The organism is Cytobacillus sp. SAFR-174 (genome assembly GCF_051964675.1).
In the GTDB taxonomy this organism is placed as follows: domain Bacteria; phylum Bacillota; class Bacilli; order Bacillales; family Cytobacillaceae; genus Cytobacillus.
Genome location: NZ_JBQCMZ010000022.1, coordinates 1 through 55,550, shown reverse-complemented (window position 1 = coordinate 55,550; position 55,550 = coordinate 1). Strand labels below are relative to the sequence as shown.

The 55,550-nt window shown below is 41.0% G+C and carries 63 protein-coding genes, 1 tRNA gene and 1 riboswitch; of the genes, 48 read left to right on the top strand and 16 right to left on the bottom strand.

The window, feature by feature from the left end:
- Window positions 1-145: 145 nt before the first annotated feature.
- Both ACTHRG_RS19335 and ACTHRG_RS19330 read left to right on the top strand, forming a co-directional pair.
- Window positions 146-853: a tRNA (adenine(22)-N(1))-methyltransferase gene (locus ACTHRG_RS19335; protein WP_076258014.1), complete on the top strand. Its 708-nt coding sequence runs from the start codon at window positions 146-148 to the stop codon at window positions 851-853.
- A complete protein-coding gene (locus ACTHRG_RS19330) occupies window positions 850-1,965 on the top strand; it encodes a Nif3-like dinuclear metal center hexameric protein (RefSeq protein ID WP_440231821.1) in 1,116 nt (371 codons plus the stop codon). The genes ACTHRG_RS19335 and ACTHRG_RS19330 overlap by 4 nt, the downstream gene beginning before the upstream one ends.
- A 64-nt stretch (window positions 1,966-2,029) precedes the next feature.
- On the opposite strand, the gene ACTHRG_RS19325 is transcribed toward ACTHRG_RS19330, so the two are convergent.
- Both ACTHRG_RS19325 and vrrA read right to left on the bottom strand, forming a co-directional pair.
- Window positions 2,030-2,980, bottom strand: coding sequence for a 4-hydroxy-3-methylbut-2-enyl diphosphate reductase (locus tag ACTHRG_RS19325; RefSeq protein WP_440231820.1), 951 nt, complete (start codon window positions 2,978-2,980; stop codon window positions 2,030-2,032).
- 167 nt (window positions 2,981-3,147) lie between these two features.
- Window positions 3,148-3,642, bottom strand: coding sequence for a VrrA/YqfQ family protein (vrrA, locus tag ACTHRG_RS19320; RefSeq protein ID WP_440231819.1), 495 nt, complete (start codon window positions 3,640-3,642; stop codon window positions 3,148-3,150).
- 397 nt (window positions 3,643-4,039) lie between these two features.
- On the opposite strand from vrrA, the gene ACTHRG_RS19315 reads away from it, so the two are divergent.
- On the top strand, window positions 4,040-5,350 hold the full coding sequence (locus tag ACTHRG_RS19315; protein WP_076258018.1) for a DEAD/DEAH box helicase: 1,311 nt from the start codon (window positions 4,040-4,042) through the stop codon (window positions 5,348-5,350).
- 24 nt (window positions 5,351-5,374) lie between these two features.
- On the top strand, window positions 5,375-6,268 hold the full coding sequence (locus tag ACTHRG_RS19310; RefSeq protein ID WP_440231818.1) for a deoxyribonuclease IV: 894 nt from the start codon (window positions 5,375-5,377) through the stop codon (window positions 6,266-6,268).
- Window positions 6,269-6,334: 66 nt separating this feature from the next.
- Here the strand turns inward: ACTHRG_RS19310 and ACTHRG_RS19305 are convergent, their stop codons facing one another.
- Window positions 6,335-6,589 carry a DUF2624 domain-containing protein gene (locus ACTHRG_RS19305; RefSeq protein WP_035332728.1) on the bottom strand — a complete coding sequence of 85 codons (255 nt, stop codon included), beginning with the start codon at window positions 6,587-6,589 and terminating at the stop codon, window positions 6,335-6,337.
- Window positions 6,590-6,749: 160 nt separating this feature from the next.
- Between ACTHRG_RS19305 and ACTHRG_RS19300 the strand changes: the two genes are divergently transcribed.
- The 3 genes from ACTHRG_RS19300 to ACTHRG_RS19290 are packed head-to-tail and all read left to right on the top strand — an operon-like array spanning window position 6,750 to window position 8,847.
- Window positions 6,750-7,544, top strand: a complete 795-nt coding sequence (locus ACTHRG_RS19300; RefSeq protein WP_076258020.1) for a metal ABC transporter ATP-binding protein — start codon at window positions 6,750-6,752, stop codon at window positions 7,542-7,544.
- A complete protein-coding gene (locus ACTHRG_RS19295) occupies window positions 7,541-8,383 on the top strand; it encodes a metal ABC transporter permease (protein WP_076258021.1) in 843 nt (280 codons plus the stop codon). Before ACTHRG_RS19300 ends, ACTHRG_RS19295 begins: the two co-directional genes overlap by 4 nt.
- Window positions 8,384-8,436: 53 nt before the next feature.
- Complete coding sequence (locus ACTHRG_RS19290) at window positions 8,437-8,847, top strand: Fur family transcriptional regulator (protein ID WP_076258022.1); 411 nt, start codon at window positions 8,437-8,439, stop codon at window positions 8,845-8,847.
- A 27-nt stretch (window positions 8,848-8,874) separates the two neighbouring features.
- Here ACTHRG_RS19290 and ACTHRG_RS19285 read toward each other — a convergent pair whose 3' ends face one another.
- Entirely contained in the window at window positions 8,875-9,459 is a 585-nt protein-coding gene (locus tag ACTHRG_RS19285) for a hypothetical protein (RefSeq protein ID WP_076258023.1), read from the bottom strand.
- Between the two features lie 188 nt (window positions 9,460-9,647).
- Between ACTHRG_RS19285 and ACTHRG_RS19280 the strand changes: the two genes are divergently transcribed.
- The gene (locus tag ACTHRG_RS19280) at window positions 9,648-10,094 is read left to right on the top strand and encodes a DUF4190 domain-containing protein (protein WP_440231816.1); all 447 of its coding nucleotides are present in this window, start codon (window positions 9,648-9,650) and stop codon (window positions 10,092-10,094) included.
- A gap of 74 nt (window positions 10,095-10,168) precedes the next feature.
- Here ACTHRG_RS19280 and ispG read toward each other — a convergent pair whose 3' ends face one another.
- The 3 genes from ispG to ACTHRG_RS19265 all read right to left on the bottom strand — a co-directional run bounded on the left by ispG (window position 10,169) and on the right by ACTHRG_RS19265 (window position 12,647).
- Window positions 10,169-11,281 carry a flavodoxin-dependent (E)-4-hydroxy-3-methylbut-2-enyl-diphosphate synthase gene (gene ispG / locus ACTHRG_RS19275; protein WP_179289082.1) on the bottom strand — a complete coding sequence of 371 codons (1,113 nt, stop codon included), beginning with the start codon at window positions 11,279-11,281 and terminating at the stop codon, window positions 10,169-10,171.
- A gap of 117 nt (window positions 11,282-11,398) precedes the next feature.
- Entirely contained in the window at window positions 11,399-11,728 is a 330-nt protein-coding gene (locus ACTHRG_RS19270; RefSeq protein WP_076258026.1) for a hypothetical protein, read from the bottom strand.
- 148 nt (window positions 11,729-11,876) lie between these two features.
- Window positions 11,877-12,647, bottom strand: coding sequence for a DUF1189 domain-containing protein (locus tag ACTHRG_RS19265; protein ID WP_076258027.1), 771 nt, complete (start codon window positions 12,645-12,647; stop codon window positions 11,877-11,879).
- Between the two features lie 266 nt (window positions 12,648-12,913).
- Here ACTHRG_RS19265 and ACTHRG_RS19260 point away from each other — a divergent pair, with 266 nt between their 5' ends.
- The 10 genes from ACTHRG_RS19260 to phoU all read left to right on the top strand — a co-directional run bounded on the left by ACTHRG_RS19260 (window position 12,914) and on the right by phoU (window position 24,454).
- The gene (locus tag ACTHRG_RS19260; protein ID WP_440231828.1) at window positions 12,914-14,521 is read left to right on the top strand and encodes a Na/Pi cotransporter family protein; all 1,608 of its coding nucleotides are present in this window, start codon (window positions 12,914-12,916) and stop codon (window positions 14,519-14,521) included.
- Window positions 14,522-14,582: 61 nt separating this feature from the next.
- Complete coding sequence (locus ACTHRG_RS19255) at window positions 14,583-15,065, top strand: DUF456 domain-containing protein (RefSeq protein ID WP_076258028.1); 483 nt, start codon at window positions 14,583-14,585, stop codon at window positions 15,063-15,065.
- Window positions 15,066-15,482: 417 nt separating this feature from the next.
- Complete coding sequence (locus tag ACTHRG_RS19250) at window positions 15,483-16,091, top strand: superoxide dismutase (RefSeq protein WP_076258029.1); 609 nt, start codon at window positions 15,483-15,485, stop codon at window positions 16,089-16,091.
- A gap of 144 nt (window positions 16,092-16,235) precedes the next feature.
- Window positions 16,236-17,453 (top strand): MFS transporter, encoded by a 1,218-nt coding sequence (locus ACTHRG_RS19245; RefSeq protein ID WP_076258030.1) that lies wholly within the window; start codon window positions 16,236-16,238, stop codon window positions 17,451-17,453.
- 128 nt (window positions 17,454-17,581) lie between these two features.
- A complete protein-coding gene (locus ACTHRG_RS19240) occupies window positions 17,582-19,768 on the top strand; it encodes a peptidoglycan D,D-transpeptidase FtsI family protein (RefSeq protein ID WP_440231815.1) in 2,187 nt (728 codons plus the stop codon).
- Between the two features lie 217 nt (window positions 19,769-19,985).
- A complete protein-coding gene (locus ACTHRG_RS19235; protein ID WP_076258032.1) occupies window positions 19,986-20,945 on the top strand; it encodes a PstS family phosphate ABC transporter substrate-binding protein in 960 nt (319 codons plus the stop codon).
- Window positions 20,946-21,050: 105 nt separating this feature from the next.
- A complete protein-coding gene (gene pstC, locus ACTHRG_RS19230) occupies window positions 21,051-22,007 on the top strand; it encodes a phosphate ABC transporter permease subunit PstC (RefSeq protein WP_440231813.1) in 957 nt (318 codons plus the stop codon).
- On the top strand, window positions 22,007-22,891 hold the full coding sequence (pstA, locus tag ACTHRG_RS19225) for a phosphate ABC transporter permease PstA (protein ID WP_440231812.1): 885 nt from the start codon (window positions 22,007-22,009) through the stop codon (window positions 22,889-22,891). The genes pstC and pstA overlap by 1 nt, the downstream gene beginning before the upstream one ends.
- A gap of 18 nt (window positions 22,892-22,909) precedes the next feature.
- Entirely contained in the window at window positions 22,910-23,737 is an 828-nt protein-coding gene (pstB, locus tag ACTHRG_RS19220; protein ID WP_076258035.1) for a phosphate ABC transporter ATP-binding protein PstB, read from the top strand.
- Window positions 23,738-23,794: 57 nt separating this feature from the next.
- Entirely contained in the window at window positions 23,795-24,454 is a 660-nt protein-coding gene (gene phoU / locus ACTHRG_RS19215; protein WP_440231827.1) for a phosphate signaling complex protein PhoU, read from the top strand.
- A 70-nt stretch (window positions 24,455-24,524) separates the two neighbouring features.
- On the opposite strand, the gene ACTHRG_RS19210 is transcribed toward phoU, so the two are convergent.
- The gene (locus ACTHRG_RS19210; RefSeq protein ID WP_076258037.1) at window positions 24,525-25,007 is read right to left on the bottom strand and encodes an endolytic transglycosylase MltG; all 483 of its coding nucleotides are present in this window, start codon (window positions 25,005-25,007) and stop codon (window positions 24,525-24,527) included.
- On the bottom strand, window positions 25,000-25,392 hold the full coding sequence (locus ACTHRG_RS19205; RefSeq protein ID WP_076258038.1) for a hypothetical protein: 393 nt from the start codon (window positions 25,390-25,392) through the stop codon (window positions 25,000-25,002). The genes ACTHRG_RS19210 and ACTHRG_RS19205 overlap by 8 nt, the downstream gene beginning before the upstream one ends.
- Before the next feature lie 317 nt (window positions 25,393-25,709).
- Here ACTHRG_RS19205 and ACTHRG_RS19200 point away from each other — a divergent pair, with 317 nt between their 5' ends.
- From ACTHRG_RS19200 to ACTHRG_RS19130, 15 genes are all read left to right on the top strand, one after another.
- The gene (locus ACTHRG_RS19200) at window positions 25,710-26,339 is read left to right on the top strand and encodes a DUF4912 domain-containing protein (protein ID WP_286148361.1); all 630 of its coding nucleotides are present in this window, start codon (window positions 25,710-25,712) and stop codon (window positions 26,337-26,339) included.
- The gene (locus ACTHRG_RS19195; RefSeq protein ID WP_440231810.1) at window positions 26,336-27,571 is read left to right on the top strand and encodes a glycosyltransferase family 4 protein; all 1,236 of its coding nucleotides are present in this window, start codon (window positions 26,336-26,338) and stop codon (window positions 27,569-27,571) included. The genes ACTHRG_RS19200 and ACTHRG_RS19195 overlap by 4 nt, the downstream gene beginning before the upstream one ends.
- A 58-nt stretch (window positions 27,572-27,629) precedes the next feature.
- Window positions 27,630-28,271 carry a hypothetical protein gene (locus tag ACTHRG_RS19190; RefSeq protein ID WP_076258040.1) on the top strand — a complete coding sequence of 214 codons (642 nt, stop codon included), beginning with the start codon at window positions 27,630-27,632 and terminating at the stop codon, window positions 28,269-28,271.
- 77 nt (window positions 28,272-28,348) lie between these two features.
- Window positions 28,349-28,498, top strand: coding sequence for a 50S ribosomal protein L33 (gene rpmG / locus ACTHRG_RS19185; RefSeq protein WP_053434400.1), 150 nt, complete (start codon window positions 28,349-28,351; stop codon window positions 28,496-28,498).
- A gap of 105 nt (window positions 28,499-28,603) precedes the next feature.
- On the top strand, window positions 28,604-29,179 hold the full coding sequence (locus ACTHRG_RS19180) for a 5-formyltetrahydrofolate cyclo-ligase (RefSeq protein WP_076258041.1): 576 nt from the start codon (window positions 28,604-28,606) through the stop codon (window positions 29,177-29,179).
- On the top strand, window positions 29,172-29,960 hold the full coding sequence (locus tag ACTHRG_RS19175) for a DUF92 domain-containing protein (RefSeq protein ID WP_440231825.1): 789 nt from the start codon (window positions 29,172-29,174) through the stop codon (window positions 29,958-29,960). Before ACTHRG_RS19180 ends, ACTHRG_RS19175 begins: the two co-directional genes overlap by 8 nt.
- Before the next feature lie 43 nt (window positions 29,961-30,003).
- The gene (locus ACTHRG_RS19170; RefSeq protein ID WP_440231809.1) at window positions 30,004-30,954 is read left to right on the top strand and encodes an L-lactate dehydrogenase; all 951 of its coding nucleotides are present in this window, start codon (window positions 30,004-30,006) and stop codon (window positions 30,952-30,954) included.
- A 91-nt stretch (window positions 30,955-31,045) separates the two neighbouring features.
- The gene (locus ACTHRG_RS19165; protein ID WP_048008275.1) at window positions 31,046-31,249 is read left to right on the top strand and encodes a hypothetical protein; all 204 of its coding nucleotides are present in this window, start codon (window positions 31,046-31,048) and stop codon (window positions 31,247-31,249) included.
- 135 nt (window positions 31,250-31,384) lie between these two features.
- Complete coding sequence (locus ACTHRG_RS19160; protein ID WP_440231808.1) at window positions 31,385-32,905, top strand: rhomboid family intramembrane serine protease; 1,521 nt, start codon at window positions 31,385-31,387, stop codon at window positions 32,903-32,905.
- Between the two features lie 161 nt (window positions 32,906-33,066).
- Complete coding sequence (locus ACTHRG_RS19155; protein ID WP_335689566.1) at window positions 33,067-34,527, top strand: spore germination protein; 1,461 nt, start codon at window positions 33,067-33,069, stop codon at window positions 34,525-34,527.
- A gap of 126 nt (window positions 34,528-34,653) precedes the next feature.
- A complete protein-coding gene (locus tag ACTHRG_RS19150; RefSeq protein WP_048008273.1) occupies window positions 34,654-34,854 on the top strand; it encodes a YqgQ family protein in 201 nt (66 codons plus the stop codon).
- A 19-nt stretch (window positions 34,855-34,873) separates the two neighbouring features.
- Window positions 34,874-35,836, top strand: coding sequence for an ROK family glucokinase (locus ACTHRG_RS19145; protein ID WP_335689564.1), 963 nt, complete (start codon window positions 34,874-34,876; stop codon window positions 35,834-35,836).
- A gap of 171 nt (window positions 35,837-36,007) precedes the next feature.
- A complete protein-coding gene (locus ACTHRG_RS19140) occupies window positions 36,008-37,195 on the top strand; it encodes a M14 family metallopeptidase (protein ID WP_440231806.1) in 1,188 nt (395 codons plus the stop codon).
- Between the two features lie 226 nt (window positions 37,196-37,421).
- Entirely contained in the window at window positions 37,422-38,570 is a 1,149-nt protein-coding gene (locus ACTHRG_RS19135; RefSeq protein ID WP_440231804.1) for a hypothetical protein, read from the top strand.
- Between the two features lie 24 nt (window positions 38,571-38,594).
- Window positions 38,595-38,909 (top strand): MTH1187 family thiamine-binding protein, encoded by a 315-nt coding sequence (locus tag ACTHRG_RS19130; RefSeq protein WP_076258048.1) that lies wholly within the window; start codon window positions 38,595-38,597, stop codon window positions 38,907-38,909.
- Window positions 38,910-38,997: 88 nt separating this feature from the next.
- Here the strand turns inward: ACTHRG_RS19130 and ACTHRG_RS19125 are convergent, their stop codons facing one another.
- Together ACTHRG_RS19125 and ACTHRG_RS19120 are read right to left on the bottom strand one after the other, a co-directional pair.
- Entirely contained in the window at window positions 38,998-39,171 is a 174-nt protein-coding gene (locus ACTHRG_RS19125) for a DUF2759 domain-containing protein (protein ID WP_048008269.1), read from the bottom strand.
- Between the two features lie 125 nt (window positions 39,172-39,296).
- Window positions 39,297-39,776, bottom strand: coding sequence for a hypothetical protein (locus ACTHRG_RS19120; RefSeq protein WP_440231802.1), 480 nt, complete (start codon window positions 39,774-39,776; stop codon window positions 39,297-39,299).
- Window positions 39,777-39,863: 87 nt separating this feature from the next.
- On the opposite strand from ACTHRG_RS19120, the gene ACTHRG_RS19115 reads away from it, so the two are divergent.
- Window positions 39,864-40,499, top strand: a complete 636-nt coding sequence (locus tag ACTHRG_RS19115) for an MBL fold metallo-hydrolase (RefSeq protein WP_076258050.1) — start codon at window positions 39,864-39,866, stop codon at window positions 40,497-40,499.
- Window positions 40,500-40,702: 203 nt separating this feature from the next.
- Window positions 40,703-41,773 (top strand): class I SAM-dependent methyltransferase, encoded by a 1,071-nt coding sequence (locus tag ACTHRG_RS19110; protein ID WP_440231799.1) that lies wholly within the window; start codon window positions 40,703-40,705, stop codon window positions 41,771-41,773.
- Between the two features lie 34 nt (window positions 41,774-41,807).
- Here the strand turns inward: ACTHRG_RS19110 and ACTHRG_RS19105 are convergent, their stop codons facing one another.
- Together ACTHRG_RS19105 and ACTHRG_RS19100 are read right to left on the bottom strand one after the other, a co-directional pair.
- On the bottom strand, window positions 41,808-42,053 hold the full coding sequence (locus ACTHRG_RS19105; RefSeq protein WP_009332938.1) for a DUF2626 domain-containing protein: 246 nt from the start codon (window positions 42,051-42,053) through the stop codon (window positions 41,808-41,810).
- A gap of 153 nt (window positions 42,054-42,206) precedes the next feature.
- Window positions 42,207-42,905 carry a helix-turn-helix transcriptional regulator gene (locus ACTHRG_RS19100; RefSeq protein WP_076258051.1) on the bottom strand — a complete coding sequence of 233 codons (699 nt, stop codon included), beginning with the start codon at window positions 42,903-42,905 and terminating at the stop codon, window positions 42,207-42,209.
- A gap of 246 nt (window positions 42,906-43,151) precedes the next feature.
- Between ACTHRG_RS19100 and ACTHRG_RS19095 the strand changes: the two genes are divergently transcribed.
- On the top strand, window positions 43,152-43,505 hold the full coding sequence (locus ACTHRG_RS19095; protein WP_076258052.1) for a Spx/MgsR family RNA polymerase-binding regulatory protein: 354 nt from the start codon (window positions 43,152-43,154) through the stop codon (window positions 43,503-43,505).
- A 49-nt stretch (window positions 43,506-43,554) separates the two neighbouring features.
- Here the strand turns inward: ACTHRG_RS19095 and ACTHRG_RS19090 are convergent.
- Window positions 43,555-43,626, bottom strand: a tRNA-Gln gene (locus ACTHRG_RS19090).
- Window positions 43,627-43,773: 147 nt separating this feature from the next.
- Between ACTHRG_RS19090 and comGA the strand changes: the two genes are divergently transcribed.
- The 9 genes from comGA to ACTHRG_RS19045 all read left to right on the top strand — a co-directional run bounded on the left by comGA (window position 43,774) and on the right by ACTHRG_RS19045 (window position 48,512).
- Window positions 43,774-44,844, top strand: a complete 1,071-nt coding sequence (gene comGA, locus ACTHRG_RS19085; protein ID WP_076258053.1) for a competence type IV pilus ATPase ComGA — start codon at window positions 43,774-43,776, stop codon at window positions 44,842-44,844.
- A complete protein-coding gene (comGB, locus tag ACTHRG_RS19080; RefSeq protein ID WP_076258054.1) occupies window positions 44,831-45,862 on the top strand; it encodes a competence type IV pilus assembly protein ComGB in 1,032 nt (343 codons plus the stop codon). The genes comGA and comGB overlap by 14 nt, the downstream gene beginning before the upstream one ends.
- The gene (gene comGC, locus ACTHRG_RS19075) at window positions 45,862-46,185 is read left to right on the top strand and encodes a competence type IV pilus major pilin ComGC (RefSeq protein ID WP_076258055.1); all 324 of its coding nucleotides are present in this window, start codon (window positions 45,862-45,864) and stop codon (window positions 46,183-46,185) included. Before comGB ends, comGC begins: the two co-directional genes overlap by 1 nt.
- Window positions 46,185-46,622, top strand: a complete 438-nt coding sequence (comGD, locus tag ACTHRG_RS19070; protein ID WP_440231793.1) for a competence type IV pilus minor pilin ComGD — start codon at window positions 46,185-46,187, stop codon at window positions 46,620-46,622. Before comGC ends, comGD begins: the two co-directional genes overlap by 1 nt.
- Complete coding sequence (locus tag ACTHRG_RS19065) at window positions 46,606-46,935, top strand: phosphatase (protein WP_076258057.1); 330 nt, start codon at window positions 46,606-46,608, stop codon at window positions 46,933-46,935. The genes comGD and ACTHRG_RS19065 overlap by 17 nt, the downstream gene beginning before the upstream one ends.
- A complete protein-coding gene (gene comGF / locus ACTHRG_RS19060) occupies window positions 46,886-47,365 on the top strand; it encodes a competence type IV pilus minor pilin ComGF (RefSeq protein WP_440231790.1) in 480 nt (159 codons plus the stop codon). Before ACTHRG_RS19065 ends, comGF begins: the two co-directional genes overlap by 50 nt.
- Complete coding sequence (gene comGG, locus ACTHRG_RS19055) at window positions 47,355-47,738, top strand: competence type IV pilus minor pilin ComGG (RefSeq protein WP_076258059.1); 384 nt, start codon at window positions 47,355-47,357, stop codon at window positions 47,736-47,738. The genes comGF and comGG overlap by 11 nt, the downstream gene beginning before the upstream one ends.
- Before the next feature lie 12 nt (window positions 47,739-47,750).
- Window positions 47,751-48,248 (top strand): shikimate kinase, encoded by a 498-nt coding sequence (locus ACTHRG_RS19050; protein ID WP_076258060.1) that lies wholly within the window; start codon window positions 47,751-47,753, stop codon window positions 48,246-48,248.
- Window positions 48,249-48,326: 78 nt separating this feature from the next.
- Window positions 48,327-48,512, top strand: coding sequence for a YqzE family protein (locus ACTHRG_RS19045; RefSeq protein WP_076258061.1), 186 nt, complete (start codon window positions 48,327-48,329; stop codon window positions 48,510-48,512).
- A gap of 43 nt (window positions 48,513-48,555) precedes the next feature.
- Here the strand turns inward: ACTHRG_RS19045 and ACTHRG_RS19040 are convergent, their stop codons facing one another.
- Both ACTHRG_RS19040 and ACTHRG_RS19035 read right to left on the bottom strand, forming a co-directional pair.
- Window positions 48,556-49,350, bottom strand: coding sequence for a YqhG family protein (locus tag ACTHRG_RS19040; RefSeq protein ID WP_076258062.1), 795 nt, complete (start codon window positions 49,348-49,350; stop codon window positions 48,556-48,558).
- Window positions 49,328-51,016 carry a DEAD/DEAH box helicase gene (locus ACTHRG_RS19035; RefSeq protein ID WP_440231786.1) on the bottom strand — a complete coding sequence of 563 codons (1,689 nt, stop codon included), beginning with the start codon at window positions 51,014-51,016 and terminating at the stop codon, window positions 49,328-49,330. Before ACTHRG_RS19035 ends, ACTHRG_RS19040 begins: the two co-directional genes overlap by 23 nt.
- Window positions 51,017-51,196: 180 nt before the next feature.
- Window positions 51,197-51,285, top strand: a riboswitch (glycine riboswitch).
- 159 nt (window positions 51,286-51,444) lie between these two features.
- On the opposite strand from ACTHRG_RS19035, the gene gcvT reads away from it, so the two are divergent.
- The 3 genes from gcvT to gcvPB are packed head-to-tail and all read left to right on the top strand — an operon-like array spanning window position 51,445 to window position 55,364.
- The gene (gcvT, locus tag ACTHRG_RS19030) at window positions 51,445-52,548 is read left to right on the top strand and encodes a glycine cleavage system aminomethyltransferase GcvT (protein WP_076258064.1); all 1,104 of its coding nucleotides are present in this window, start codon (window positions 51,445-51,447) and stop codon (window positions 52,546-52,548) included.
- A gap of 16 nt (window positions 52,549-52,564) precedes the next feature.
- Window positions 52,565-53,911 carry an aminomethyl-transferring glycine dehydrogenase subunit GcvPA gene (gene gcvPA / locus ACTHRG_RS19025; protein ID WP_076258065.1) on the top strand — a complete coding sequence of 449 codons (1,347 nt, stop codon included), beginning with the start codon at window positions 52,565-52,567 and terminating at the stop codon, window positions 53,909-53,911.
- The gene (gene gcvPB / locus ACTHRG_RS19020; protein ID WP_440231784.1) at window positions 53,904-55,364 is read left to right on the top strand and encodes an aminomethyl-transferring glycine dehydrogenase subunit GcvPB; all 1,461 of its coding nucleotides are present in this window, start codon (window positions 53,904-53,906) and stop codon (window positions 55,362-55,364) included. Before gcvPA ends, gcvPB begins: the two co-directional genes overlap by 8 nt.
- Window positions 55,365-55,550: the final 186 nt, after the last annotated feature.

Here is a 55,550-nt window from a genome sequence, read left to right as displayed (position 1 = left end):
TATAATGAAAGTCCTTTGCATATGTAAAGGACTTTTTTTATACTATAAGAAAGGCTATCGTAAATTGACGATAGCTTTTTTAGCTTTTGCTCAGGAAGAGCAGGCGCTATGCGCTTTTTACAATACATAAATAAGTGGTGACAGAATGAATACTGAAAAATTATCAAATCGGCTTGAAGCTGTAACAAATTATATTCCCTCAGGCGCACGAGTAGCTGATATCGGCTCAGACCACGCGTATTTGCCATGCTATGCAGTGAAGAAAGGGATTGCCTCTTTTGCTGTTGCTGGTGAAGTGGTGGAGGGTCCCTATCAATCCGCCAAAAAACAGGTGAAAATGGAAGGACTCGAAAATCAGATCTCCGTAAGAAAAGGAAACGGGCTAGAAGTGATTAGCCCAAATGAAGTTGACTGCATAACTATTGCAGGCATGGGAGGGGCTTTAATTGCGAGCATTCTTGAAGAGGGGAAGAGCAAGCTTGCTTCTGTAAAGAGGCTGATCCTCCAGCCGAATTTAAGTGCCATCTCAATTAGGAGCTGGCTGATTGACAATGGCTGGGAGCTAATAGCCGAACAAATCCTTGAAGAAGACGGAAAGATCTATGAAATCCTTGCAGCTGAAAAAGGAGAGCCATTGAAACCCTACAAGAATACAGAAAAAGGTTTATTGATGGGCCCTTTTCTTATGGAGCAAAAATCAGCCGTATTTCAAAACAAGTGGCTTGGTGAAAAGAAGAATTGGGAGAGAATCCTTTTGCAGCTTGAAAAAGCAGCATATTCCAATGAAACAGAGAAGAGAAAACAGGAATTAAAGCGGAAAATCAAAATGGCAGAGGAGGTATTGATGCAGTGAAAAAAATAAATGGACATGAGATTATCCAACTATTTGAACAGTTTTCCCCAAAAGGGTATGCGATGGAAGGAGACAAGATTGGCCTCCAGGTTGGCAGGCTTAACACTCCTGTTGAAAATGTCATGATTGCTCTGGATGTTCTCGAAGATGTAGTTGATGAGGCAATTGCAAAGAATGTTCAGCTGATCATAGCTCATCACCCGTTAATCTACAGACCTTTGCAAAAAATTCCCACTGATTCCCCATCAGGAAGAATTATTGAAAAGCTTATCAAACATGATATAGCTGTGTATGCAGCGCATACAAATTTAGATATCGCCAAAGGCGGGGTCAATGATATGCTGGCTGATGCACTGAAGCTTTCCGATACGGAAGTCTTATATCCCACATATGAAACTGTATTGAAAAAGCTCGCTGTGTTTGTGCCTGAAGAAAATGCTGAGTCTTTAAGACAAGCTCTTGGAAACGCAGGGGCTGGTTCAATAGGCAATTACAGTCATTGCTCTTTTACGTCTTCAGGGACAGGGCAGTTTAAGCCTGGAAGTGATGCAAATCCTCATATTGGCAAGCAGGGTGAGCTTGCTGCTGTTAGGGAAGTCTGCATTGAGACCATTTTTCCTGAACATATAGAAAAGAAAGTGCTTTCTGCGATGTTCAAAAACCATCCTTATGAAGAAGTTGCCTATGATATTTATAAGCTTGAAAACAAAGGTGAAGTACTGGGTCTGGGTAAAATTGGAGTAATTGGCGAGATGACTCTGGGGGAATTTGCGGAGCATGTAAAACAAACACTTGAAGTGGAGAGAGTTCGTGTAGTGGGCGACCTTTCTTCAAAAGTGAAGAAAGTTGCTGTTCTGGGGGGAGATGGAAACAAGTACTTTATGTCAGCAAAGATGAAGGGTGCTGATGTATATGTGACGGGGGATATGTATTACCATGTGGCGCATGATGCTATGATGTCGGGCCTGAATATTGTTGATCCCGGCCATAATGTTGAAAAGGTAATGAAAAAAGGAGTCACCCAAAAATTATCTCAGATGTGTACAGAAAAAGGATATAGCGTATCCATTTTTCCATCTGAAGTTTATACAGATCCTTTTAAATTTGTCTGAAAACCAACAGAACCGGTTTCCCTCAGGGACCGGTTCTGTTTATTTATATGCACTTCCGCTTTTCTTATAACTTTGCAGGCTTCTTTACTTTCGGAAGTATTTTATTTAACGGCACTTTCTTCTCGCGTGACCATGTGGACTCATCAGCCGGATTAAATTGTTCAAGGAAAGTAATAACTTCCTTTGTAATCGGTGTCGGGGTTGAGGCTCCTGAGGTAACGGCAACAGTTGCTGCCTCTTTAATCCAATTCACATCCAGTTCAGTAATATCAGCAATACGGTAGGCTTTTGTCCCGGCAATTTCTTCTGATACCTGTGCAAGACGATTGGAGTTATTGCTCTTAGGGTCACCTACAACAATTAATACATCGGCCTGGCCAGCTTGTTCTGCAACTGCTTCCTGGCGGACCTGGGTAGCCATGCAGATTTCTTTGTGGAACTCTGCGTGAGGGTATTTTTCCTTTATCTGATCCATTACATGGACAACATCCCATTGGCTCATTGTAGTCTGATTTGTCACCAGTATTTTTTCAGCCTGTATGTTAAGTTCATTTACATCCTCAACAGTCTGCACTAAATGAACTGCATGAGGAGCCACTCCAACTGCACCTTCAGGTTCCGGGTGGCCTTTTTTGCCAATGTAAATGATTTGAAAGCCTTCCTTTTCCTTTTCCCTGATAAGATCATGTGTCCTTGTTACATCAGGGCATGTTGCATCAAGTGTCACAAGGCCTTTTTGTTTCGCTGCTTCCCGCACTTCAGGTGAAATGCCATGTGCTGTAAAAATGACAGTGCCTTTATCGACTTTATCCAGGATTTCTTTGCGGTCTTTCCCATCAAGTGTTACAATGCCTTCCTCTTCAAAAGCATCTGTCACATGTTTGTTATGGACGATCATACCCAAAATATAGATGGGTCTCGGCAAAGACGGATCAAGTGCAGCGTTCCTTGCAATAACCATTGCATCCACCACACCGTAACAATACCCCCGAGGAGAGATTTTTATGACGTTCATCGGTATATCCTCCCTAATTAAAAGCTTATATATGAATTGAACTGAGTTCTGTTTCTAAACGGAAAAACTCCATATTGCACCTCTATTATATAAGAGATAAACCGATAATACAAAAGGAGTAATTTTCTTGGGGAAAAAGAAAAAAGAATGTCCCGGCATCCTTTTCTTTAAATATATAATTTGGGTTTGGAAATACCTTCTGCTGATGATCGCTTGGCAGCGGGCTGTTCCATCTCATGTTCCTTTTTTATGTTTTTTGGCCTTGAATTCTGTTTCTTTTTTTCTGTATTTGCCTGAGGGGATTCCGCTTTAGCTTCTGAGGCTGTCTCATCAGCTTCAGGTGCATCCTTTATGCCTCTATAAAGCTTCCACATGGCAGGAAGATTCCTGACCAGCGGTCCATACTGCTGAACCATGGGCCCGATCTGCTGTGCTGTATTTAAAACCTTTTGAGTGTTGGTTAAAAACCCGTTTATGGAAGATGGGTTGCTTATTGCCTGAAGGATGCCTCCGCCTGCCTGTGAGCCCCCTGCAGCTCTTGCAGCTCCCATTCCTGTTCCAGGCTGGGCATTTCCTTTTCCTAATATTTTAGAGAGCAATCCTCCTCCGCGTTTCATTCCCGGAGGACCGCCCATCATAGGACCGCCCATCATTGGCCCCATGGGAGGTCTTCCTTGCATAGGGGTCATAAAAGGGTGGGGAGGCATCCCTCCGCGCATAGGGGGTCTTGATCCTGGCATCATATTAATTGGCCTCCTTTCGCTGCATATTTCTTCTTCTAAATAAAAATTCATATTATAAAGTATGCGTTTATCCCATTTTGGTTTAGGCATAATCCAGAGAAACTAATTTTATTTATTAAAATATCCTAAAAAGCTCATCATAAAAATATAAATGCCTGTTTGAGTGGTTATTTGCAGGAAACTTTATTATAATAACAGGATGTAAGAAAAGCTCGGACCCAGCAAGTTGCAGTTGATACTAGTAGATCTTACTCACTAATATATGTTTCGGTGCAGCCTGAACCCAGGCGAATCTGGATAATTGAGGAGTTTTTATATGAACGAAACGAAATTTGACCGATTTAATTTTAAGCCATTTATTATAGAAGCGGTTAAAGATTTTGGCTTTTTTGAGCCGACAGAAATTCAGGAAAGAATGATCCCTGCCGTGCTGAAGGGTGAAAGCGCAATAGGACAATCACAGACAGGCACAGGAAAAACACACTCATATGTGCTGCCTATCCTCCAAAAGGTTGATCCTTCCCGCCAGGAGGTGCAGGCTATTATTACAGCTCCAACCAGGGAGCTTGCCAATCAGATATATCATGAAATTCTTAAGGTTACAGAGCATTGCCCGGAGGGAGAAGAAATAACAGCACGCTGCTATATTGGCGGTACGGACAAGCAGAGAACTATTGAAAAGCTTAAAAAACAGCCTCATGTGGTTGTAGGCACACCGGGAAGAATCAATGACCTTGTCAAAGAACAGGCATTGTTTGTGCATACTGCCGAAATCCTTATTGTGGATGAAGCAGATTTAATGCTTGATATGGGGTTCATTGAAGATGTTGATCAAATTGCAGCAAGGATGCAGGAGAAGCTCCAGATGCTGGTTTTCTCAGCTACCATTCCAGAGAAGCTGAAGCCTTTCCTGAAAAAATACATGGAAAATCCTAAATATGTTCACGTGGAGCCTAAGCAGGCCACAGCAGCCAATATTGAGCACTGGCTTCTGCCATCCAAACACCGCAATAAAGTGGAGCTGGTCTATCAGGCACTGACTTCCTTAAATCCTTACTTAGCCATTGTTTTCACCAACACCAAGAAAAAAGCAGATGAAGTGGCAGATGGATTAATCAGCAAAGGCCTGAAAGTCGGACGTATCCACGGGGACCTTAACCCGCGTGAAAGAAAGAAAATGATGAAGCAGATTCTCGACCTTGAGTTTCAATACATTGTGGCTACAGACCTGGCTGCCCGGGGCATTGATATACAGGGAATCAGCCATGTAATTAACTATGAGCTTCCAACTGATCTTGATTTTTATATACATCGGGTTGGGCGTACAGCGCGTGCAGGTTTCTCAGGAATTGCTGTAACAGTGTATGAGATTTCCGATGAGGATGCATTAAACAGGCTTGAAAAAATGGGGATCGAATTCAGGCACAAAGATCTGCAAAAAGGTGAATGGACAGATCTGGATAATCGAAACAAGCGAAAAACGAGACAGAAACAAACAGATGACATTGATAAAAAAGCCGCTTCATTGGTGAAAAAACCGAAAAAAGTAAAACCAGGCTACAAAAAGAAAATGAAATGGGAAATGGACAAAATAAAAAAACGCGAAAGAAGAATCAAGCGTAAATAAAGAATCAAAGGGAGAGGTATTGTCATGCTGAAAATTGGATCTCATGTTTCCATGAGCGGGAAAAAAATGCTTTTAGCAGCAAGTGAAGAAGCTGTTTCATATGGCTCCAATACATTTATGATCTATACAGGAGCTCCGCAAAACACAAGAAGAAAAAAAATCGAAGATCTTAACATTGAAGCCGGACTGAAGCATATGGCAGAGAACGGGATTGCTGATATTGTTGTACATGCTCCATATATTATCAATATCGGGAATACTTCAAACCCTTCAACATTTGAATTAGGCGTTAATTTTCTTCGCTCTGAAATTGACCGCACCGAAGCGATTGGAGCTAAGCAGATCGTTCTCCATCCCGGTGCCCATGTTGGAGCAGGGTCAGAGGCCGGCATCAAAAAGATCGTAGAAGGCTTAAATGAAGTCTTAAACGGCGAAGAAAATGTGCAGATCGCACTTGAGACCATGGCCGGAAAAGGGTCGGAATGCGGGAGATCCTTTGAAGAGCTGGCTATGATTATTGAGGGAGTCAATTATAACAACCACTTATCTGTATGCTTTGATACTTGCCATACACATGATGCAGGATATGACATTGTGAATGATTTCGACGGGGTATTGGAAGAATTCGATAAGGTTGTTGGACTTGACCGCCTGAAAGTTCTCCATATTAATGACAGCAAGAATGAGCGCGGAATGCGTAAAGACCGTCATGCAAATATCGGCTTCGGCCACATCGGCTTCAGCGCATTAAATTATATTGTCCATCATCCTCAATTAAAGGATATCCCTAAAATTCTGGAGACTCCTTATGTTGGCGAAGATAAAAATAATAAAAGAGCTCCATATAAGCATGAAATTGAAATGCTTCGCAGCCAGGAATTCAATGAAAGATTATTAGAAGCTATTACGGCTGTATAAAATAGTAAAAAGCTGTGCCTGGACTGCACAGCTTTTTTGCTTGAGTTAAGTATCATTAGTGAAGTTCTATTTTGTAAATTGCAAAAATAGCCTGTTTACTTCCCTTGCAGTTTCCGGGCCGGCAATCCTGGCAATTTCCTTTATGATTTTTGTCCTTTCACGGTCATCAAAGATGTTTACCTGCTTGCCTCTCAAATGATCTGCAATTTTCTGGGCCTGTGCTTTTGTAATCTGGATGTTGAACTGCTCTCCATATTTTAATAATTCATCTGCTGTTATATTGCTTAATTTATGATTAATGATGTTTTCGAATATTTTCATTTTCATCACTCCTCCTCAGTACTTTATGAGTGAAGAATGTGAATAGTGACAATAAGTTTTAAGATTTACTATAAAAAAGCATGTACCTTTACTTTAAATTGAGGTTCCTGTATACTGTGTTAGTAAATCGTAATGATTCTTAATATGTAAGGTGATAATAATGGCACAGCCAATAATTGAAATAGCTCATGTTTCTTATAGATATGAGAAAGAGAATGTTCTTGAGGATATCAATCTGACCATTAATTCAGGAGACTTTCTCGGAATTGTAGGTCCTAATGGGTCGGGTAAATCAACCCTTTTAAAGCTTATTCTGAATTTGCTTAAAGTGCAGAAGGGAAGCGTCAAACTGTTCGGCCAGGAGATCAGCCGATTTAAGGATTGGCAGAATATTGGATTTGTTTCTCAAAAGGCAAATTCATTTAATACAGGATTCCCGGCAACAGTCTTTGAAGTCGTTTCAAGCGGCCTTACAAAGAAGCTGGGGCTTTTTAAATTTATGGGCAAGGCCGATCAGGCAAAAGTTATGCGTGCAATTGAATCTGTTGGCATGCATGAGTATGCAGGACGTAATATTGGCGAGCTTTCAGGCGGGCAGCAGCAGCGGGTCTTCATCGCCCGTGCATTGGTAAGCGACCCTAAATTATTAATATTGGATGAACCTACAGTAGGTGTGGATGTGAAAAATGTTCAGTCCTTTTATGAAATGCTGGATGATTTAAATAAGGAGCTGGGCATTACTTTATTGCTTGTTACGCATGATATTGGGACAATTTCTGATAAAGTCACTCATGTGGCTTGCCTGAATAAAAATTTGCATTTCCATGGAAATACAGCAGAATTCGAAAGCTTGAATATAAATGAAATGTCGGAAATCTACGGACATGATGTACATGTCCTGACACATAACCATGATCACCATCACCACCATCACGATAAAGGAGCAGGCAGATGATTTCGGGAATCCTTCAATATGAATTTTTACAAAATGCTTTTTTAACTGGAATGATCATCGGGATCATTGCGCCTCTTCTTGGTGTGTTTATTGTTGTGAGAAGGCTATCTTTAATTGCTGATGCTTTAAGTCATGTCACACTTGCAGGGATTGCTGCAAGCCTGCTGCTCGAAAAGAAATTTATCGGTCTGAGCGGTTTGAATCCTTTGTATATGGGGATGGCTTTTTCAGTAGCCGGGTCGTTGTTTATTGAAAAGCTCAGAGCTGTTTATAAGCACTATCAGGAACTGGCTATTCCCATTATATTATCTGGCGGCATTGGGCTTGGAGTCATATTCATTTCACTGGCTGATGGATTCAATACAGATTTATTCAGTTATCTGTTTGGCAGCGTCAGTGCAGTAAGCCGGCTTGATTTATGGACTATTTTGATTATCAGCGTGCTTGTCATGGCACTTGTGGTCCTGCTCTATAAAGAACTGTTTTTGCTGTCATTTGATGAAGAGCATGCCAAGGCATCCGGAATAGCTGCTAAAAGTGTCCACTTCATATTTATTGTGATGGTGGCCCTGGTAATAGCTGCTTCCATGAGAATAGTGGGTATTTTATTAGTTTCCTCCCTTATGACATTACCGGTTGCTGCGAGCATCAGAATTGCAAAAGGATTCAAGCAGACCATTTTCCTGTCCATGCTTTTTGGCGAAATATCAGTTCTGGGCGGATTGACTATTTCCTACTATATTGATTTGGCGCCGGGCGGAACAATCGTCATGATTGCTGTATTAATACTGATTGTAACAATATTGCTGAAAAAACTTGCGGGCATGAGGCCGGCATAAATGTGATTGATTTCTATCCCGGATGATTTAAGAGCAAAAAAGAGGTGGAAAGAATGAATGTAGATGAAGCCATGCAGCTTTTAAAGGATAAAGGCTATAAGCATACGGGGAAAAGGGAAGAGATGCTTCAGCTGTTTGCTGACAGTGATAAATATATAACGGCTAAAGATGTTCTCGAGAAAATGAAAGATAATTACCCTGGACTAAGTTTTGATACCATTTACAGAAATTTATCGTTATTCGTGGATCTGGGTATTTTTGAAATGACAGAGCTGTCAGGCGAAAAACACTTCCGCTTTACGTGCTCTCATGATCATCATCATCATCATTTTATATGCCTGGATTGCGGAAAGACGAAAGAAATTGAAGTCTGTCCTATGAAACAGGTGCAGGAAAATCTAAAGGGATATGATGTTTCAGGACATAAGTTTGAAATATATGGGAAATGCCCGGAGTGTTTTTAATACTGGAACAAACAAAGAAGCATGGAGCTAATTTTCCATGCTTCTTTTTTGCTGAAGCCAATCATCTGCCCATGCATTGGCTTCCTTCCAGTTTCGGACTCTAATGACGCCATTGGGAAGGGGATCCTGATTATAGGGCGTATCGAATAAAATGACAGGAATTCCGCAAGCCTCATGGATCATGACCGCATTATCATGCTTGTCTTCCAAAAAGATATCCACCTCATACTTTTTGGCAGCTTCAATTTTATCATGGTTTCCGATCAGTTCGATATGATCAAACTCCAATGTGTTCTCTAAAAACCATTCCTCTGTTACTTGCTGCAGGTGAGAGCCCCTGGCACTTATAAAATACAATTCATGCTCCCGTTTCCATTTGGTCAAAACTTCTTTTGCGCCATTCGCCAGGGGGGATTCTTTGTAGATAATGGGCTCATTTTCATAAAACCACTGTGCAAATTGTTCTTCTGAGATCGTTACTAAAGGTGTTAAATCATATTGCTTAATATCATTTAAAGTAATACTCAAATTAAATGCTTCATTTAAATACGGAACCATTGCTTCAGGGCTGGTAACCGTTCCGTCTATATCGATGCCAAAGCGCTTCTTCATTATAATAATCTCCTTTAATGCATATATCCCTTATCTTAACAAAAGTCATGGCCTTGCAAAAGAGTGTTGCAGTTCATGTTTGACAGTTAAACATTAACATCTTAAAAAAGCCTTTTATCGCAAACACTATAAATGCTCCATTAAGCAATATTTTTTTAGGAACACAGCAGAGAAAGAGAGGGATCATGATGGCAGACCAAGATCGCACCAATGAAGAGTATGACCTCCGATACAGCGAGCGAATTGGTGAAGCAGATGCAGCAGATTATTCAGAAGAAGCTGCTGCAGAAATAGCGGCGCCGGGTCTTGATCGGGATGAGAAAATCGAAAAAGAAGCAGTTCAGGCCGATTATTCTGAGGAGACCTCTGCAGAAATAGCAGCGCCAGGTGTCTACAATAGATCATTGGACAGGGATGATGAGAATGAAACCGCTGCAGCCGGCAGAGGAGTCGGTTATGCAGCCCTGGCACTTTCCATTTTATCTTTGTTTGTGCTGCCGGTTCTTTTTGGAGCAACAGGAATTGTCCTTGGTTTTATCGCAAGAAGAAGGGGTTCAGAAAGCCTTGGAGGCTGGGCGATTGCCATAGGAGCCATTTCCATTATTGTCGGTATGTTTATACTTCCGTTTTTTTAGAAAAAAAGAAAAAAGCCTGGTTTCCAAATTTAATTTGGTGCCAGGCTTTTCTGTTTAATTTATTGTGGTTCTTTCTATGGCTGCAGGCTTTCTGCCTGTGCTTTTTCTTCTTCCTGTTTTGCAAAATATTCTTCAGCGATTTTGTCGATTTCGATCTTAAGTTCCTCGACCATCGTTTCTTCCGGAACCTTCCTTACAATCTGGCCTTTGCGGAACAGAAGGCCTTCTCCGCGGGCGCCGGCAATGCCGATATCAGCTTCCCTGGCTTCACCAGGTCCGTTAACCGCACAGCCCAATACAGCAACCTTAATGGGCGCTTTAATTTTTTGAATATATTCTTCCACTTCATTAGCAATGCTGATTAAATCAATCTCAATCCGTCCGCATGTTGGACAGGAGATCAGTGTGGCAGCATTGGAGGATAAGCCAAACACTTTAAGAAGTTCCCTGGCAACCTTGACTTCTTCAACCGGGTCTGCACTCAATGAAATCCTTAATGTATTTCCAATACCTTTGCTTAAGATTGCCCCGAGTCCGGCGGCGCTTTTCACAGTACCGGCAAAAAGTGTGCCTGATTCTGTTATACCTAAATGAAGAGGGTAGTCAAAAGCTTGTGAAGCTTTCTCATATGCTTCAATGGCCAAGTTCACATCGGAAGCCTTCATAGAAACGATGATGTCATGGAAATCAAGGTCTTCTAAGATTTTAATATGATGAAGGGCGCTTTCAACCATGCCATCTGCTGTAGGGTATCCGTATTTCTCGAGAATTCTTTTCTCAAGAGAACCTGCATTAACCCCGATCCGGATTGGTATTCCTTTTGCTTTGGCAGCCTTGACGACGGCTTCCACTTTTTCTCGTTTGCCGATATTTCCGGGATTAATGCGGATTTTATCTGCTCCGCCCTCGATAGCCTTAAGAGCCAGCTTGTAATCAAAGTGGATATCAACAACAAGAGGTATGTTAATTTGTCTTTTAATATCTGCTATGGCATTTGCAGCTCTTTCATCAGGGCAAGCAACACGTACGATCTGACAGCCTGCTTCTTCCAGCCTTTTAATTTCAGCTACAGTTGCCTCAACATCATGTGTTTTTGTAGTGGTCATGCTCTGGATAAACAGTTCATTGCTTCCGCCAATTGTTAAAGGCCCAACTTTTACAGGCCTAGTTTTCGTGCGATGTATAATTTCACTCAATGGAGATTCGCTCCTTTTTATCTATTCATACAACAGCTGAGTAGTACGCTGTTAGAGAAGGTCCACTCTATTGTATCAATGAACCGCTGATATTGACAAGAATGATGATTAGTTGTCATGACTATATTTTGGGAATTTATAGGTTTCACCGGATTTTATTTCTTCTGGCTGCATTCCATTGTTCAATTCCGAGAAGTCAGATACCACCTGGTCTATGCCGACCGGAATTGGCCCATCAAGGTTTAGTTCAATTATTGAAAGAACTGTCTCTCCCGGGTTGACCTTTTTCTCAAAAAAGCCAGTGTCTGTTTCTGCAGTTGGAATTGTGCTGGCCTCCATAGACGGGTTTTGCCCAGCTGGGAGTGTACCATGATTCAGATCATAAAAGATTACGTAAATTACAAGGACTGAAAGCAATACTCCCGCAATTTTCTTCATATTGGACAAACCTCCTGAAAATAGCATGTTTACCCAATATGTATGCTTGTCCTATCGTGCTTAGACCAACCAAAAATCTCTTTTTATTATTCTGCAGACACAAGAGATTTATTTTAACCCAAAATAAAAAACGTGCGGGGTGCACGTTTTATTTTGGGTTATGAGCAGGTACTTCCTTAATGGCAAGCAGAAGAATAATAAGGGAAACAAGCCAGTTAATAATAGCCCCGTTTTGCACGGTGGTTTGCAGGGCTGACATGATTGCAAAGAAGATGGCCGGCAAAGTTATGCTGTAGGCAGACATACGCCATAACTGTCGGTATTCCAGTTTTTTGGCAAGAGCTTTTTTGATTAGAAGGCCAGCCAGTGCTAACAGGGATATCTCAATAAATCGAATGCCAGCTGCAAAAATATAAATGACAATTCCTATTAAGGGAATAATAATCGGCATAAGAGATTCTGCAGAAGCAAGGAACTCGGACAGATCACTTTTGGAAATTGTGCCGCCAGACAGCATCGAGTAGGGATATGTCTGTTCCTGTCCCTCTGCACGTATATAGACTTCAGTTGTTAGTAAAGCAATCGTATTGCTGCTTTCGTTTAGAACTGAAGGATCAACTGTACCTGTCGAATCAACAATGATTGTAAAGTCATTCTTGCTGATGGTAACTGGTGCTTTTTCATCTGTGTAAAGCTGTCCATCTGTTATTTCAAAATGGGGTAATTGATTGTCAATGGTTTCATCAATAGCATTTAAGCCACTAATGATTCCTGCCCCTGAATAAAATACGGTTGGCAATACTGACAGCAGAGTAAGGAAAAACACATACAAAATAGTCTTGCCTATTCCCTGATGCCTGAATAAAGCAATATCTTTAGGAGAAAACAAACTTTTATAAAACTGAACAAAAATATTCATTTGCACACACCCTTTTTGAGATTCACATTCTTATTTTAGCCAAATCCCAAGGAGTTACAAGTGAAATACTCTTTTGGTATAAAAGCAATACTTCTACTGTCTTTGTAATGAAATTGTAATATTTGAGGTGAATGTTAAGGTAATGTAAATTTGGCTCAGATTATATTTACTTTTCTCATGTGTATCCTTAATAATTGTATGGGGTTTGATGAATCATGTCGAATAAATTATAGGGGTTGAAAATTGTGGAACTAAATGTTCAGCAAATGCTTTTTGAATTTTTGGGAGGACTTGGAATCTTCCTTTATGGAATCAAATTTATGGGTGACGGGCTCCAAAAATCAGCTGGTGACCGGCTGAGAGATTTATTAGATCGTTTTACGACAAATCCGCTAATGGGGGTATTGGCGGGTGTACTTGTCACCATCCTTATACAAAGCAGCTCTGCAACAACTGTAATAACAGTTGGTTTAGTATCCGCCGGGTTCATGACTTTGCGCCAGGCGATAGGTGTTATTATGGGGGCTAATATAGGAACCACGGTAACTGCATTCATCATTGGTATTGATATCGGGGAGTATGCTCTGCCGATTATTGCCGTAGGCTCAATCCTATTATTTTTCTTTAAAAAACAAAAAATCCACAATATCGGGCAAATTGTTTTTGGCTTTGGTGCATTATTCTATGGGCTGGAATTAATGAGCGGAGGAATGAAGCCTCTTCGCACATTGGAATCTTTCCATGATTTGACCGTCAGCATGAGTTCAAACCCAGTTCTGGGTGTTGTTGTAGGAACAGTATTTACTGTAATCGTTCAGAGCTCGAGTGCAACGATCGGTATTCTTCAGGGCTTGTTTTCTGAAGAACTGATCAATCTGGATGCTGCACTGCCGGTTCTGTTTGGAGATAATATTGGTACAACCATTACAGCTGTTTTAGCTGCTATTGGAGCGTCTGTTGCTGCAAGAAGAGCTGCCGCTGTACACGTACTGTTTAACTTAATCGGTACAACCATTTTCTTGATTTTATTAAAGCCTTTTACGTTCTTAGTTGAAACACTTCAGGGTAAAATGGATCTGAATCCTGAAATGACTATTGCCTTTGCACATGGAATTTTTAATACGTCTAATACTATTATTCAGCTTCCATTTGTAGCTGTCCTGGCGTGGATTGTGACAAAGCTTATTCCGGGTGAAGATGCGGTTGCTGATTATAAAGCAAAGCATTTGGATCCTATGTTTATTGAACAGTCACCATCGATTGCACTTGGACAGGCTAAGGAAGAAGTCCTCCGAATGGGAGCATTCTCTTTACGCGGACTTGAAGAAACGGTTCAGTATTTAAAAACAGGCAATCAAAAACATTCCGATACCGCATATCAATTAGAAGATGCGATTAATAACCTTGACCGCAAAATTACAGATTATTTGATTAAGCTCTCTACAAGCTCACTTTCAGCACATGAATCTGCCGAGCACACTGTGCTGATGGATACGGTAAGAGATATTGAGCGTATCGGTGACCATTTCGAAAATGTAATAGAGCTGATTGATTATAAACAGGCAAATAAAGTGTCCATTACTGATTCAGCCATGGCTGATCTGGAGCAAATGTTCAAATTAACTATTTCCACCGTGAAAGAAGCCATGCAGGCACTTGATCATAATGATAAAATTGCTGCAGAACATGTTGTAAAGAAAGAAGAAGAGATTGACAAGATGGAAAGAAAGCTCCGCAAACAGCACATCCTTCGATTGAATGAAGGACTTTGCACCGGGCAGGCCGGCATTGTGTATGTCGACATTGTCAGCAACCTGGAGCGTATCGGTGATCACGCGGTGAATATTGCTGAAGCTGTTTTAGGAGAAGAATAAGTGGTAAAATAAGCAGGGGATAATCCCTTGCTTATTTTATTTTAATGAAGAGGTGCTGATATTGGAGATAGTTTATTGGACACTGATTATTCTGTTGTTTATTATCGCTTTTGCGGGTCTGGTTTTTCCAATTATACCAAGTGTGCTGTTTTTGCTGGGCGGTTTTATCCTTTATGGAATCCTTTTTTCTTTTGAACCGTTTAACTGGCTCTTTTGGACGATTCAGGGGCTGTTTGTTCTTCTGCTGTTTGGAGCTGATTACGTAGCCAATATGATTGGCGTGAAAAAATATGGCGGTTCAAAAGCTGGTGTATGGGGAAGTACAATCGGCCTTTTAGCTGGCCCATTTGTCATACCTGTACTGGGAATCCTGATTGGCCCATTTCTTGGAGCGGTTATTGCTGAACTTGCAGTTAACAGGACAAACTTTAATGATGCATTAAAGATTGGATTCGGATCTGTCATCGGATTTGTCAGCAGCGCAGCAGCCAAAGCGGTGATCCAGGGAGTTATGATTATTTATTTTCTTTTTGTGGTTCTTTAAATAAGGCTGTTTTCGCTTGGTTTGGTTGCTTTATATATATTATTTACTGAGTTGATTGTAGCGGAAGGTGCGAGATCCTCGAAAATGCTATCGCATTTTCTTCGTGCGGTGTTTACTCAAGGATGCTTATTCAAAGTCCCGCGGAAAGCGAGCACCTGGAGCGGAAATCAACGAGTAACATTGTCAGCGAAAAACAACTATTTATACGAAAAGAGACTTTAACTTGCAAACTCCTGCGGATAAAAAATACTAATTTGGATAATGTATATATGTAGCAAAGCATTTTGATTGAAACAAAAATCCAACTTTGGTAATCTTAATCTAAAGACCTTAGAAACATTATAAAATCTGAATTTTATAAATGATTGAATTGTTTCGGGGGCTGACCAAAAAAGATACATAGGGAGGAATTTTATTATGGCATTCGAATTACCGCAATTACCTTACGCTTACGATGCATTGGAGCCAAACATCGACAAAGAAACGATGAATATCCACCATACAAAGCATCACAATACTTATGTAACAAACCTTAACAATGCTTTAGAAGGAAACGAAGAGCTTCTTTCTAAAACTGTTGAAGAAGTGGTATCCAACCTGGATGCTGTTCCTGAAGCTGCCCGTACTGCTGTACGCAACAACGGCGGCGGTCATGCCAACCATTCTCTTTTCTGGCAGATTATTTCTCCAAATGGCGGCGGTGAGCCAACAGGTGAATTAGCAGATGCTATCAGCAGCAAATTCGGAAGCTATGACAGCTTTAAAGAAGAGTTCGCTAAGGCGGCTACAACTCGCTTTGGTTCTGGCTGGGCGTGGCTTGTAGTAAACAATGGTGAACTGGAAGTAACAAGCACACCTAATCAGGATTCTCCATTAATGGAAGGCAAGACTCCAATCCTTGGCCTTGACGTTTGGGAGCATGCTTACTACTTAAAATACCAAAACCGCCGTCCTGAATACATCAATTCTTTCTGGAATGTTGTTAACTGGGATGAGGTTTCTAAGCGTTACAGCGCTGCAAAATAATTATTCAAACAGCACGGCAGATTATATCTGCCGTGTTTTTTTTTACATTGAATTTGCGGCGGTTCTTGTGCAAATTTCTAAATCATTGCATAACAGCACTGGCTTTGTAGGAGACTACCCTTAGAACTAAAGGGGAGTTTTTTTATGAGCAGATTTAAAAAACTGATCGGTGATGTCGATTTAACAAAAGATTTAACATTGCTATTGTTTATTGGCGGGCTGTATTCTTTAAGTGCTGCCCTTTCAAACACGTTTGTAAATATTTATCTCTGGAAGCAGTCTGGTGAGTTCAGTGATCTGGCTTTGTATAACCTGGCCATTGTTGTTCTGCAGCCTTTGACTTTTATTCTGGCGGGGAGATGGGCGAAGAAGATTGACCGTGTCATTGTACTTAGAATCGGTGTGATTTTTTTAGCCCTTTTTTATCTGACCGTACTGTTTATAGGAACAAACGCCTCGAATTTCTTATTGCTTCTTGGGGCTCTGCTGGGGGTAGGGTACGGGTTCTACTGGCTTGCTTTCAATGTACTCACTTTTGAAATAACTGAGCCGGAGAACCGGGATTTCTTTAACGGCTTCCTTGGAATACTAACATCCGTTGGGGGTATGATTGGCCCGATTGCAGCGGGTTTCATTATCTCAAGGATGGAAAAGTTCACCGGCTATTCTGTTATCTTTGGGATTTCCCTGACCCTTTTTTCAATAGCTGTCTTTTTAAGTTTTTTTCTTAAAAGGCGGCCGGCAGATGGAAGGTATTTATTTAGAAGAATCCTTGCAGAACGAAAAAACAGCCTGAATTGGCGCATGATTACAAATGCCCATTTTTTTCAGGGGCTCAGAGAAGGAACCTTTATATTTGTCATATCAGTTTATGTTTTCATATCAACTGGCAGTGAACTTGCTCTTGGTACATACGGTTTGGTCAACTCAAGTATATCTTTTTTAGGGTATTATCTTGTGTCAAGACTTTTGAAAAAGGAGTATCGGAAAAGAGCCATACTGGTCGGCGGATTAGTATTGTATGCGGCCATATTCTTTATTGTATTTGATGTCACGTATCCAAAGCTGCTGATGTATGCAGCTGCGATTGCTGTAGCATATCCTCTCCTGCTTGTGCCTTATATCTCATTAACCTATGATGTCATTGGCAGAGGCTGGAAGGCAGCGGAGATGAGGATTGAGTATATTGTCGTCAGGGAAATCTTTTTAAATGCAGGACGTATTGTATCAATTTTAAGTTTTTTAGCTGCGGTCACTTTTTTTCAGGAAGACAAAAGCATCCCTATACTTCTCCTGATAATAGGAGCCGGACATTCAGTCATTTATTTTTTCGTCAGAAAAATTCAATTTCAGTCTGCATGAGAGAGGAAATCCTCTCTCTTTTTTTTACCAATAAAATTATCTTTGTCGAAAAAGGGTTCTTTATAGAATTTATTGTTATTTTCTTTTAGAATGGGACTATGAGACTTTTTAAAGGAAGTGTGCGTAATTTGAATAGGAAGAAAAAGAAGACCCATGTTCCGGTCCGTCTGAATATGCTCTTCTTTGCTGTATTTTTATTGTTTTCTATGCTGATCCTCCGGCTTGGGATGGTTCAGATTGTTTATGGCGATGATTATAAGCGTGAGATTGAAAGAACGGAAGATGTTACAGTCAACAGCCCGGTGCCAAGAGGTAAAATGTTTGACCGAAATGGACAGGTGATTGTCGATAATACCCCGCAAAATGCCATCACTTATACTAATAATGGGTATAAACAGGATGAAATGCTTGAGGTGGCAGAAAAGCTGGCTAAGCTGATAGACAAAGATACCAAAAAGGTTCAGGAACGCGATAAGAAAGATTACTGGATCATGAAGAATCCTGAAAAGGCAGAAAAAAAGGTTACTAAAAAAGATAAAGAAGAACTTGAAAAGAAGTATGAAGGTAAGGACAAGGAGCTGGATAAGGCCATTTATCAGCTCACTTTGGATCGGATTACAGAAGAGGAATTAAGTGAATTGACAAAAGACGATCTTGAAGTCCTTGCTATATACAGAGAATTTACAAGCGGATATGCTTTAACACCCCAAATTGTTAAAAACAAAAAAGTAACACCTGAGGAATTTGCAGTTGTCAGTGAAAATCTGCAGGTTTTACCAGGTGTTGATACAACAACCGACTGGGAAAGATATTATGCCTTTGGAGATACTTTGAAATCAGTCCTTGGAAAAGTAACAAGCTCTGATGAAGGTCTTCCGGCTGAACAGATTGAATACTACATGGCCCGTGACTATAGCCGAAATGACCGTGTAGGGAAGAGTTATATCGAGATGCAGTACGAAGAAGTGCTTCACGGCCAAAAAGCAAAAGTGAAAAATATTACGGACAAAGCTGGGAATGTACTTGAAACTATTCCCATTACAGATGGTCAAAGAGGCAAGGACCTTGTGCTGAGCATTGATATGGATCTTCAGAAGGAAGTTGAGAAAATCATTGAAGAGGAATTACGTAAAGCCAAGGCATCTTCTGGAACTGCATTATTGGACAGGGCATATGTAGTACTGATGGACCCGCATACCGGAGAGGTACTTTCAATGGCCGGCAAAAAGATTGTGAAGGATAAAGATACAGGCCAATCTGAAATGCAGGACGATGCATTAGGCAACATCACGACTACTTATAATGTCGGTTCAGCTGTAAAGGGTGCTACAATACTTACCGGCTATAAAACAGGGGCTATTAATCCAGGAACTGTTTTTTATGATCGTCCTTTAAAAATTAAAGGAACACCTGTTAAAAAATCCTGGAGAAATTTCGGCCCTTTAAATGATATTAATGCTCTTAAATTTTCCTCCAACGTTTATATGTTCGAAACTGTCATCAGGATAGGCGGAGGGAAATATGAGTTTGAGAAGCCATTATGGATAGATAAAAAAGCGTTTAGTACTGTAAGGGAATCCTTTGCTCAATTCGGTCTTGGCGTCCGGACAGGAATTGATTTGCCAAATGAGCAAACAGGCTTTAAAGGAATGAGTACATTGCCTGGTTTCATGCTTGACCTTTCAATTGGACAGTACGACACCTATTCCAACATGCAGCTTGCTCAATATGTTTCTGTCATTGCCAATGGCGGCAATAGGATGGAGCCTCATATTGTAAAGGAGATCCGTGAACCATTAATGGAAAATAATGAACTTGGCCCTATTGTTCAAGAGATGGAGCCAAAGGTTCTAAATAGAGTCGAACTGGAAGATGGCTGGATGGACCGTGTCCAGGAAGGTTTCCGCAGAGTCATGCAGGAAAAAGGCGGAACAGGTTATTCCTATTTTGCGGGCAAAGAGTATAAACCAGCGGGTAAAACAGGTACAGCAGAGGCCTTTTACGATGGACCTGAGCGCAGCAAGTTCGGAAAAGAGCCTCCTGAGGTCATGAATCTCAGTCTTGTTGGCTATGCACCATCAGAGAATCCCGAGATTGCCATGGCTGTTTTAGTTCCATGGGCTTATCAGGGAAGCGTGGATCACGGAGCGAATAAAAAAATTGGTGAACGTGTCCTGGATGCCTACTTTGAGCTTAAAAAGGAGCGTCATAAGAAAGGCAGCGACAGCAAAGAGTCTGTTCAAAAAGTGGAAAATATTGATGAAGTAATTGAAGGGCAGGAAGATGCCCGCAAAGAAAATGAAGAAAATGAATAAGCTTGATGAACTGTCTCCCTATTTAATCGGGAGACAGTTTTTTTGTCTTAGTATCTTTGATATCTAAATTTAACGTTGTACCTCTAATTCGACATATTTACACAAGAATTGCTGACATTTACAAAAGCTTTACAATCAGTTAAAACCGGGTTAACAGTCAACCCTTATTCTAAATGCGTAGGACAAAACAACCAAATTTCTTAGGGGGAATTCAGGAATGAAACGTCTTAAAAAAATGAGCCTATTACTAATGCTATCAGCCGTAATGGCATTCACTGCAGCATGCGGAGGCGAAGAAGGCACCAGCGCCAATGGAGATAACAGTGAAGAGCTGGAGGGCAGCGTGGTTATAGACGGTTCTGGAACAGTTTATCCATTCATGGCACGCATGGCTGAAAATTATATGGGTGAACAGGAAAATGTCTCTGTAGAAGTAAGCCGCTCCGGAACATCAGCCGGCTTTAAGAAATTCCTTGCCGAAGACGGAACTGACTTTAATGATGCTTCCCGATCAATTAAAGATGAAGAAAAGGCACAAGCAGAAGAGCTTGGAATTGATGTACAGGAAATGAAGGTTGCTTTAGACGGTATTACAATCGTAATTAACAAAGAAAATGACTGGGCTAAAGAGCTTACACAGCAGGAAGTTGTTGATATCTTCCTTGCAAGTGCAGGAAAGAAAAAATGGTCAGATGTTCGCCCTGATTTCCCGGATGAAGAAATTCAGACATATGGTCCAAATGAAAACCACGGCACTTACGAATTTATGTTTGAAAATATTCTCGAAGAACAGGATCTTCCTGAAAATATTAACCTGCAGCAGGATTACTCAACTTTAGTGGATCTTGTATCTAAAGATAAAAATGCTATCGGATTCTTTGGCTATGGTTACTATGACAGCAACAAAGACAAATTGTCTGCAGTAAAAGTTGACTTTGGCAGCGGACCTGTTGAGCCATCATTAGATACAATCAAGGAAGACGGAGATTATGCTCCATTTACTCGCCCTGTGTTCACATACCTGAATACTAATATGGCGAAAGAAAAGCCGCAGGTACTGGACTATGCTATCTATACAATGAAAAATGCACAGGATATTGCAGCAGAAACAGGATTCGCACCATTATCAGATGAAGATGTCCAGGCTTCTCTGGATGCTTTGAACGGATTAAAATAAGAATAAGTTTTGCCATGGGAAGATGAGAAGTTTGCCTTCTCATCTTCTTATGATGTGCATGTAAAGAGTTCTCTTTGGATGAGAGTGCTGAAAGGGGTTTTACACTTGGCTAAAAGTGCTGTTGAATACGATAAAAAAAAGCTGAATGTACGAGAAATCATTCAGCAAAAGAAAAAAACTCGAAGTGTCAATAATTACACAGAAAAATTAATACCGAAAATTTTATTTGGAATAGCTGCAATTTCTGTTTTTACTACTATTGGAATTGTACTAACCTTAATTACGGAAACAATCGCCTTTTTTAAAGACGTTCCTTTTATAGATTTCTTTACAGGCACTCAATTAAAGCCTTTAGGAGAAAATGCTGTCTTTGGTGTTCTGCCCTTGCTGACGGGAACAATTATTTCGACTTCAATAGCTATGCTGGTTGCTATTCCAGTGGGACTGATGACAGCCATATTTTTAAGTGAATATGCATCAGAAAGAACACGAAAGGCCTTAAAGCCTCTTCTTGAAATCCTGGCAGGTATTCCTACTATTGTTTATGGATTTTTTGCTTTTACGTTTGTAACACCTTTACTAAGATCTTTCATTCCTGGTCTTGAACCAACAAATATATTAAGCCCCGGGATTGTAATGGGAATCATGATTATCCCAATGGTAGCTTCCCTTTCTGAAGATGCAATGAGTTCTGTACCAAATGTGATGAGGGAGGGTGCTCTTGCACTGGGGGCAACAAAGCTTGAGGTAACCTGGAAAGTGGTTGTACCAGCAGCCATTTCGGGTATCATTGCTTCGTTTGTGTTAGGAATTTCCAGAGCAATCGGGGAAACGATGATCGTCACCATTGCGAGCGGAAGTTCGAAAAATTTTACTTTTGATGTTACACAATCCATGCAGACTATGACTGCTTATATTGTGGAAGTAACAGGCGGGGAAGCAGCCGCAGGAACAACCTTATACTATAGCCTCTACGCTGTTGCAATGACATTGTTTGTGTTTACGTTAATAATGAACCTTCTTGCTCAGTATATCTCTCGCAGGTTCAGGGAGGAATATTAATGAAATATGTAGATACAGAACAAGTGCATAAAAAAATGGGCAGCCGCCTGCTTGCCAATAACATGGCTAAAACACTATTCTTTTTGGCCACTTTATTCGGCATGGTTGTATTAATTGTATTAATCTACCGGGTCCTCGCTGATGGTTTAAGCTGGATCAACATGGATTTTCTGATGAATCGCTTATCAACAGATCCTGGAAGGGCTGGAATCTGGGGAGCCATAACAGGAACATTTTGGCTGATGCTTGTAGTTGCTCCAGTAACGATGATTCTTGGAGTAGGCACAGCGATTTACCTTGAAGAATATGCAGCCAAGGGCCGTGTTTCTTCATTTATTAAAACGAACATTTCCAACCTGGCGGGCGTTCCGTCAGTTGTTTTTGGAATCCTTGGATTAACTGTTTTTGCAAGAGCATTAGATCTGGGTTCTGTAGTTCTCGCAGGAGGACTAACGATGGCACTGCTGGTTCTTCCTGTTGTAGTAGTTGCCAGCCAGGAAGCAATCCGTGCTGTTCCCCAATTTCTAAGAGAGGCATCTTACGGAATGGGAGCGACAAAGTGGCAAACGATTAAAAATGTAGTACTTCCTGCAGCATTACCTGGAATCCTTACGGGGGTTATTCTTGCACTATCGCGGGCAATAGGCGAAACAGCGCCATTGGTAGTTATCGGAATACCGGCATTGTTAATACCTGTTCCTGATGGGATTTTTGATAAATTTACGATCCTGCCGGTACAGATTTATTATTGGACCATCGACTCTGCACTAGTAGCAGAATATGCAAACCTGGCAGCTGCAACAATTGTGATATTACTAATTGTTTTATTCGCGATGAACTCAATAGCCATCTTAATTCGGAATAAGTTCCAAAAAAGATATTAGCCTGGGAGGTTTTCTGAAATGCCTGTAGTGACAGAAAAAACAAATCAATATGTAAAAAAAGAAAGCATAACTCAAAATTCAGCAGAAAATAAAAAAGTTGTTTATAATACCAAAGATCTAAATCTTTGGTATGGTGAAGGCCATGCTTTAAAAAATATAAATTTAGCCATCAATGAAAATGAAGTAACGGCAATTATCGGACCATCAGGATGCGGTAAATCCACATATATTAAAACGCTGAACCGCATGGTTGAACTTGTGCCTTCAGTAAGAATTTCCGGTGAAATCTTATACCGGGACCGTAATATTCTTGATAAATCATTTAAAGTGGAGGATTTAAGAACCAATGTGGGGATGGTTTTTCAAAAGCCAAATCCATTTCCTAAATCCATTTATGAGAATGTAGCATATGGACCGAAAATTCATGGTATACGCGATAAAAAAATCCTTGATGAGATTGTTGAGAAAAGTTTGAGAGGTGCCGCCATTTGGGACGAAGTTAAAGATCGCCTGAATCAGAATGCATATGGCCTATCAGGCGGGCAGCAGCAGCGGCTTTGCATTGCACGCTGTCTTGCAATTGAACCGGATGTCATCTTAATGGATGAGCCTACATCTGCACTTGACCCTATCTCTACCTTAAAAGTAGAGGAGCTGGTGCAGGAGCTTAAGGAAGAATTCAGTATTATCATCGTTACTCATAATATGCAGCAGGCAGCCCGTATTTCTGATAAAACAGCTTTCTTCTTAAACGGTGAAGTAATCGAGTTTGCTGATACAGATAAGATATTCTCTACCCCTTCAGATAAGCGGACTGAAGATTATATCACCGGACGATTCGGTTAATCGAATGATTATGAAAGAATACAAGCATTATTATATGGATGAAGGGGGATTACAATGATGGCAGTACGTGAAAGGTTTGACTATGATCTTCAGGAGCTTCAAAAAATGCTTATAGAAATTGGCAATTTTGCAATAGAGGCTCTGCATAGATCAGTTGAAGCACTTGAAACCCAAAACATTGAATTGGCACTTGAAATCATTGATGACGACAATCAGGCTGATATTCTGTATGAGGAAATAAATGATTTAGCCATTCTCCTAATTGCAAAACAGCAGCCAGTGGCTATTGACCTCCGCCGCATCATTGTGGCTATAAAAATCGCAACAGACATCGAAAGAATTGCAGACTTTGGAGTGAATATTGCAAAGTCCACCATACGGATTGGGTCAGAGCCGCTAATTAAGCCGATTGAACATATAAAGAAAATGTATGAAATTTCAACTGAAATGCTGCGTCTATCACTGGAAGCTTTCGCTGAAGAAGATACTGCAAAGGCCAAAAAAGTTGCCGATATGGATGATCAGGTCGATGACCTCTATGGTGAAACCATTAAAGAGCTGCTGCAAATTAATCTGCAGAAACCGGAATACCTGCCGCAGATCACCCAGCTTTCATTTATTTGCCGTTATTTAGAAAGAGCAGCTGACCATGTTACAAATATTTCAGAGCATATTTTTTATTTGGTTAAAGGACGCCAGTATGATTTAAATAATTAACAAGAAAAGCGGAAGCGCCTTGCCGCACAGGAGCTATTCAATAAAAAAAGCTAAAAGGAATCTTAACCTTTTAGCTTTTTGTTATGATTTTAGCAATTTCTTTATAGCTCATATTATGGTTCAGTTCAAATGTGCCCAGCTGTATTTTTTTGCTGTACCCGTATTCCTCCATGTAATTGCCGAAGTCTGCTGCCTGGTCGATTACACTTGCTTTTTCAAGCAGTGACGCGATTTCCCCGGGTGTCATGCCGCTCTCAATGGTTAGCTGATAGACTTTCTGAGACTCTTCTTCCTGCTCCGTATTTTCCTCAGCAGGTTCTTCTTTTACTTCCTTATTCTCGTTTTGGTCTTTAGCGTCCTTCTGCTGTAAGAGAGTATATTCTTCGTTTGTTAATACAGTGTAGCCGTGTGCCTGCAGGAATGTTTTTGCGCTGTTTTCATCGATTATTCTATTTTCAGTTTGCTCCGGTTTATTCAAAAAGTAGGCTGTGCCAAAGGCTATGACAGCAATAAGGATGCCAAATGCAAATGCCCTGGTATTTCTTTTATTCATAGCTTTGGCCCCTGAATTTCATTTCTGTTTGAATGGTCCTTACTTCATCAGGAGAGAGTGAAGATTGTCTTGCAATTTGTTCTACTGACAGCCCTTGCCTGGTCAGCAGCATCACCTGATTTTTTATTATTTCATGAACTTCCCTTTTTTCTGCAGAATGAATAGAAGGCTCTGCAGGAACGTGCTGAGTAAAAGGTTCATCCGCCACGAGCAGCTCTTCTTCCAATACTTTTAATTTCTTTTTAATTTGATACATTTCCTGGATTTGCTGCATGGACATTTGGTCCATTTCATCGCGCAGCTCTTTATAAGGATCTCTCAAAAACACTGAAAGAATAAATAGCCCTATAGATAAGATTAATAATGACAGTAAGATTGATTCCAATAAAAGTCACCTCTAATTTATTGCACAGAAATATTTTAACATCTAAATTGACAAATTTCGATATATAATCCATAAACAGGTGAAATTTAAAGATAATTGTCGCTGAAGCTCTGTCGAATTAGAAGCTCAGCAAACGTTTTAAAAGTTTTTTCTGTTTGAAATCGGGAAGGCATGTGCTTTCGCAAGAAGCGACAATTTCCGTTCATTGTAGGCTGTCCATATCAGTGATAACATTGAGTTATATAAATAGTCATAAAATTTTGCTTTTTGTCATATAGAACCCTTTTTCTATGAAAATAATTGCAAGAGGTGCCGTCATGATAGATGAAATTATTAAGCTTCGCCGCAGGGGGCTGTCATTCCGTAAAATCGCCAGTAAGCTTGATACAACAGTAGGAAAAGTACAGTACCAGTGGACCAAACTTATCCAAAATAAAGGGAAGCGCGACAGCGGGGAGTCTTTAGGGGGAAAATTAATATCTGAAGAAAATATCGTGCAAAATCAATCGAAGGATCATTTGACATTAACACGCTCAAGCGATGATAAGGCAAAAGTATCCTGGAGATTGTCTATTCAGAAGGTGAAGATGCTATCACTATACTTGGACAAGCCAGTATCCTCCTTGAGAAAATCTTTAAGAATCTATGATGTTACCGGGGTTGTTTTTAACGGAGCCAATTCGGTCTGTGATCATGAAGTTATCCTGTCCGATCATTCTGAATGGACCTTTAAAGGGCTCAAACCCGGCAAAGTGTATTGTGTTGAGCTGGGCATTAAAATAACAGATATTCATTTCATCCCGTTACTGCGATCAGAAGCACTATATACTTCTGAGGAATCACCTTCCCAAGGAAAAAATGAATCTGAGGTTCAGCCTGCATGGACGGTAAATGTGAGTACATACACCTATTATGAATCAGTGAGTGAAGGAGAAGGAAAAGAATGATGGACTCGGTAACTTCAGAACTAACGAATAATAGTCTCATTAATAATAAACCTAAAATCCTTCTTCTTACCTGGGAGTATCCTCCCCATGTAGTAGGCGGTTTATCAAGACATGTGTATGGACTCGCAGGAGGATTAAAACAGGACTATGAGGTTCATATACTGACTGCTAATCCCGGCACTCTTTCCAGCTATGAACATATAAACGGTATCTATATCCACCGGGTTAAGCCGCTGAATGAAAAAGATCCTAATTTTCTGCACTGGATTTTGGGATTGAATTTGGCGATGGAACAAAAAGCCATTGAACTGTCATCCTTCCACCACTTTGAAATCATTCATGCACATGACTGGCTTGTAGGTGCATGCGGCCTGTCCTTAAAGGAGAGCTTGTACTGTCCTTTAATTACAACTATACATGCAACAGAATATGGAAGGAATAATGGGATTTACACAGAATTGCAGAAATTTATCCATACAAAAGAAGAGCAGCTGATCATTGGATCAGATCAGGTTATTGTCTGCAGTGAATATATGAAGGAAGAGGTACTTCAGCAATTTTCAATTGCCAGGGAAAAAATAGCTGTTATCGCAAACGGAATCAGCAAAGAAACACTTCTTGATGATCCTGACAGCTTATTGGAAAGGCTTCCGGTAAAAAAAGGCGGGAGACTGATATTCTCCATTGGACGGATGGTGAGGGAAAAAGGGTTTGAAACCTTGATTGAGGCAGCGCCAATAATAAAAGAGAAGTATCAGGATGCTTATATAATCGTTGCCGGCAAAGGTCCTATGCTTGAAGCACACAGAAAAAAAGCAAGAGAACTGAAGGTTGATGATGTCATACTATTTCCGGGATTTATAAATGACATGCAAAGATTAGCTCTCTTTCAGAAATGCGAAATCGCTGTTTTTCCAAGTTATTATGAGCCATTTGGTATTGTAGCCCTCGAAGCAATGATCACAGGAAAGCCGGCGATCGTATCCAATACAGGTGGGTTAAAGGGAATTGTTAAACATGAATATTCCGGGCTGTTCATGGTTCCAGGAGATCCACACAGCTTCGCAGAGCAGGCTTCTGCTCTTCTAGAGAACCCTAAAGCCGCCGATACAATTGGCAAACAAGGTCAAAAGGTCGCAGAAAGCCTATTCAGCTGGAGGCGCATTGCTGATGAAACAAATAGAGTATTTCAAGAAACCCGGATCAGCCAGAAGCTTGAAGATCTGGTGTGATATATTTTACCTGCCATTCAAATCATGTTAAAAAAATTATAGAAAAAGGTGCATAAAGATGAATACATTAAATTGGATTCAATCTGATGTTTATGAAGAAATGGAGAAAGCGCCGATCGGGAAATTGAGGATGATTCCCGGATTATGGATAGATGGGAAAACTTACTGGATGGAAAATGTCAGTAAAGAAATGTTTCCTGATGAAAATATTTCTGTACAAATTAAAACAGAAAAAATCCACTCTAAAATTTCCTATTTTAGATGCTATATTACGAACCATGCGGACGAGCCCAGAACGATTAAGCTTCTATTGCAGCACAGACATGAGTTTTCTTCCCGTGAACAACTTACTTTCATTTCCCCCGCAGAAAATGTCATCTTTCATATGGCTGGTTCCAAGCTGTTTTTGGTCAATGGCCAGCTAAACGGCAAAAAAATGGAAGAGTGTACGATTCAGCCATACTGGAACATTTTCAGTGACCAAATATGGAATTGCAAAAAGAAGGGAACATTAAAATACCACCCTATGGCTCAAGGGAATGCAATAAGCATCTTCGCACTTAATGCAGTATTTAATGGCAGAGGAACAGCAGAAGGGGAGTCATGGATTATCAGCGGAAACAGCAAATCAGAAACACTTCAGTATAACAGCCTGCTGATAGACAGGGTTAAAGAGGATACTTTTAAAAAAACGTACTAGCATTTCGATTTAAAAAATGATATTATAGAAAAGTCGTATGAACGAACTAGTTTGAACATAGTTTGGAGGGAAATTACATGCGTGTAAACATTACGTTAGCTTGCACAGAATGTGGAGATCGTAACTATATTTCTAAAAAAAATAAACGAAATAATCCAGATCGTCTTGAGCTTAAAAAATATTGCCCAAGAGACAAGCGTTCGACTGCACATCGCGAAACAAAATAAGCGGTAGGATCATTCCTACTGCTTTTTTTGTTGACTTTTTTTATGGGTATCCTTGCCTTTTCTGGATAAATTATTGTTAACTTTGCAAAAACTGGAGGTTTTTACATGGAAATTGATAAGAAGGTCCTTAGGAAGCAAATGCAGGATCGGTTGAAGGAATTGAGCAAGCCTGAGTATGAACAGCTATCCTATCAAATTGCCACAAGCCTTTATAGCACCCCTTTATGGAGCCAGGCCAAAACGATAGGAATAACAGTTTCAAAGGCGCCTGAGGCTGATACATGGCAGATCATCAGAAGAGCTTGGGGTGAAGGGAAGAGGGTTGTTGTCCCGAAGTGCATACCTCAATCAAAGCAAATGGAGTTCCGTGAATTGAATAGCTTCATGGATTTGGAGTCAGTGTTTTATGGATTATGGGAGCCAAATCCTGAAAAAACGGATGAAGTCCGCAGTGAAGAAATCGATGCTTTAATCGTTCCCGGACTGGCATACATGAAAAATGGTTTCCGGCTTGGGTTTGGTGGAGGATATTATGATCGTTTTCTCGAGCATTATAAAGGAAGAACGGTTTCACTGGCTTTTGAAATGCAGGTTATAACACGCTTTCCAGTGGAAAACCATGACAAGCCGGTGGAAATGATTATTACCGATCAGCAGGTGTGGGCATCCGGTGATGCTTGAATCCATTGCTATTATTATTTTTATATTGATCACATCCCTGGCCGGATATTATTTCGGATTACTGACCTTTTCAGGCAGTATAGCGGCATTCATTGTGGGTGCGGCAGCAGGCTGGGGATTTGGTTTTTATGGCCTTCTAGTCCTGGGGTTCTTTTTTGCAAGTTCAAGCTTCTGGTCAAAATTTAAAAGCCATAAAAAAAAGCAATTCGAAAATAAGCATGCAAAAGGATCAAGGAGGGATTGGCAGCAGGTTGCTGCAAATGGAGGCATAGCTGCAATTGCCAGCATATTTTATCTGCTGGATCCATCACAGGTTTGGCTGATAATGTTTCTTATCGGACTCGCGGCAGCAAACTCGGATACATGGGCATCAGAAATTGGCTCATTAAGTCAAAAACCCCCCATTTCTCTGAAGACCTGGAGGACAATCGAAACGGGTACTTCCGGTGCTGTCAGCTCTCTGGGCACACTTGCAGCTTTGTCAGGTTCTTTTATAATAGCCCTTCTATCAAATGTGCTGTTTGACATTACAATTTATGAGGTTTTACTGATTGGAGTTTTTGGGTTTGCAGGGAATTTGATTGATTCTTTATTGGGTGCTTTTCTTCAAGCTGAATACAAGTGCCAGATATGCAGTTCAAACGTGGAAACAGCCGAACATTGCGGGCAGCCGGCCTCTTTGATAAAAGGCTGGCATTTTGCAGATAATGATTTTGTTAATTTTTTTTCAGGTTTAGCTTCTGCCTCGGTGGGAATGCTTCTATATATCTTATTGGCATAAAGGGACTTTGCTGTTCTCTACAATTAAGTAAAGGGGAGTTATTATGAAAAATCGGGTAAACAGAGTGGTGCTGATCGGAACTGGCTTCGTTGGATCAAGCTATGCGTTTGCATTATTAAATCAAGGTGTTACAGAAGAACTGGTGCTGATTGATTTAAATAAGGATAAATCTGAAGGAGATGCCATGGACTTGAATCACGGCATGCCCTTTGCCCCTTCCCCAACATCGATCTGGTTTGGAGATTATTCCGATTGCAAAGATGCTGATTTGGTTGTCATTACTGCTGGAGCGAATCAAAAACCCGGTGAGACCCGCCTGGATCTTGTAGAAAAAAACTCTAAAATCTTTAAAGGAATAGTTGAGCATGTCATGAACAGCGGTTTTGATGGCATTTTTCTGGTTGCGACAAATCCAGTGGATATTCTCACGTTTGCTGTCTGGAAATACTCCGGGCTCCCAAAAGAAAGAGTAATTGGATCCGGAACAATATTGGATACGGCCAGATTCAGATTTCTGCTGGGTGAATATTTCAAGGTCGATACGAGAAATGTTCATGCGTATATAATAGGTGAACACGGAGATACTGAATTGCCTGTGTGGAGCCATGCCGATATTGCTGGGAAAAGCATTGAAGACTGGATGAAGAAAGAAGAGAACTATAGGCAGGAAGATCTTAATGGGTTATTCCTTAATGTCAGAGATGCAGCTTATCATATTATCGAGCGAAAAGGTGCGACTTATTATGGAATAGCCATGGGTCTGGTCAGACTGACGAAAGCCATCCTTCAGAACGAAAATTCCGTCCTTACGGTGTCAGCTTATTTAGATGGGGAATATGGTCATGAGGATGTTTATATTGGGGTGCCTGCTATAGTCAATAGAAATGGCATTCGTGATATTGTTGAACTTCACCTAAACACCGAAGAGAAGAATCAGTTTACCCATTCAGTTAATGTTCTCAAGAAAACAATGGAACCAATATTGAAGGATTAATCAGCTTGTATCAATGGTGAAATTTATTTTGATATAGAGAATGGATAAAAATTATTCCCTCTTCTCACAATAAGGTAGAGGAGGGAATTCAATGTCTCGATTATTATCTATTTTTATGATTGGGCTGGGTACTTATTTTGCCTATCATAACCGTTATCGATTGATTAATGTTATGTTTGGGAATGTTTTTCTGCGGAAGCTGCTGGTTACTTCAGTCATGAGTTTTCCGCTTGTCCGCGACAGGATGATGAGCTCTGTTTTCTCTTCCGGGCCATCAGAAGGGCGGCAATCTTGAAGTAAAAAGACCGTAATAGGTCTTTTTATTTTGCCGATATCTAAAGGTGCTTTTTCTTTTACAAAAGGTTTCTTTTTTGCCTATAGTTAAATAAAGTATAGTAATTAATGCAACATATAGAGAGTGGGGGAAGAATTGGCCGTTCAAGAGGATTATGTATTTTGGAAACTTGCGGATTATTTCATATCTGACCACGGATACAGAATGATTCAGTTATCTGGTGATCAGGATGAATTATGGCTTGAAAGGATGGAGAATAAAAACATAAAGGCAATCAGGCTCTTAAAATATGACCTTGACTGGAGCAATTGGATGCAGCGGGATATTGAAGTGACGGCCCAGAAAGCTGAATCGGTCAGGAAGCAGCTTGGAAAAAGGGAAATGCCGGTTTTAAATATCTATGTTTCTGCGTACCTGCCTGTTGATGACTATGAATTCCGGATCACAGACCCCTTCATGCCTGAAAACGGGAAAGCCTCTGTTCAAAACATGATCATTGAATCCGGAAAACCGGAAAGTCTGCATGCGGTTGAAGAAATTTTCGAAAAACCGTTAACCCTTCCGGGGGGGAATTATACGGAAATGGATGCCGATGCCCTGAAACATGCTGCTCTTTCTAAAGCCGTAAAAACAGCAAAAAAAGAAAAGGAAATGTTCAATTTTGGAAAGCCCTTTTTCACGTATATATTTATAATTATTCAAGTTGCTGTTTTTTTACTTTTGGAAGCAATGGGCGGCAGTACAGATACCTCGACGTTAATTAAGTATGGGGCTAAATTTAATCCATTAATTCTAGATGGGGAATGGTGGAGATTTTTAACCCCGATTGTCCTTCATATTGGATTACTTCATTTACTAATGAATACACTTGCCTTATATTATCTTGGATCCGCAGTGGAACGTGTGTATGGAAATTTAAGGTTCCTATTTATTTATTTGGCTGCTGGATTTGGGGGAACATTAGCCAGTTTTGTTTTTAGTCCTACACTTTCAGCAGGGGCCAGCGGTGCTATTTTTGGCTGCTTTGGGGCACTTTTATATTTTGGGCTCATTTATCCAGGCCTTTTTTTCCGGACTATGGGTTTTAATATACTTGTTGTATTAGGAATCAATCTTGCATTTGGATTTACCATCCCGGGAATTGATAATGCCGGACATATAGGAGGGCTGATTGGCGGATTTCTTGCTACTGGCATTGTGCATTTTCCCAAGAAGAAAAAGCCATTGCTTCAGCTGCTGTTTTTAGCTGGATCATTCTGTCTGGCAGCCGGCTTGATGAAGTATGGATTCAATGAACCGGGAAGACTATTAAATGAACAAACTGCTATGGTAATGGCCGAGGAACATATCAATGGTGAAGAGTTTGAAAAGGCTCGTTTAATGCTTGCTGATTTTATTGAAGAAGGGAACGCTTCACCGGAAGTCTATTTTCTATTATCATATGCTGAAATAAAAGTGGGGAGATTAAAAGAAGCAGAAGAGCACCTGCTTCATGTAATTAAGGAAGATGCTTCTTTTCATGAGGCACATTATAATCTTGCACTAATCTATTTAGAAGAAAAGCAGCCGGAAAAAGCAAGGAATCATGCACAAAAGGCCGCTGATCTTCAGCCGGATCAGGAGGAGTATCAAAAGCTGTTAAATCAAATAGAGTGATGATGACAGAATTTTCAGCTTACTACCCGGGAAATAACCGCTGCATCTCCCTGCAATTTTTACGAATCATGCCATTCATTGGTATGATTTTTTTTTTGCATGTCAATGATGTTGAATAGTATGCAAGGAAAAGAATGGAACAGAATGCTGAGGTGGGGATTTTGGAGAAAGCGAGAAGAGAGTCTGTAAAGGTTTCTCTGAAAGATAATATTGAGTATCTTAGAGATGCTCTTGGAGTTGATAAAAGCTTTGATGTGATTCAGCTTGATGTTGAATATGCAGAAAGGGAAATGGCTTTATATCTGGTAGATGGCTTTGTAAAAGATGACATTCTGCACTATCTGATGAAAATGCTTGCCGGCCTGGATGCAGCCCAGCTGGAAGGAGATACACTTTCCAGACTGATAAAAACGTATATACCATACGTTGAAGTTGAAACAACTGATGACTTGGATAAAGTGGTGGATATGGTGCTGGCAGGACCGACTGCTCTAGTCGTGGATGGTATCGACGAAGTAATTCTCATTGATGCACGTACATATCCGGTAAGAGGCCCTCAGGAGCCTGATATTGAACGTGTTGTCCGCGGCTCAAGGGATGGGTTTGTAGAAACACTTGTTTTTAATACAGCTTTAACGAGGAGAAGAATTAGGGACAGAACACTGCGCATGGAATATATGCAGGTGGGCAGGCGTTCCAAGACAGATGTTGTTGTCAGTTATATTGAAGACATTGCAGATCCTGATATGGTGAAGAAGATAAAGGAGTCTATCTCTAAAATTGATACTGATGGATTGCCGATGGCCGAAAAATCAATAGAGGAATTCATTTCAGGACGGCATTGGAATCCATATCCCATGGTAAGGTATACCGAAAGGCCTGATACGGCAGCAACCCATCTTTATGAAGGCCACGTCTGTATCATTGTCGATGGTTCGCCAAGTGTTATCATAACACCGACAACCTTCTGGCATCACCTGCAGCATGCTGAGGAGTACAGGAATAAGCCGCTTGTAGGCGCTTATTTGCGATTTGTCAGATTTTTAGCTGTATGGGCTTCCATTTTCCTTTTGCCATTATGGTACTTATTTGCGATAGAGCCGCAGCTGCTTCCTGATGCATTATCCTATATCGGGCCCAATGACACAGGAGAGCTGCCATTAGTCGTTCAGTTCCTGATGATAGAGCTTGGTCTCGATATGCTTAGGATGGCAGCAATCCATACTCCTTCCGCCCTGGCCACTGCATTGGGACTCGTGGCGGCCCTGATGATTGGTCAGGTAGCAGTTGAAGTGGGATTGTTTATAAATGAAGTCATTCTTTATTTAGCGATAGCGGCAATCGGTACATTTTCAACCCCAAGCTATGAAATGAGCCTGGCAAACAGGCTGATAAGAATCGGTCTGCTGATATCAACCAGTATTTTTCATACTTACGGCTATGTAGTTGGCATTTTGCTGATGATTATCATGCTTGCCAGAATGAAGTCTTTTGGGGTGCCCTATTTGTGGCCGTTCATCCCTTTCAATCTGAGAGCATTCAGGGATGTATTGCTAAGGTCACCAATACCATTGAAGAACAGGCGGCCGCGTTTCCTGCATCCAAAGGATCCGGACCGCTAATCTAAAACCCTTCCTGCCTGGAAGGGTTTTTTTATATATTCCAGGTGCTTCTCTGTCTTGAGAAGGGGGGGATTTTAGATTATACTTTAATGTGGTATAAACTTATCAATAAGGCAGAGGTACAGAATGAAAACCATTTATGATATACAGCAGTTTCTAAAGAAATATGGAACTATCATCTACATAGGGGATCGGGAAGCTGATTTGGAGCTTATGGCTGCTGAATTAACAGAGTTATATGATTCCCAGCTTATTGATGTGAAAGATTATCAGAGCAGCATCTTGATCCTGCGGACTGAAATTCAGAATCTTAAAGAGAATAAATAGAAAGAAAAGGTGATGGAGTTTGGCAGAAAAATGGCTGGTAGGGGTAGATTTAGGCGGAACAACAACAAAGCTTGCTTTTATTAACTACTATGGGGAAATAATTCATAAATGGGAAATTCCCACGGATAATAGTGAAGAAGGAAAAAATATTACTATTAATATAGCTAAAGCCATCGATCATAAGTTAGAGGAATTGGATTTAAGCAAGGATAAAATTATCGGCATTGGCATGGGGGCGCCGGGTCCAGTAAATCTGGCAACAGGTGTTGTATATAACACTGTTAATTTAGGCTGGAAAGATAATTACCCGCTGAAGGATCTTCTTGAAGTGGAAACATCACTTCCAGTCATCATTGATAATGATGCTAACTGTGCTGCTATCGGGGAAATGTGGAAGGGTGCCGGAAATGGCGCTAAAGATCTGGTATGTGTAACACTCGGCACAGGTGTCGGCGGAGGCGTAATTGCCAATGGCGATATTGTGCAGGGAGTCAGCGGGGCTGCAGGTGAAATAGGCCACATTACGTCCATTCCTGTTGGCGGGGCTCAGTGCAATTGCGGCAAAACTGGCTGCCTTGAAACAATTGCATCTGCTACAGGCATTGTCCGGCAGGCTCTGGAAAACCTGGAATCCGGCGGAGAAGGGGCTCTATCTCAATTGTACAAGGCAAACGGGTTTATTACTGCAAAAGACGTTTTTGATTCTGCAAGGAATGGGGATGAAACATCCCTCCTGACAGTTAATAATACAGCTATGCACCTTGGATTGGCATTGGCAAATATTGCAAATACGTTAAATCCGGAGAAAATAGTATTGGGCGGTGGTGTTTCCAGAGCAGGAGATATACTGCTTAAGCCGGTTATTGCAAATTTCATTAAATTTGCGTTTCCAAGAGTGAAGGAGTCAACAGTCATTGATATTGCGACATTGGGCAATGATGCCGGAGTAATTGGTGCAGCCTGGCTGGCAAAAAATAAGTAAATTGAGAGAAAAGTACCTGATATTGCAGGTGCTTTTTCTTTTTCTCCAAAAGTGAGAGTTTAGGCAAATCAGATCCCTGGTTACATAACAGCTGCTCATTTTTTACAAGGTTGTATAGTCATCTTTTCTTCTTTTTCTCATAAAATTGAAATGATGGAAAGGGGGAGAAAGATGAAAGTCAAAGTCCGCTCAGGAGATTCCTTATGGTATTACAGTCAGCTCTTTATGATGCCAGTCAATCTCATTGCTGATGCTAATCCCGGGATTAATCCTGCATCACTAAAGATAGGCCGCGAAATTAGCATTCCCGGCTTTACATTACTAAATTATACGGTTAAGTCAGGTGACACCTTTTGGAAGCTGAGTTCTTCACGCAATCTCTCTGTGGATGCTCTTCTCCTGGTTAATCAATCCCTTAATCCGAACAGCCTGATCCCTGGTACGGCTATAAAACTGCCGAGGCGCGTCATTTCCCCAATTGTATCAGGCAGGAGAAATTATGATTATAAAGCATTAACAGCCGATATCTCCATGCTGGCAGATATTTATCCGTTTATAAAAGTAAATACAATTGGCCAAAGTGTTCTTGGAAAACCAATTCAGGAAATACGGTTAGGAAAAGGGAATAAGAAAGTGCAAATCAATGCATCCTTTCATGCAAATGAATGGATTACGAGTCCTATATTAATGGCTTTGCTGAACAGCTTTCTTTTATCCATTACAAATGTCCGGCCGATTAGAGGAATTTCAACAATGCCTTTGTATAATTCCGTTGACCTTTCCATAGTTCCAATGGTGAACCCTGATGGGGTTGACCTGGTATTGAACGGGCCTCCAGCGGAAGTCAGGGAGGAAGTTATTTCAATAAACAGGGGCAGCACTGATTTCTCAGGCTGGAAGGCTAATATTAGAGGGGTTGATTTAAATAATCAGTTTCCTGCCAAATGGGACTTTGAGAAACAGAGAAGTGAACAAAGTGGGCCGGCACCAAGAGATTATCTTGGCGAAGCCCCGTTAACGGAACCGGAAGCCATAGCGATGGCGGAACTGGCAAGAGATAATCAATTCGATCGGATGCTGGCCTTTCATACACAAGGTGCAGAGTTTTATTGGGGATATGAGGGAATGGAGCCGCCGGAATCGGAGGTAATCGCGCAAGAGTTCGAGCGTGTCAGCGGATATAGGGCAGTCCAGTACATTGATAGCTTTGCCGGTTATAAGGATTGGTTTATACAGGATTTCCGGATGCCCGGATTCACAATTGAATTGGGAAGAGGCGTTAATCCGCTGCCCCTGTCACAGTATGATGATATTTATGAAGAGGTGCTGGGCATTTTTCTTGCCTCGCTTTATATGTGAAAAAATTATCGTTAAAATTGATTCTGTATTGTATTTTAATCAAGCAGACATTAAAATTACTATCATACTAACATCACTATGCCAATAGTTCTATGGAAACCAGCCGCTTTTCCAAAATGAAGACGGAAAAACGGCTTTTTTCTATTAAGCTTATTAATTCTATTATTATTGAAACATTTTCATGCAATTTACGTACTTATATTTAGGGAGAAAAGGAGGTGCGGATTTGGTAAACATTGCAGATCAAAGGAAGTTTCTTTTAGTATCTTTTATTATGCTGGTTTCCTTATTTTTAATAACCGGCTGCGTACAGCCTGAAGAAACTAAGATAGAGCAGAATAAGGATCAGGAAAAAGAAGCTTCTGAGCCTTCCGCACCACCTGATGAAGCCGGAAACAAGAGCATTAAGCCTCTCCGGATTAAAGAAGGGGAATTTCAGGGAGCAAATGGCTGGCTCAGCGATGATCAAATTGTTTACACTGTAAATGATGGAGCAGCTTCCAGGGTTTTTGCTTATAGCCTGTTTTCAGGTGAACAGGAGCTTCTATACGAAGGTTCACATCCGATTGCATCCGTAACAGTAAGCCCAGGGGGCAGATACATTCTGATTCGGTCATCACCCGGCACTTATGAAGCGGCCTTAACGGTTATTAAATCAAATGGAAAAGTTGTCTGGGAGGAAAATATTACAGGCTTTGATTTTTCTGTTGAGTGGAATCCTTATGATGAAGAGTCTATATTAATTGCTTCATTTACTGAAGAATGGGATTTTACACCCTACCATATTGATATCGAAAAAGGTACATATGCAGAATTAAGTTTAAGAGAGCCTTTTGCTAAATGGGTGGATTCAAATCATCTTTTTTTCCTCGATTGGGATAGTGAAAACCCGTCACTTTTCGCACCGCTTGTTAAGCAATCAATTGATGGAAATAATGAAACACTGGTTGAGGAAGACATTTTTCAATTCGATGCTGGCAGGGATAGGCTGATGACTATTACTGTGCCGGCAAATCAATCAGACCAGGCACTGTATACTTTTATGGATAATCATTTAAATGAGCTATCTTCCTTCTCGGTACCTCATTTGACAAGATTTTCGGATTGGCTTGTGCCGTATTATGACTGGACTCCCCGAGGAATCATTACTTTTCAGCCATTGTACAGCGCTGAGAGTGATATGTATGCAGGGGGATTTCAGCTTATATCCGTTGACAGTGAAACCGGCGATAAGGAAGTGCTTTTCGAAGATATGGAAAATGCGCCGCTCAGCTGTTCACCCAACGGGAAAGCCTGTTTAACAGGTTTCTATCTTGAGGAACTGGTAATGACCGAAAGAAAAGAGGTCATTCGGTTAGTTGAACATAACGAGTAATCAAGCAGGTAAAGGAGCAGAGATATGGCAATCGCAGATGTTACAGTCATTCCAATTGGAACGGAAACACCAAGTGTCAGCAGCTATGTTGCAGACATTCAGCGTGTACTAAAAAAATACGAGGAAAGCGGCACCATCCGTTTTCAGCTGACACCCATGAATACCATTATTGAAGGGGAGCTTTCTGATTTGTTTGAGGTTATCCAGGCAATGCATGAAGTCCCTTTTGAAAAAGGCTTAATGAGAGTGGCGACAAATATCCGCATTGATGACAGAAGAGATGTTAAGAGGAAAATGGAAGAAAAGGTCCAAAGAGTTGAAAGCCGGCTTAATGATTAAAATAAAAGGGCTTCCACTGAGGGAAGCCCTTTTATTTACTAAAATAAAGCCCAATGCGCCGCGGGTTGGCGGTCACGCTGTGTTTTTCTTAGTGTACAGCAGGATATCCACTGTTAATTAAGGTCATTACAGAGAACCATCCGAAAACGGCAAGTGTTCCTACAGCAAAAACCAAGCCAAGGAAGTTCTTGTTCTTCAGTGCACTAAATGCACCAAAAGCTGCAAGAACTGCGACTAATGCAAAAATGATTGGTAGTCCCATTAAAACAGCCCCCTTTATTTCGTGATCAGCAGGCAAAAGCCATATCAAAATCATTCTTCAGGTTATATACCCATTATGTAAAACCCAAGTATATACATTCGTCCTTTATTTTATATTTTTTTCTTCTATTTGTCGAGGTCTAAAAATGACACTTGTATGTCATATGCTTCAGCAATGCCGATTATTAAATCCTTTAGATGAAGTTCTGAAAAATAAACCGCTGGCATTTTTTCCTCTTTCTTAGTAAAGACTAAATGCTCCTGAAATTGATAGACAGCCATCCGGATATCTTCCTTATTGCCCCCGGTTATTGTAAAGGCGCTAAGGAGCTCAGAGAACAAGCAAACTCCGCTTTCTGTTTCAATCGCAAAGTCTTCAAAAGTTTCTCCCTTTACACCCGATTTTATGTAACAGAGCTTAAAAAATTCTTCAAAAAGTCCGGCATCAACGAGGACGCTTTTGGTAAATTCTGCATCATTCCTCTCTTCAAACAGAAAGATGTTCTGCTGAAAATCAAAAAGTTCAGTATTATTTTTTATTAAGTTCATGAATTCGGGCACATCTTGAATAATATAGCCGGCTTCAACGCCATATAGGATTTTCATCTTACACTCCTTTTGCAGATATAAGGCATTCCATTCTGATATAGTGTAAAATAATAGACAAATAAATCAACAATGGAGGTGTAGGCAATGGAATGGAATCAGATCCCTCTTGGCCCATTGCAAACAAACTGTTATGTCCTTTCGAATGAAAACAAAGATTGTTTAATCTTTGATCCGGGTGAAGAAAGTGGAAAACTGAGCGGTATTATCGAACAAAAAGGACTGAAGCCTCTTGCTGTCATACTTACTCATGCCCATTTTGATCATATTGGCGCTGTAGACGAAATAAGAGATGCCTTTTCTATCCCAGTATACATACATGAAAAAGAAGCAGCGTGGCTTCCGGATCCAGCCTTAAATGGTTCTCACCTATTTAAAATAGGCAAGCTGATAAAAGCAAGGCCTGCCGACCATATTATAACAGCTGAACAAGAGTTGAGCATAGGTGAATTTACCTTTAACATTCTGGAGACACCTGGCCATTCTCCAGGGAGTGTTTCTCTGTATTTTAGAGATGCTGGTCTTGTGGTAGCCGGTGACGCGCTGTTCAGCGGAAGCATCGGACGCACAGACCTGCCGGGCGGAAATCATCAGCAGCTCCTTGAAAGTATACATAATAAGCTTTTGTCATTGCCTGAAGAAACACAAGTGCTTCCTGGACACGGACCGGTTACGACAATTAGCGTGGAAATGGATTCAAATCCATTCCTGAATGGATTCTGATTGGAAATAGAAAAGCCCTTCTCCAATGAGAAGGGCTTTTCTGGGGGATGTTTTATTCATATAAAATGGGAGGGGATATAGTTAAGCTACTACATTAACAATATAACAGGGAAAACACTATGTCAATAGTGAAAACAGTGTCCAAAACAATAAAAAATGCTGTTTCCAGAGATCCAGATTTTTCATTCGAAAAGGGAGTTTATATGCTGAATTTAATAATAAATTATATAGAAAATACTCCTCAAAAAATGATCAGCTATGCTGACTATATCCAGCAGGCCCTTTATCATTCCGAATATGGTTACTATATGAAAGAGGCGGAAAAAATTGGGCCGGGGGGAGATTTTATTACAACCAGCAATGTTTCTGATATATATGGCAGGACCATATCAAAGTGGTTTCATCAAATGGCCGGGAAATATAAGCTGCCTTTTCAGGTCTGTGAAATAGGGGGCGGAAATGGACGCTTTGCGAAAGCTTTCCTTGATGAGTGGAATCTTATTGCTGATGAAGAGATTCATTACTATATTCTTGAAACAAGCCCATATCACAGGAAACTGCAGCAGGAGCAGATAGTATTTTCCGAACAGATCAGACAAATCGATAGCTGGAACGAGATTTCTCCATTTTGCGGCCTGATTTTTTCAAATGAGCTGTTTGATGCCTTGCCTGTCCATGTGGTTGAAAAAGCCCATGATCAATTGAATGAAATTATGGTAACCGCAAAGGACGGAAAGCTTGCAGAACAAGCTGTGCCATTATCAAATAGAGATATTTCCTTATACCTTGAAGAAAGCGGATTGTCACTTAGCAATGGCCAGAGAATTGAAATCCCTCTGCAAATGGAGCAGATGATTAAGAGTATGTCTGATGCTCTGGATAAAGGGTTTGTTCTGACTGCCGATTATGGCTATACAGATGATGAATGGCAGGAACCGATTAGAAGAGATGGAAGTCTCAGAGGTTATTACAAGCATTCTTTAATTCCTAATGTACTCGAGCACCCTGGCGAGATGGATATAACCAGCCATGTTCATTTTGATTCACTGATCCGGTTGGGAGAGAAAGAAGGGCTCGATTTTCATTTTATGATGAGACAGGATGAATTCCTGCTGTCTGCAGGCATTTTACAGGAGCTTGAAGATCATTATGATCCTAATCCGTTTTCTCCTGTCAGCAAAAGAAACAGGGCAATCAGAAGTCTGATAACACCTTCAGGCATGAGTGCAGCATTTCACCTGGTCTTACAGGGAAAGAAAATAGGGGAAAAATAAAAAAGCGATGAATTCATCGCTTTTTTATCGGCTATTAGTGGCCGCCGGCACCAGGTGTCATCATAAATGTTGACCAGTAAGTGAAGCCTACGAAGAAAACAGTTAAGTATGCTCCAAAAACATAAATATACATACGTTCGGAAAGCTTTAAGTAGCTTAAAAGCAGGAAAAATCCTGTTTGGCCGAAGAAAATCAAGGACGTTGTATACATATCGCCAAGGTAAAACATAACAGCGAAAATTCCCGTCCAGAATCCTAATACTCTGTACATACGATCCATATGTATCCCTCCTTTTACCCTTACAAGTCCATCACTACAATATTATAAAGTAAATGCTTAATAAAAGTAAATAATGGTTTCTAAATAGTCCAGAAAAGGGCGGAAAAAAATGCTTAGCACGGTCTTTTTTTCGCCATTTTTCTACGCGTGCCTTTAATTTCCAACAATTGCTTTGTATGCGCACGAATCACAGCCAGTGAGCATATTCTGCTTTTCCACCAGCTGAAGGGAATCAAACAGACTTTCAAACATTCCCTTTAAAAATTCATAATGCATATTGCAGACTGGCTCAGCATGCCGGGCTGCAACCTCTTTAAATGGGCAATTATAAATTTGGAAATAGACAATGGTCTTTTCCTCATTTGCATCAAATTCAGGGTGAAAACCAGACAAATCGGCAGCATGCTTTAATATGTTTAATTTCTGTTCAAAAGTAAGTTTATCTGTGTTTCCATACCGTTTAAGCTCTTGGCCGATCAGCTCACTGCCAAACTTTTTCCCTGTTGCATACAGTGCTTTTCGTCCTTCTTCCCCTAAGTCAAGCATTGTTTCCATGGCTATTTTGGCCAGCAGCTGATAATCCCTGTAAGGGAAATGCAGCTGTACAACATCATCAGACAACCGATATAACCGGCTGGGCCTTCCGCCTTTGCCCGTTTTTTTTGTTTCAGAAACAAGCATATTTACATCTTCAAGCTTGGATAAATGCAGCCTTGCAACATTGGGATGGATGCTGAAATTATCTGCAATCTCCTGCACGGTAACATCTTTATGCCGTTTAGTAATGTATTGATAAATATAATAGCGGGTTGGATCGGATAACACATTTGTTATTTTTAATGTTTGCTCCATTTATTGTCACCTCAAAAGGGTTATTTATTCCCGAGGTCATCAGCTGTCACTTATAGCATTTAGCTGGCGCCTTCCTGGCCTGCTTCCATTATAATACAGTCATTTGAGGTTAACACTGTAATCACTATAAGTTTAGAAAATGTTCACAAATGAAGTTTAATTACTTATACAAAAGTGTATACAATTATTGTACAATTGATATACAATATGTATAGGCAAAATAATGAATTTGTGAGGTGAAGAGGTATGAGCCAATTGACATTTTTCACATATCCCAGCTGTACTTCCTGCAGAAAGACGAAAAAATGGCTGACAGCCCATTCAATTGATTTTGAAGAGAGGCATCTCTTCAGGGAGACTCCATCACCAAGAGAATTATTAAAAATCCTTTCTTTAACCACAAGCGGACTTGATGAGATTCTCGCAACCCGCAGCCAGACCTATAAAGAACTGGGACAGAACCTTGAGGAATTATCATTATCAGAAGTGGTGCAAATGGTCATTAAGGAGCCAAAACTGCTGCGGAGGCCAATTCTGACAAACGGAGATAAGATTGTCATAGGCTATAATCCGGATGCATTTAAGAATATGGCTAAATAGATTATTCTAAATTGAAAAAGGAAGGACATCCGCTGTCCTTCCACAACTACTGGGCTAGCAGGATTCGAACCTGCGCATGACGGAGTCAAAGTCCGGTGCCTTACCGCTTGGCTATAGCCCATTAATTCGCTTTATCCTTTTTTATTATGGAAAGAAAAAAATAATCTATTCACAAATTCGTCAAAAAAAATTGCCGAAAAATGAAGGAAATGATCTGGATAAGTCGAATTATTATCCAGAACAATAAAAAAAGGTGGTGCATAATTAGTTGAGTATAATTGAAAGAATGGCAGAACGAATTATTAAAGACGCAGTCAGAAGCCATGCTTCCGACATCCACATCATTCCCCGAAGAAAAGACACACTCATTCAGCTGAGGTTCGGCAGCCAATTGACCCCAAGGCTTTATCTCCCCAAAGAAGAGTGCGACAGATTGATTTCTCATTTTAAATTTACAGCATCGATGGATATTGGTGAAAAGAGAAGGCCGCAGAGCGGTGCATATTCACTTGAAGTAGACGGACAAATGATTGGCCTGCGCTTTTCAACCCTCCCATCAAGCCACAGCGAAAGCCTCGTTATCAGAATTCTTCCCCAGCAGGAACAAATTCCTTTTTACCAAATCAGCCTTTTTCCAGACATGACAAGAAAAATGCTGGCATTACTGAAGCATGCTCATGGATTGATTATTTTCACTGGCCCGACCGGCAGCGGTAAAACCACAACACTGTATTCCCTTCTGAATGAAACCTCCCATATGTTCCATCGCAATGTCATCACCCTGGAAGATCCAATTGAAAAAGAGAATGACTTAGTTCTTCAAGTTCAAGTGAATGAGAAAGCAGGCGTATCTTATTCTGCAGGCTTAAAAGCAATCCTTCGCCATGATCCTGATATCATTATGGTCGGTGAAATCCGGGATGCGGAAACGGCGAAGATTGCAGTTAGAGCAGCTCTCACCGGTCACCTTGTATTAAGCACCATGCATACCCGGGATGCCGAGGGGGCTGTATATCGTCTGGCTGAATTTGGAGTAAACATGCTGGAGATTGAGCAGACTTTAGTGGCGGTCACCGCACAGCGCCTTGTCGAATTGAATTGTCCATATTGTGAAGGGGAATGCTCCCCATTCTGCTATGGATATGGCAGGTGGAAAAGGGCGAGTGTGTTTGAGCTGCTTGCAGGAAGGGCGCTCAATGCCTCCATAAAGAATGCAAGAGGGGAAAACAGCCTTGTTAAGTATCGAACACTGAAGGAAGTCATAACTAAAGGGATTGCTCTGGGCTATATAAAGGAATCGGAGTACAGCAGGTGGGTGCATGACGATGGAGAAGCATAAATGGACCATTCAGGAACAGGGTTTGTTTCTGAAGAATACAGGGGAACTGTTGTCCAGAGGCTACCCTTTATCTGAAGCGCTGGAGTCGCTGGTGCATCAGCTGCCGCTAAAAAGAAAACATGAAATCAGGCAGTGCCTCTCTCAATTGAGAGAAGGTTTTCCTTTTTATCAAATACTTTCAAACATGAACTTTAATAAAAATCTGATTGGCTATGTTTTTTTTGCTGAACAGCACGGAGGTCTTGCTTCTGCATTTCTTGAAGGAAGCGAAATGGTGCTCCGAAAAGGCAGGGACACCGAAAAATTGAAAAAGCTGATGGCCTATCCGATTTTCCTGATGCTCATTACTGCATTCTTATTTATTTTCGTTGATAAAGTCCTGTTGCCCCGTTTCTCTTCCTTATTTGTTTCAATGCAGCTTCAGCCTAATTTCTTTACGAAAGCCGTTTATTTGTTTGGTGATTTTCTCCCATTTTTTCTTCTGATTCTGTTCTTCGGCTTGGTCGCTTTGTTTATATACTATTTTGTCAGATTCAGAAATCTTTCCCCTATCCAGCAAAAAAAAATCCTGGTAAGAGTACCTGCAGCAGGCCAATTTCTTCGCCTTTACTATACCCACTTCTTTGCTGTACAGCTCAGTTATCTTTTAAATGGGGGGTTGTCCATATCTGAGGCGCTGAGTCTTTTTGAGAAAAATGATAAGCAGCCTTTTTACAGAGCCATCGGTAAAGCCGTGAAGCTCAAGCTCCGTGAAGGGAATAAGCTGGAAGACATTCTACTGAGGTTTCCATTTTTTGAAAGGGAACTGTCTAATATTATCAGACATGGTCAAAAAAATGGCAGGCTGGACCAGGAATTAACGTTTTTCAGCAGACATTGTCTGCACAAGATGGAGGAAAAAACAGAAAAACTTCTTAAGATCATTCAGCCCGTTTTATATATGTTTATCGGTTTTTTAATTGTTTCGATGTATTTGGCAGTTCTGCTGCCTATGTTTCATTTACTGGAGGGATTTTAATGAAATGGCGTATGTTAAACAATAACAGAGGATTCACGCTTATTGAAATGATGATTGTTTTATTGGTGATTTCAGTGCTCTTAATCATTACCATTCCCAATGTAACAAAACACAATTCAAAAATAAACAGCAAGGGATGCGAGGCGTTTGTTAAAATGGTGCAAGCGCAGGTTCAGGCATATGAAATCGATAAAAAAGCACTTCCTTCGGATATACAGGACTTAGTTGCTGCCGAATATCTCAATGCAGAAACCACAACTTGTCCAAATGGAGATGCCATTACAATTTCTGCAGATGGGAAGGTTGAATCTGAAGAGTCATGATGAAAAACAAAGCAGGCTTTACATTGATAGAGTCGCTATTCGTTCTCAGTATTTTCCTTATTATTGCCTCGGTTACAGCCCTGCTTCTTAAACCGCATTTTTTCTATCTTGAAAAGATAATGTTCTTTTCCCAATTAAAATCTGACCTCCTTTATGCCCAAAACTATGCCATAACCCACCAGACAGATGTAGCTATTCAGATCATTCCAGAGGAGAATAGGTATTTCGCAAAGGATGAGCTTGCGGCTGATCCTATCTTTAGCAGAGAATATTCCGGAATCATTGAGATTAAGCAGGGAACAATGCCATTGTATTTTCAATATGGACCTGGCGGAATTACAAATAAATTTGGAAGCTTCTATATTAAAGCAGACAGGGAGCAATACAAAATAACATTTTTTATCGGAAGAGGACGATTTAATGTGGAGAAGGAATGAAGGCTTTTTTCTGGCTGAGCTCCTGCTGTCCTTATCAGGGATGCTGCTTGCAGCGGGCATAATGTTTCCCCTTGTCATAAAGGCACTTGAGCATTCTGAAGAGGTAAAACAGGATAATGAAAGCACACAGCTGCTTTATGAAAGTCTTCTGAATGCTGCATCGGAAGGCAGTTTTCCTGAGGGGAAGACCATGAAGAAAAATCAGACAGTCTATAAAATATTCCTTAAGGAAAACCAAGGATTTACGGAGGTTTGCATAAGGTATGAAAATGTACGGGATAGCACGAAGGAAAAATGTGAGGTATTTCAATAATAAGGGATTTACAATGCTTGAAATGCTGTTTTCATTTTCAGTATTTTTATTGATTGTTAGCTTTTTGACGGTTAGTTTAAATTTCATTTTTCAGGACTGGAAAATGGAAGCAAGGACACAAAGACTTGAATGGCATGTATTTATCAACCAGCTGAAAAAAGAAATCAGACTTGCTGATGCTGCTAATATAACACCTGTTTCGATTGTATTAACGATAGACGGGAAAAGTGTACTTTATGAGAAATATGGATCTAACTTGCGAAGGAGAGTGGATATGAAAGGCCATGAGATTGTCCTTCAGAAACTAAATGCCATTACATTTACGTCTGTCAATGGCGGAGTTGAAATAAATGTTTCGGATCAATTTGATCAGAAGCATTCCGCGTTTCTTTATTACTTAATGGATATGGAGGATATTGATGTACCGTAATCAGGAAGGATTTGCTTATCCTCTTACTTTGACAATCATTCTGGCTGCACTCTTTCTTCTTACAATTCAATTAGACCAGTTTATTTCTGAGAAAAGGATCGTGAAACAGACGGAGACCGTCATGATGCAGGAATACTACCTGCTGAGTTCCTTTAAAAAAACAGAAAAAATGCTGAGTGAAAATGCAGACCCGAAAGAGTCAGGAGTTTATTCGTTTAAAAAAGGATCGGTTTCCTATGAGATTTCTCCTGTGGCAGCAAGCTTAATTCAGATTACCTTCAAAACAAAAATTGGATCTGATAAAGAAATTTCCGGTTATGCTTACTATGACACAGACCTGCAAAAAATGATAAAATGGATTGAAAAAAACTGAGTGGGGATAAAAATGAAGCCAATTTATTTAATCGGATTCATGGGTTCCGGCAAAACAACAATAGGAAAAGAGCTGGCAGCCCGCTTAAATTATGAAGTAATTGATACAGACGAAGAAATAGTGAAGCGTGAGAATAAAAATATTAATGATATTTTCGCGCAGCATGGAGAGGGATACTTCAGAAGCCTTGAATCCCTTATATTAAATGAAATGGATGGCAGAGCGGGAGTTATAACCACTGGCGGGGGCATTGTAATAAATCCTGAAAACAGAAAAAGGCTTAGCGAAACAGGAATTGTTTTTTTCCTTTATGCGTCTCCTGAAGAAATCTTTAAACGGATTGAGAAGGATCATTCCAGACCGCTGCTGAAAGGCGATAAAAAAAGGCTGATCCACGAACTTTATGAAAAAAGGATGCCGCTCTATAAAGAAACTGCCCATGTGATCATTGATACAACTAATAAAGATAAAGCAGAGATTATTCAGGAAATAATAGATTGTTTAGAGTGAAAACCCGTTGGACATACTTGTAAATGATAAATAGCAGGCTGTTCTTGCAATTCTGTACGGAAAAAGGCAGGTATGAACATGAAATCCAACGATTATGTAAAGTTTCTTACACAGACAGTAGTAAAATATATTGATCAGCCAAAAGATGAGCGAAAACGGCATCGTATTGAAAAAAAGGACATGAAAGAGCCGTTTTTATTCAGATGGTTTGGAATGTTTTCTTATCTGTTTTACTTGGGCATGAGAAGAAAGAAACAAAAATAGTTTTTACGCAAAAAACCGGCTAAATTGCCGGTTTTTTGCATTTTTAGACTGCGCTGTCTGTCAGGTAAAAGAGACCGCCATTTATGATGGAGATATTCACCTTTGGTTCATATTGCTCCTGAAGTGCTGTTTTTTCGTTTTCATAGCTTTCGCCCTTTTCTTCTGCATCTTCATAAAAATGTTCAAGAAGGCTAAGGTCTTTTTGCCAGCGGTTACGGGCCTCATCAGCCCATATATGATCTTCTTGTTCAATTTCGGCTTTAATAAAATTTGCTACCCTGTATACTCCGCTCCCCGGCATAATAAGCGGAGACAGTGTGAACGAGTAGTCGGGGATTTTGGGCGTAAGGCTCATGCCAAGCAATCTGTCATGAAAGCTTTCGACCATCTGGCCATTTATCAATTGGAGGCCGATCGATTTGAAGACATCCCGTTTTCGGTCGCATTGATAGGATACGCGAATGTTCATTCCCAGCCATGGTCTTAGCGGCACCTGCTTTCCTGGTGCCTGCCGGTGATTTTCATATAATCGGATATAGCCGGCCAGGTTCCTGGCCGAATCAAAAATCTGGTGAAGCCTCGGGGAGCCAAAATGAATGACTTCCCCCTTAATATGCGGAGGGGCCAGCTGCTGGTTTGTAATAAGCGTCAGCTGCATCGGGTTTGGGATTCCGCCTGTTTTTTCGAGATAGTGCCAATAAAAGGGACGATTCATTAACTCCTTATCCAAATCAATCGTCAGCTGTACGGTCATATACCCCGGACCTCTATCAATTATTTCACACCCATTTGCGTGAAAATACCTTTCAAGGAATTTATGAATTTCCTGTTGCTGCATTCAGTTCACCTTCTTTCAGATCCTCCGCGAATTGAATCATGCTCGTCAAGTTCTCCATTTTAATTCTCATTTCACCTTCTGAAGCCGATTTTCCGAAAATATCAACAAGGTGATCGTCAATACTGCCGAATTCAAGCTTTGTTAAAATGTCATCTAAATCACCAATGACTTTTTCGAAGAGATGTATTTTCTCATATAGAAGCTTCATTATGTGTTCTTCGACTGTTTCTTTCGTGGCGAAATTATAAATCATGACATCCTTTTCCTGGCCGAGACGATGGATGCGCCCAATCCTTTGTTCGAGCCGCATTGGATTCCAGGGGAGATCAAAATTTATGATATGGTTGCAGAATTGCAGGTTTATTCCTTCTCCTCCCGCTTCTGTTGCAATCAGGACTTGAGCATTCTTTTGGAAAAGCTCCCTCATCCAGTCCTTTTTGCCTCTTTTAAATCCTCCCCTGAACGGAACCGATGTGATGCCATATTGCTTTAAAAACCACTGCAGGTACATTTGCGTTGCCCTGTATTCAGTAAAGATTATGACCTTGTCATTTATTTTCTGTATTAATTCCAGTGCTTTTTGAGCTTTTGAGTTTTGCTGGACCGCTTCAACCTTTTTAATAAGGTATTGTATTTGCTCCTGGAAAGCTATTGAAGGCTGCTCCTGTCTTTTCAGCATATTCTGAAGCGTAAAATAGACAGCTTCTCTGCTTGAGCATGCCTCTCTTTGCAGGGTCATTACTGAAAACTGGCTGGAACTCACCCAATTTTCTTCACTCCGCAGCTCTGTTACAGCTTCATAGAGCTCAAGCTCTGCCTGCGAAAATTCAATCGGTATGGTTTCCACATGCCGTTTGGTCCATTCAATCCCGGTATCTGCCCTGCGGTTGCGGATCATGACTTTGTTTACGAGTTCCTTTAGATGTGCATCATCGTTCAAAGATCGTGAGTCTTTTTTATAATTTTCATAAAAAGCTGATTCATTGCCAAGATGTCCGGGTTTAAGCAGGGACACAAGATTGAAAATTTCACTGATTCGATTCTGAATGGGTGTTGCTGTTAATAGCAGGCAAAACTTCTTTTTAAGGTTTTGTACAAATTCATAGTTTCTCGTTTTATTATTTTTCAGCTTGTGAGCTTCGTCTATAATGATCAGGTCATAATCAAGGCTGTAAATAATGTCTCGATGAGGATTGCGTTTGGCTGTATCGATGGATGATACCACAACGTCGCATTGTTCCCATACATAGCTTTTCCGCTGCGCCACAGCAGGAATGAAAAATTTGCTGTTCAGCTCCATGGCCCACTGGGAAACGAGGGAAGCTGGAACAAGTATAAGGACTTTTTTTACGAGTCCTCGGATCATATATTCCTTTAATATCAGCCCAGCTTCAATCGTTTTTCCAAGACCGACTTCATCAGCCAGGATCGCCTTGCCGTTCATGCTTTCGACTACCTGCTTGGCCACTTCCAGCTGATGGGGAAGAGGAGTAAGGTTCGGCAGATGCTTCGGAGCCTGCAAGCCTTCAAAGTCAGGAATAGTGGTATGGTTCTCAACCTCAACAGCCAGTTTATAAAGCTCCCAGTTTCCCCATGGGCCGTCGTCATCAATCCTTTTTAAGAATTCATCCTGCCAGGCAGAATCAAAGCCAATTTGCACTGTCATAAAAACAGCTCCTTTTATCTATATAAAGATATTGCCCAAACCTTGTTAAGGTGGTACGATGTTAATAGCTTTGAAAGTTTTGAAAGTTAACACATTACATTTAGTTAACCGATGTAATGGATGCTTAATTTTTTCTGTTTGGTATAAGTATGACCATCTTGGAAAATTTTATAAATGCGAATGATAACAAGGGGAGAGACTACATTTGTAGCGCCGAAGGAGCAAGCAAAATCTGTGAATCTCTCAGGCAAAAGAACTCTTGTTTGACGCAGCTCTGGAGAGTGCTTTTTAATAAGCCACCCAAGGGGACAGCCGGTTTCGGTAAACTTTCAGGTGCAAGGACAGAGATCTTCTCATAATTGAGGGGATACTCTGTCCTTTTTTATGTTCCTAAAACAAATTTCAAAAGATTTAAGGGGGACGAGTAAATGTCACAGTTAAAACGCACGCCTTTATATGAGGTGTACAAGGATTACGGAGCCAAAACCATCGACTTCGGCGGCTGGGACCTTCCTGTTCAATTTTCTAGCATTAAAGAAGAACATGAAGCAGTCCGTACAAAAGCCGGCCTTTTTGATGTATCCCATATGGGTGAAATCGAAGTGAAGGGGACGGACAGTCTTAAATACCTTCAAAAAATGATGACGAACGATATTTCCAAATTAAAGAACTCAGGTGCTCAATATACAGCCATGTGCTATGAAAATGGCGGAACTGTTGATGATTTACTTGTCTATAAAATAGAGGATGACCACTATTTGCTGGTTGTAAATGCTTCTAATATCGAAAAGGATTTCAATTGGCTGCAGGACCATGCTGAAGGCAATGTGGAATTGAAAAACCTTTCAGAAGATATGGCACAGCTGGCGATTCAGGGGCCGCTTGCAGAAAAAGTGCTCCAAAAGCTTGCTGGTACGAATCTATCGGATATCGGATTCTTCAAATTCCAGCAGGATGTTGATTTGAATGGCAAGAAAGCGCTTGTCTCCAGAACTGGATATACAGGAGAAGACGGATTTGAAGTTTACTGTGATGCCAAGGATGCAGCCGCATTATGGAATGAAATTCTTGAAGCAGGCAAAGAAGAAGGCGTTCTCCCATGCGGACTTGGCGCAAGGGATACCCTTCGCTTTGAAGCAAACCTGGCACTCTATGGCCAGGAGCTCTCACCTGAGATCACACCGCTTGAGGCAGGAATAGGCTTTGCTGTCAAGGTGAATAAAGAAGCGGATTTCATCGGAAAAGAAGTGCTTAAGAACCAAAAAGAAAACGGGGTGCCGCGCAAGCTGGCCGGAATTGAAATGATTGACCGCGGTATTCCGCGCCATGGATATCCTGTATATAAGGGAGAAGAACTGATCGGGGAAGTGACAACAGGCACTCAATCTCCGACATTGAAAAAGAACATCGGCCTTGTTCTTATCAAGAAAGAGCATGCGGAGCTTGGAACTGAATTGGAAGTGGAGATTCGCGGCAAACGGCTGAAGGCTAAGATTGAAGCAACACCTTTTTACAAAAGAGAAAAGAACTAACCGGGGGGAGAAAATGATGAAACATCGCTATTTACCGATGACAGAGTCTGACCAGAAAGCAATGCTTGAGAAAATCGGCGTCAGTTCTGTGGAAGAATTATTCAGTGATATTCCCGAGAGTGTAAGATTTAAGGGCGAATATAAAATCAAGCCGGCGAAATCAGAGACAGCCTTACTGAAAGAGCTTACTAAAATGGCTCAAAAAAACGCTGATCTTCGCACAAATACATCTTTCCTTGGTGCGGGCGTTTATGATCATTACATGCCGGTCATTGTGGATCATGTATTATCCCGTTCAGAGTTTTATACTGCCTATACTCCTTACCAGCCGGAAATTTCCCAGGGAGAGCTGCAGGCAATTTTCGAATTCCAGACCATGATCTGTGAATTAACAGGAATGGATGTTGCCAACTCATCCATGTATGATGGCGGAACTGCACTTGCTGAAGCAGCCATGCTAAGCGCAGGCAGCACACGCCGGAAGAAAATATTAATCTCAAGCGCAGTTCACCCTGAATCGAAGGAAGTAGTCAAAACATACGCAAAGGGCCAATATATTGAAGTGATTGAGATCCCTCATAAAGAAGGCACCACTGACCTTGAAGCCCTAAATGAAATGATTGGCGATGATATCGCTGCTGTGATTGTACAATACCCTAACTTTTTTGGCAGAGTCGAGCCATTAAAAGAGCTTGAGGAAATTATTCATGCCCACAAGTCCATGTTTGTTGTTTCAAGCAACCCGCTTGCTCTTGGCGCACTGACACCTCCGGGAAAATTCGGAGCAGACATCGTAGCAGGAGATGCTCAGGTTTTCGGTATTCCTACGGCTTTTGGAGGCCCTCATTGCGGATATTTTGCCGTAACATCCAAGCTGATGAGAAAAGTGCCGGGACGTCTTGTCGGGCAAACGGTAGACGATCAGGGACGCCGCGGTTTCGTGCTTACCCTTCAGGCGCGTGAACAGCATATACGCCGTGATAAGGCAACGTCCAATATCTGTTCCAATCAGGCTCTCAACGCACTGGCGGCATCTGTAGCGATGACTGCTCTCGGCAAGAAGGGCGTAAAGGAAATGGCTGCTGCCAATATGCAAAAAGCCCATTATGCAAAACAGCAATTTAAGGCTGCCGGCTTTGAAGTTCCATTCGAAGGTCCCTCATTTAATGAATTTGTCATTAAGGTGAATAAGCCTGTTAAGGAAGTAAATCAAAAGCTCCTTGAAAAGGACATTATTGGCGGTTACGATTTGGGCAGAGATTATGCTGACCTGAAAAATCATATGCTTGTTGCTGTAACGGAATTGAGAACGAAGGAAGAAATCGATGCATTCGTTAAAGAAATGGGGGATTACCATGCATAAGGAAGATCAGCCACTCATCTTTGAATTAAGCACAGAAGGCCGTATCGGCTACAGCCTGCCGGAGATGGATATTCCGGAAATTGACCTTGGCGAGCTTCTTCCTGAGGGCTATCTGCGAGAAGAAGAGCCTGAGCTGCCGGAAGTGTCAGAACTTGATATCATGCGCCACTATACTGCACTTTCCAAACGAAATCATGGTGTTGATTCGGGATTTTATCCACTTGGATCCTGCACAATGAAATATAATCCTAAAATCAATGAGAATGTAGCGCGCTTCAACGGTTTTGCCCACTTACACCCGCTGCAGGATGAAAGCTCTGTTCAAGGTGCGCTGGAATTGATGTATGATCTGCAGGAGCACCTGATTGAAATTACAGGAATGGATGAAGTTACACTTCAGCCGGCTGCAGGAGCGCACGGAGAATGGACCGGATTAATGATGATCCGTGCTTATCATGAAGCGAATGGGGATACCAAACGTACTAAAGTAGTCGTTCCTGACTCTGCCCACGGAACAAATCCGGCATCCGCAACAGTTGCAGGCTTTGAAACAGTAACGGTTAAATCCGATGAAAATGGATTGGTGGATTTAGAGGACTTGAGAAGAGTGGTTGGCGAGGACACTGCTGCTCTTATGCTGACTAACCCGAACACTTTAGGTTTGTTTGAAGAAAACATTCTTGAAATGGCAGAGATTGTTCACAGCGCCGGCGGCAAGCTTTACTATGATGGAGCTAACCTGAATGCTGTACTTTCAAAGGCACGCCCTGGAGACATGGGATTTGATGTTGTTCACCTTAATCTTCATAAGACCTTTACAGGACCGCATGGCGGCGGCGGACCGGGATCTGGCCCTGTAGGCGTAAAATCGGATCTGATCCCATACCTTCCGAAGCCTGTTTTAGTTAAGAATGGTGACCAGTATGAATTTGATTATGACCGCCCGCAATCAATCGGCCGCGTGAAGCCGTATTATGGAAACTTCGGGATCAATGTACGGGCTTATACTTATATCCGTACTATGGGGCCGGATGGTCTGAAGGCAGTTACGGAAAATGCGGTACTAAACGCAAACTATATGATGAGAAGGCTTGAGCCATTCTTTGACCTGCCATTTGACAGACATTGCAAGCATGAATTCGTTTTAAGCGGCAAGCGCCAGAAGAAGCTTGGCGTGCGCACTTTGGATATTGCCAAGCGCCTTCTTGACTTTGGCTATCATCCGCCAACCATCTACTTCCCTCTTAACGTGGAAGAGTGTATCATGATTGAGCCGACAGAAACAGAATCTAAAGAAACGCTGGATGCTTTTGTCGACGCGATGATTCAAATTGCAAAAGAAGCTGAGGAAAACTCTGAGATTGTTCAGGAAGCACCTCATACAACTGTGATTGGCCGTCTGGATGAAACCATGGCCGCAAGAAAGCCGGTTCTCCGTTACCAAAAACAATAATAAACAAGAGGCCCCGTCAAACTGACGAGGCCTTCAGACTGTCGACAAACTCGATTAAAATCGTGCTTGTCTGCAGTTTTTTTTGTTTTACAATAGAAGTAATACAATACTTGAGGTGATTAAAATGCTTTCCAAACATAATCCAATTCAACGGGATCAAATTGAAATGATTGCACTAGACGAACT

What these genes read in the sequence shown, in the direction of transcription:
- ACTHRG_RS19335 (WP_076258014.1), top strand. Translation starts at nt 146, where the DNA reads ATGAATACTGAAAAATTATCAAATCGGCTTGAAGCTGTAACAAATTAT.
- ACTHRG_RS19325 (WP_440231820.1), bottom strand. Translation starts at nt 2,980, where the DNA reads ATGAACGTCATAAAAATCTCTCCTCGGGGGTATTGTTACGGTGTGGTG.
- vrrA (WP_440231819.1), bottom strand. Translation starts at nt 3,642, where the DNA reads ATGGGGCCAATGATGGGCGGTCCTATGATGGGCGGTCCTCCGGGAATG.
- ACTHRG_RS19315 (WP_076258018.1), top strand. Translation starts at nt 4,040, where the DNA reads ATGAACGAAACGAAATTTGACCGATTTAATTTTAAGCCATTTATTATA.
- ACTHRG_RS19310 (WP_440231818.1), top strand. Translation starts at nt 5,375, where the DNA reads ATGCTGAAAATTGGATCTCATGTTTCCATGAGCGGGAAAAAAATGCTT.
- ACTHRG_RS19305 (WP_035332728.1), bottom strand. Translation starts at nt 6,589, where the DNA reads ATGAAAATATTCGAAAACATCATTAATCATAAATTAAGCAATATAACA.
- ACTHRG_RS19300 (WP_076258020.1), top strand. Translation starts at nt 6,750, where the DNA reads ATGGCACAGCCAATAATTGAAATAGCTCATGTTTCTTATAGATATGAG.
- ACTHRG_RS19295 (WP_076258021.1), top strand. Translation starts at nt 7,541, where the DNA reads ATGATTTCGGGAATCCTTCAATATGAATTTTTACAAAATGCTTTTTTA.
- ACTHRG_RS19290 (WP_076258022.1), top strand. Translation starts at nt 8,437, where the DNA reads ATGAATGTAGATGAAGCCATGCAGCTTTTAAAGGATAAAGGCTATAAG.
- ACTHRG_RS19285 (WP_076258023.1), bottom strand. Translation starts at nt 9,459, where the DNA reads ATGAAGAAGCGCTTTGGCATCGATATAGACGGAACGGTTACCAGCCCT.
- ACTHRG_RS19280 (WP_440231816.1), top strand. Translation starts at nt 9,648, where the DNA reads ATGGCAGACCAAGATCGCACCAATGAAGAGTATGACCTCCGATACAGC.
- ACTHRG_RS19270 (WP_076258026.1), bottom strand. Translation starts at nt 11,728, where the DNA reads ATGAAGAAAATTGCGGGAGTATTGCTTTCAGTCCTTGTAATTTACGTA.
- ACTHRG_RS19265 (WP_076258027.1), bottom strand. Translation starts at nt 12,647, where the DNA reads ATGAATATTTTTGTTCAGTTTTATAAAAGTTTGTTTTCTCCTAAAGAT.
- ACTHRG_RS19260 (WP_440231828.1), top strand. Translation starts at nt 12,914, where the DNA reads ATGCTTTTTGAATTTTTGGGAGGACTTGGAATCTTCCTTTATGGAATC.
- ACTHRG_RS19250 (WP_076258029.1), top strand. Translation starts at nt 15,483, where the DNA reads ATGGCATTCGAATTACCGCAATTACCTTACGCTTACGATGCATTGGAG.
- ACTHRG_RS19245 (WP_076258030.1), top strand. Translation starts at nt 16,236, where the DNA reads ATGAGCAGATTTAAAAAACTGATCGGTGATGTCGATTTAACAAAAGAT.
- ACTHRG_RS19235 (WP_076258032.1), top strand. Translation starts at nt 19,986, where the DNA reads ATGAAACGTCTTAAAAAAATGAGCCTATTACTAATGCTATCAGCCGTA.
- pstA (WP_440231812.1), top strand. Translation starts at nt 22,007, where the DNA reads ATGAAATATGTAGATACAGAACAAGTGCATAAAAAAATGGGCAGCCGC.
- pstB (WP_076258035.1), top strand. Translation starts at nt 22,910, where the DNA reads ATGCCTGTAGTGACAGAAAAAACAAATCAATATGTAAAAAAAGAAAGC.
- phoU (WP_440231827.1), top strand. Translation starts at nt 23,795, where the DNA reads ATGGCAGTACGTGAAAGGTTTGACTATGATCTTCAGGAGCTTCAAAAA.
- ACTHRG_RS19210 (WP_076258037.1), bottom strand. Translation starts at nt 25,007, where the DNA reads ATGAATAAAAGAAATACCAGGGCATTTGCATTTGGCATCCTTATTGCT.
- ACTHRG_RS19200 (WP_286148361.1), top strand. Translation starts at nt 25,710, where the DNA reads ATGATAGATGAAATTATTAAGCTTCGCCGCAGGGGGCTGTCATTCCGT.
- ACTHRG_RS19195 (WP_440231810.1), top strand. Translation starts at nt 26,336, where the DNA reads ATGATGGACTCGGTAACTTCAGAACTAACGAATAATAGTCTCATTAAT.
- ACTHRG_RS19190 (WP_076258040.1), top strand. Translation starts at nt 27,630, where the DNA reads ATGAATACATTAAATTGGATTCAATCTGATGTTTATGAAGAAATGGAG.
- rpmG (WP_053434400.1), top strand. Translation starts at nt 28,349, where the DNA reads ATGCGTGTAAACATTACGTTAGCTTGCACAGAATGTGGAGATCGTAAC.
- ACTHRG_RS19180 (WP_076258041.1), top strand. Translation starts at nt 28,604, where the DNA reads ATGGAAATTGATAAGAAGGTCCTTAGGAAGCAAATGCAGGATCGGTTG.
- ACTHRG_RS19175 (WP_440231825.1), top strand. Translation starts at nt 29,172, where the DNA reads ATGCTTGAATCCATTGCTATTATTATTTTTATATTGATCACATCCCTG.
- ACTHRG_RS19170 (WP_440231809.1), top strand. Translation starts at nt 30,004, where the DNA reads ATGAAAAATCGGGTAAACAGAGTGGTGCTGATCGGAACTGGCTTCGTT.
- ACTHRG_RS19165 (WP_048008275.1), top strand. Translation starts at nt 31,046, where the DNA reads ATGTCTCGATTATTATCTATTTTTATGATTGGGCTGGGTACTTATTTT.
- ACTHRG_RS19150 (WP_048008273.1), top strand. Translation starts at nt 34,654, where the DNA reads ATGAAAACCATTTATGATATACAGCAGTTTCTAAAGAAATATGGAACT.
- ACTHRG_RS19140 (WP_440231806.1), top strand. Translation starts at nt 36,008, where the DNA reads ATGAAAGTCAAAGTCCGCTCAGGAGATTCCTTATGGTATTACAGTCAG.
- ACTHRG_RS19130 (WP_076258048.1), top strand. Translation starts at nt 38,595, where the DNA reads ATGGCAATCGCAGATGTTACAGTCATTCCAATTGGAACGGAAACACCA.
- ACTHRG_RS19125 (WP_048008269.1), bottom strand. Translation starts at nt 39,171, where the DNA reads ATGGGACTACCAATCATTTTTGCATTAGTCGCAGTTCTTGCAGCTTTT.
- ACTHRG_RS19120 (WP_440231802.1), bottom strand. Translation starts at nt 39,776, where the DNA reads ATGAAAATCCTATATGGCGTTGAAGCCGGCTATATTATTCAAGATGTG.
- ACTHRG_RS19115 (WP_076258050.1), top strand. Translation starts at nt 39,864, where the DNA reads ATGGAATGGAATCAGATCCCTCTTGGCCCATTGCAAACAAACTGTTAT.
- ACTHRG_RS19110 (WP_440231799.1), top strand. Translation starts at nt 40,703, where the DNA reads ATGCTGAATTTAATAATAAATTATATAGAAAATACTCCTCAAAAAATG.
- ACTHRG_RS19105 (WP_009332938.1), bottom strand. Translation starts at nt 42,053, where the DNA reads ATGGATCGTATGTACAGAGTATTAGGATTCTGGACGGGAATTTTCGCT.
- ACTHRG_RS19100 (WP_076258051.1), bottom strand. Translation starts at nt 42,905, where the DNA reads ATGGAGCAAACATTAAAAATAACAAATGTGTTATCCGATCCAACCCGC.
- ACTHRG_RS19095 (WP_076258052.1), top strand. Translation starts at nt 43,152, where the DNA reads ATGAGCCAATTGACATTTTTCACATATCCCAGCTGTACTTCCTGCAGA.
- comGB (WP_076258054.1), top strand. Translation starts at nt 44,831, where the DNA reads ATGGAGAAGCATAAATGGACCATTCAGGAACAGGGTTTGTTTCTGAAG.
- comGC (WP_076258055.1), top strand. Translation starts at nt 45,862, where the DNA reads ATGAAATGGCGTATGTTAAACAATAACAGAGGATTCACGCTTATTGAA.
- comGD (WP_440231793.1), top strand. Translation starts at nt 46,185, where the DNA reads ATGAAAAACAAAGCAGGCTTTACATTGATAGAGTCGCTATTCGTTCTC.
- ACTHRG_RS19065 (WP_076258057.1), top strand. Translation starts at nt 46,606, where the DNA reads ATGTGGAGAAGGAATGAAGGCTTTTTTCTGGCTGAGCTCCTGCTGTCC.
- comGF (WP_440231790.1), top strand. Translation starts at nt 46,886, where the DNA reads ATGAAAATGTACGGGATAGCACGAAGGAAAAATGTGAGGTATTTCAAT.
- comGG (WP_076258059.1), top strand. Translation starts at nt 47,355, where the DNA reads ATGTACCGTAATCAGGAAGGATTTGCTTATCCTCTTACTTTGACAATC.
- ACTHRG_RS19050 (WP_076258060.1), top strand. Translation starts at nt 47,751, where the DNA reads ATGAAGCCAATTTATTTAATCGGATTCATGGGTTCCGGCAAAACAACA.
- ACTHRG_RS19045 (WP_076258061.1), top strand. Translation starts at nt 48,327, where the DNA reads ATGAAATCCAACGATTATGTAAAGTTTCTTACACAGACAGTAGTAAAA.
- ACTHRG_RS19040 (WP_076258062.1), bottom strand. Translation starts at nt 49,350, where the DNA reads ATGCAGCAACAGGAAATTCATAAATTCCTTGAAAGGTATTTTCACGCA.
- ACTHRG_RS19035 (WP_440231786.1), bottom strand. Translation starts at nt 51,016, where the DNA reads ATGACAGTGCAAATTGGCTTTGATTCTGCCTGGCAGGATGAATTCTTA.
- gcvT (WP_076258064.1), top strand. Translation starts at nt 51,445, where the DNA reads ATGTCACAGTTAAAACGCACGCCTTTATATGAGGTGTACAAGGATTAC.
- gcvPA (WP_076258065.1), top strand. Translation starts at nt 52,565, where the DNA reads ATGAAACATCGCTATTTACCGATGACAGAGTCTGACCAGAAAGCAATG.
- gcvPB (WP_440231784.1), top strand. Translation starts at nt 53,904, where the DNA reads ATGCATAAGGAAGATCAGCCACTCATCTTTGAATTAAGCACAGAAGGC.